Annotated in this window: 48 protein-coding genes and 5 pseudogenes (1 of these 53 running past the window's edge); 33 read left to right on the top strand and 20 right to left on the bottom strand. The window is 67.4% G+C overall.

The genetic code is table 11. From position 1 onward, the window contains the following. From aztB to NC4_RS32650, 8 genes are all read left to right on the top strand, one after another. Window positions 1–272, top strand: partial view of a zinc ABC transporter permease AztB gene (gene aztB / locus NC4_RS32685; protein WP_067546312.1) — the 3' portion only. It extends 1,729 nt beyond the left edge of the window; only the last 272 of its 2,001 coding nucleotides appear in the window; the start codon falls outside the window, past its left edge; its stop codon occupies window positions 270–272. Beyond that, the gene (gene aztC, locus NC4_RS32680) at window positions 269–1,192 is read left to right on the top strand and encodes a zinc ABC transporter substrate-binding protein AztC (protein WP_067546309.1); all 924 of its coding nucleotides are present in this window, start codon (window positions 269–271) and stop codon (window positions 1,190–1,192) included. Before aztB ends, aztC begins: the two co-directional genes overlap by 4 nt. 35 nt (window positions 1,193–1,227) lie before the next feature. Then, on the top strand, window positions 1,228–2,397 hold the full coding sequence (aztD, locus tag NC4_RS32675) for a zinc metallochaperone AztD (protein ID WP_067546603.1): 1,170 nt from the start codon (window positions 1,228–1,230) through the stop codon (window positions 2,395–2,397). A gap of 345 nt (window positions 2,398–2,742) precedes the next feature. Further along, on the top strand, window positions 2,743–3,405 hold the full coding sequence (locus NC4_RS32670; protein WP_067546306.1) for a hypothetical protein: 663 nt from the start codon (window positions 2,743–2,745) through the stop codon (window positions 3,403–3,405). A 60-nt stretch (window positions 3,406–3,465) separates the two neighbouring features. Beyond that, the gene (locus NC4_RS32665) at window positions 3,466–4,482 is read left to right on the top strand and encodes a FecCD family ABC transporter permease (RefSeq protein ID WP_245722096.1); all 1,017 of its coding nucleotides are present in this window, start codon (window positions 3,466–3,468) and stop codon (window positions 4,480–4,482) included. Further along, window positions 4,479–5,570, top strand: coding sequence for a FecCD family ABC transporter permease (locus tag NC4_RS32660; RefSeq protein ID WP_084529992.1), 1,092 nt, complete (start codon window positions 4,479–4,481; stop codon window positions 5,568–5,570). Before NC4_RS32665 ends, NC4_RS32660 begins: the two co-directional genes overlap by 4 nt. After that, window positions 5,564–6,394 carry an ABC transporter ATP-binding protein gene (locus NC4_RS32655; protein ID WP_218021367.1) on the top strand — a complete coding sequence of 277 codons (831 nt, stop codon included), beginning with the start codon at window positions 5,564–5,566 and terminating at the stop codon, window positions 6,392–6,394. Before NC4_RS32660 ends, NC4_RS32655 begins: the two co-directional genes overlap by 7 nt. A 38-nt stretch (window positions 6,395–6,432) precedes the next feature. Continuing rightward, on the top strand, window positions 6,433–7,449 hold the full coding sequence (locus NC4_RS32650) for an ABC transporter substrate-binding protein (protein WP_067546302.1): 1,017 nt from the start codon (window positions 6,433–6,435) through the stop codon (window positions 7,447–7,449). On the opposite strand, the gene curA is transcribed toward NC4_RS32650, so the two are convergent. Together curA and NC4_RS32640 are read right to left on the bottom strand one after the other, a co-directional pair. Further along, window positions 7,446–8,459 carry an NADPH-dependent curcumin/dihydrocurcumin reductase gene (curA, locus tag NC4_RS32645; protein WP_067546299.1) on the bottom strand — a complete coding sequence of 338 codons (1,014 nt, stop codon included), beginning with the start codon at window positions 8,457–8,459 and terminating at the stop codon, window positions 7,446–7,448. The two genes, NC4_RS32650 and curA, sit on opposite strands and share 4 nt — an antisense overlap. A gap of 86 nt (window positions 8,460–8,545) precedes the next feature. Continuing rightward, entirely contained in the window at window positions 8,546–9,184 is a 639-nt protein-coding gene (locus tag NC4_RS32640) for a TetR/AcrR family transcriptional regulator (RefSeq protein ID WP_169814915.1), read from the bottom strand. Between the two features lie 112 nt (window positions 9,185–9,296). Here NC4_RS32640 and NC4_RS32635 point away from each other — a divergent pair, with 112 nt between their 5' ends. Continuing rightward, on the top strand, window positions 9,297–10,280 hold the full coding sequence (locus NC4_RS32635) for an oxygenase MpaB family protein (RefSeq protein ID WP_067546293.1): 984 nt from the start codon (window positions 9,297–9,299) through the stop codon (window positions 10,278–10,280). A 27-nt stretch (window positions 10,281–10,307) separates the two neighbouring features. Here NC4_RS32635 and NC4_RS32630 read toward each other — a convergent pair. The 6 genes and pseudogenes from NC4_RS32630 to NC4_RS32605 all read right to left on the bottom strand — a co-directional run bounded on the left by NC4_RS32630 (window position 10,308) and on the right by NC4_RS32605 (window position 16,241). Then, window positions 10,308–10,913 (bottom strand): annotated as a pseudogene (locus NC4_RS32630) (TetR/AcrR family transcriptional regulator). 34 nt (window positions 10,914–10,947) lie between these two features. Further along, window positions 10,948–11,975: pseudogene (locus tag NC4_RS32625) on the bottom strand (agmatine deiminase family protein). Then, a complete protein-coding gene (locus NC4_RS32620) occupies window positions 11,972–12,955 on the bottom strand; it encodes a nitrilase-related carbon-nitrogen hydrolase (protein ID WP_067546290.1) in 984 nt (327 codons plus the stop codon). Before NC4_RS32620 ends, NC4_RS32625 begins: the two are co-directional and overlap by 4 nt. Window positions 12,956–13,127: 172 nt before the next feature. Continuing rightward, on the bottom strand, window positions 13,128–14,351 hold the full coding sequence (locus tag NC4_RS32615; RefSeq protein WP_067546287.1) for a L,D-transpeptidase: 1,224 nt from the start codon (window positions 14,349–14,351) through the stop codon (window positions 13,128–13,130). A gap of 70 nt (window positions 14,352–14,421) precedes the next feature. After that, on the bottom strand, window positions 14,422–15,603 hold the full coding sequence (locus tag NC4_RS32610) for a TDT family transporter (RefSeq protein WP_084529990.1): 1,182 nt from the start codon (window positions 15,601–15,603) through the stop codon (window positions 14,422–14,424). A 68-nt stretch (window positions 15,604–15,671) separates the two neighbouring features. Continuing rightward, entirely contained in the window at window positions 15,672–16,241 is a 570-nt protein-coding gene (locus NC4_RS32605) for a DJ-1/PfpI family protein (RefSeq protein WP_067546285.1), read from the bottom strand. A gap of 251 nt (window positions 16,242–16,492) precedes the next feature. Between NC4_RS32605 and NC4_RS32600 the strand changes: the two genes are divergently transcribed. Continuing rightward, window positions 16,493–17,956 (top strand): ABC1 kinase family protein, encoded by a 1,464-nt coding sequence (locus NC4_RS32600; protein WP_084529989.1) that lies wholly within the window; start codon window positions 16,493–16,495, stop codon window positions 17,954–17,956. On the opposite strand, the pseudogene NC4_RS32595 reads toward NC4_RS32600, so the two are convergent. Then, window positions 17,940–19,520: pseudogene (locus NC4_RS32595) on the bottom strand (flavin-containing monooxygenase). The gene NC4_RS32600 and the pseudogene NC4_RS32595 sit on opposite strands and share 17 nt — an antisense overlap. A gap of 145 nt (window positions 19,521–19,665) precedes the next feature. Then, complete coding sequence (locus tag NC4_RS32590; RefSeq protein ID WP_084529988.1) at window positions 19,666–21,081, bottom strand: ABC1 kinase family protein; 1,416 nt, start codon at window positions 21,079–21,081, stop codon at window positions 19,666–19,668. Between the two features lie 108 nt (window positions 21,082–21,189). Here NC4_RS32590 and NC4_RS32585 point away from each other — a divergent pair, with 108 nt between their 5' ends. Further along, window positions 21,190–21,990, top strand: a complete 801-nt coding sequence (locus NC4_RS32585; protein WP_245722095.1) for a winged helix-turn-helix domain-containing protein — start codon at window positions 21,190–21,192, stop codon at window positions 21,988–21,990. Here the strand turns inward: NC4_RS32585 and NC4_RS44235 are convergent. Together NC4_RS44235 and NC4_RS32580 are read right to left on the bottom strand one after the other, a co-directional pair. Next, entirely contained in the window at window positions 21,987–22,115 is a 129-nt protein-coding gene (locus tag NC4_RS44235) for a hypothetical protein (RefSeq protein WP_281186561.1), read from the bottom strand. The two genes, NC4_RS32585 and NC4_RS44235, sit on opposite strands and share 4 nt — an antisense overlap. A 119-nt stretch (window positions 22,116–22,234) precedes the next feature. Further along, window positions 22,235–23,497, bottom strand: a pseudogene (locus NC4_RS32580) (KasA/KasB family beta-ketoacyl-ACP synthase). 267 nt (window positions 23,498–23,764) lie between these two features. On the opposite strand from NC4_RS32580, the gene NC4_RS39575 reads away from it, so the two are divergent. Then, the gene (locus NC4_RS39575) at window positions 23,765–26,386 is read left to right on the top strand and encodes an SDR family NAD(P)-dependent oxidoreductase (protein WP_084529987.1); all 2,622 of its coding nucleotides are present in this window, start codon (window positions 23,765–23,767) and stop codon (window positions 26,384–26,386) included. Here the strand turns inward: NC4_RS39575 and NC4_RS32570 are convergent. Then, complete coding sequence (locus tag NC4_RS32570) at window positions 26,342–26,761, bottom strand: hypothetical protein (protein WP_067546279.1); 420 nt, start codon at window positions 26,759–26,761, stop codon at window positions 26,342–26,344. The genes NC4_RS39575 and NC4_RS32570 overlap by 45 nt on opposite strands. A 182-nt stretch (window positions 26,762–26,943) precedes the next feature. Between NC4_RS32570 and NC4_RS44315 the strand changes: the two genes are divergently transcribed. Continuing rightward, complete coding sequence (locus tag NC4_RS44315; RefSeq protein ID WP_305781645.1) at window positions 26,944–27,111, top strand: hypothetical protein; 168 nt, start codon at window positions 26,944–26,946, stop codon at window positions 27,109–27,111. Then, window positions 27,063–27,893, top strand: coding sequence for an SDR family NAD(P)-dependent oxidoreductase (locus NC4_RS32565; protein WP_305781644.1), 831 nt, complete (start codon window positions 27,063–27,065; stop codon window positions 27,891–27,893). Before NC4_RS44315 ends, NC4_RS32565 begins: the two co-directional genes overlap by 49 nt. Before the next feature lie 315 nt (window positions 27,894–28,208). Here the strand turns inward: NC4_RS32565 and NC4_RS32560 are convergent, their stop codons facing one another. Next, window positions 28,209–29,120, bottom strand: coding sequence for an SDR family NAD(P)-dependent oxidoreductase (locus NC4_RS32560; RefSeq protein WP_067546276.1), 912 nt, complete (start codon window positions 29,118–29,120; stop codon window positions 28,209–28,211). Window positions 29,121–29,220: 100 nt separating this feature from the next. Here NC4_RS32560 and NC4_RS32555 point away from each other — a divergent pair, with 100 nt between their 5' ends. The 4 genes from NC4_RS32555 to NC4_RS32540 are packed head-to-tail and all read left to right on the top strand — an operon-like array spanning window position 29,221 to window position 33,600. After that, complete coding sequence (locus tag NC4_RS32555) at window positions 29,221–30,294, top strand: alpha/beta hydrolase (protein ID WP_067546577.1); 1,074 nt, start codon at window positions 29,221–29,223, stop codon at window positions 30,292–30,294. Window positions 30,295–30,302: 8 nt separating this feature from the next. Continuing rightward, entirely contained in the window at window positions 30,303–31,211 is a 909-nt protein-coding gene (locus NC4_RS32550; protein ID WP_169814914.1) for an SDR family NAD(P)-dependent oxidoreductase, read from the top strand. Continuing rightward, window positions 31,208–32,074: an SDR family NAD(P)-dependent oxidoreductase gene (locus NC4_RS32545; RefSeq protein WP_067546269.1), complete on the top strand. Its 867-nt coding sequence runs from the start codon at window positions 31,208–31,210 to the stop codon at window positions 32,072–32,074. The genes NC4_RS32550 and NC4_RS32545 overlap by 4 nt, the downstream gene beginning before the upstream one ends. After that, window positions 32,071–33,600 carry a flavin-containing monooxygenase gene (locus NC4_RS32540; protein ID WP_067546266.1) on the top strand — a complete coding sequence of 510 codons (1,530 nt, stop codon included), beginning with the start codon at window positions 32,071–32,073 and terminating at the stop codon, window positions 33,598–33,600. The genes NC4_RS32545 and NC4_RS32540 overlap by 4 nt, the downstream gene beginning before the upstream one ends. Window positions 33,601–33,693: 93 nt before the next feature. Here NC4_RS32540 and NC4_RS32535 read toward each other — a convergent pair whose 3' ends face one another. The 4 genes from NC4_RS32535 to NC4_RS32520 form a co-directional block, all read right to left on the bottom strand. Next, on the bottom strand, window positions 33,694–34,296 hold the full coding sequence (locus tag NC4_RS32535) for a putative endonuclease domain-containing protein (protein ID WP_157555363.1): 603 nt from the start codon (window positions 34,294–34,296) through the stop codon (window positions 33,694–33,696). Window positions 34,297–34,819: 523 nt separating this feature from the next. After that, on the bottom strand, window positions 34,820–35,809 hold the full coding sequence (locus tag NC4_RS32530; protein WP_067546260.1) for a lysylphosphatidylglycerol synthase domain-containing protein: 990 nt from the start codon (window positions 35,807–35,809) through the stop codon (window positions 34,820–34,822). A 334-nt stretch (window positions 35,810–36,143) separates the two neighbouring features. Then, window positions 36,144–36,887, bottom strand: coding sequence for an SGNH/GDSL hydrolase family protein (locus tag NC4_RS32525; protein ID WP_169814913.1), 744 nt, complete (start codon window positions 36,885–36,887; stop codon window positions 36,144–36,146). Between the two features lie 180 nt (window positions 36,888–37,067). Further along, complete coding sequence (locus tag NC4_RS32520) at window positions 37,068–38,258, bottom strand: acyl-CoA dehydrogenase family protein (protein WP_067546254.1); 1,191 nt, start codon at window positions 38,256–38,258, stop codon at window positions 37,068–37,070. 199 nt (window positions 38,259–38,457) lie between these two features. On the opposite strand from NC4_RS32520, the gene NC4_RS32515 reads away from it, so the two are divergent. The 9 genes and pseudogenes from NC4_RS32515 to NC4_RS32475 all read left to right on the top strand — a co-directional run bounded on the left by NC4_RS32515 (window position 38,458) and on the right by NC4_RS32475 (window position 48,808). After that, window positions 38,458–38,985: a pseudouridine-5'-phosphate glycosidase gene (locus NC4_RS32515; RefSeq protein ID WP_067546251.1), complete on the top strand. Its 528-nt coding sequence runs from the start codon at window positions 38,458–38,460 to the stop codon at window positions 38,983–38,985. Further along, window positions 38,975–39,679, top strand: coding sequence for an HAD family hydrolase (locus NC4_RS32510; RefSeq protein WP_067546248.1), 705 nt, complete (start codon window positions 38,975–38,977; stop codon window positions 39,677–39,679). Before NC4_RS32515 ends, NC4_RS32510 begins: the two co-directional genes overlap by 11 nt. Window positions 39,680–39,684: 5 nt before the next feature. Then, window positions 39,685–40,392 (top strand): uracil phosphoribosyltransferase, encoded by a 708-nt coding sequence (gene upp, locus NC4_RS32505; RefSeq protein WP_084530009.1) that lies wholly within the window; start codon window positions 39,685–39,687, stop codon window positions 40,390–40,392. Window positions 40,393–40,408: 16 nt separating this feature from the next. Next, window positions 40,409–41,059 (top strand): annotated as a pseudogene (locus NC4_RS43530) (AMP-binding protein); the annotation flags it as partial. A gap of 46 nt (window positions 41,060–41,105) precedes the next feature. Beyond that, window positions 41,106–44,666: an alpha/beta fold hydrolase gene (locus tag NC4_RS32495; RefSeq protein ID WP_245722093.1), complete on the top strand. Its 3,561-nt coding sequence runs from the start codon at window positions 41,106–41,108 to the stop codon at window positions 44,664–44,666. Further along, complete coding sequence (locus NC4_RS32490) at window positions 44,666–44,896, top strand: tautomerase family protein (protein WP_067546239.1); 231 nt, start codon at window positions 44,666–44,668, stop codon at window positions 44,894–44,896. Before NC4_RS32495 ends, NC4_RS32490 begins: the two co-directional genes overlap by 1 nt. A 278-nt stretch (window positions 44,897–45,174) precedes the next feature. Continuing rightward, the gene (locus tag NC4_RS32485) at window positions 45,175–46,779 is read left to right on the top strand and encodes a hypothetical protein (protein WP_157555362.1); all 1,605 of its coding nucleotides are present in this window, start codon (window positions 45,175–45,177) and stop codon (window positions 46,777–46,779) included. A gap of 1 nt (window position 46,780) precedes the next feature. Next, entirely contained in the window at window positions 46,781–47,869 is a 1,089-nt protein-coding gene (locus NC4_RS32480; RefSeq protein ID WP_084529984.1) for a questin oxidase family protein, read from the top strand. A 108-nt stretch (window positions 47,870–47,977) separates the two neighbouring features. Next, window positions 47,978–48,808 carry a nitroreductase family protein gene (locus NC4_RS32475; RefSeq protein ID WP_067546233.1) on the top strand — a complete coding sequence of 277 codons (831 nt, stop codon included), beginning with the start codon at window positions 47,978–47,980 and terminating at the stop codon, window positions 48,806–48,808. A gap of 60 nt (window positions 48,809–48,868) precedes the next feature. On the opposite strand, the gene NC4_RS32470 is transcribed toward NC4_RS32475, so the two are convergent. Next, window positions 48,869–50,479, bottom strand: coding sequence for an ABC transporter substrate-binding protein (locus NC4_RS32470; protein WP_067546230.1), 1,611 nt, complete (start codon window positions 50,477–50,479; stop codon window positions 48,869–48,871). A 237-nt stretch (window positions 50,480–50,716) separates the two neighbouring features. Between NC4_RS32470 and NC4_RS32465 the strand changes: the two genes are divergently transcribed. From NC4_RS32465 to NC4_RS32450, 4 genes are all read left to right on the top strand, one after another. Continuing rightward, window positions 50,717–51,676, top strand: a complete 960-nt coding sequence (locus NC4_RS32465) for an acyl-ACP desaturase (protein WP_067546226.1) — start codon at window positions 50,717–50,719, stop codon at window positions 51,674–51,676. A gap of 112 nt (window positions 51,677–51,788) precedes the next feature. Further along, entirely contained in the window at window positions 51,789–52,097 is a 309-nt protein-coding gene (locus NC4_RS32460; RefSeq protein WP_067546223.1) for a hypothetical protein, read from the top strand. 202 nt (window positions 52,098–52,299) lie between these two features. After that, window positions 52,300–53,973, top strand: coding sequence for an alpha/beta hydrolase (locus NC4_RS32455; protein WP_067546220.1), 1,674 nt, complete (start codon window positions 52,300–52,302; stop codon window positions 53,971–53,973). Between the two features lie 183 nt (window positions 53,974–54,156). After that, entirely contained in the window at window positions 54,157–54,741 is a 585-nt protein-coding gene (locus tag NC4_RS32450; protein WP_067546218.1) for a hypothetical protein, read from the top strand. Between the two features lie 44 nt (window positions 54,742–54,785). On the opposite strand, the gene NC4_RS32445 is transcribed toward NC4_RS32450, so the two are convergent. After that, window positions 54,786–55,487 carry an NAD(P)-dependent oxidoreductase gene (locus NC4_RS32445; RefSeq protein WP_067546216.1) on the bottom strand — a complete coding sequence of 234 codons (702 nt, stop codon included), beginning with the start codon at window positions 55,485–55,487 and terminating at the stop codon, window positions 54,786–54,788. A gap of 100 nt (window positions 55,488–55,587) precedes the next feature. Here NC4_RS32445 and NC4_RS32440 point away from each other — a divergent pair, with 100 nt between their 5' ends. Further along, complete coding sequence (locus NC4_RS32440) at window positions 55,588–56,301, top strand: TetR/AcrR family transcriptional regulator (protein WP_067546213.1); 714 nt, start codon at window positions 55,588–55,590, stop codon at window positions 56,299–56,301. A 62-nt stretch (window positions 56,302–56,363) separates the two neighbouring features. Further along, entirely contained in the window at window positions 56,364–56,726 is a 363-nt protein-coding gene (locus NC4_RS32435) for a hypothetical protein (protein WP_067546210.1), read from the top strand. Window positions 56,727–57,458 lie beyond the last annotated feature (732 nt).

The raw sequence follows: 57,458 nt of genomic DNA, 5'->3' as shown, positions 1-57,458 counted from the left end.
GTGAGGGGTCGGTATTGCTGGTGCTGACCCGCGACGGGGTGCTGCGCGGATACCACCCCGCGACCGGGGTGCCGACCGGCCAGCTGCCGTTGCTGCCCGGACCCGTCCCCGAGGGCAGCGCGCCGGTGATCGAAATCGACACCAGCCGTGCCTATGTCAACGATCCGCAGGCCCGGGTCGTCCACGAGATCGATTACCGCGACAACCTACGCGCCGCTCGGAAGCTGCCGGTCGAGGGCGCCCCGACCTACCTGGTGGAGACCGGCCGATGAGAATCGCTGTCAGAGGCGTCCTGGCGGCGCTCACCCTGGCCCTGTCGCTCACCGCCTGCTCGGGCGGCGAGGGTCGCGGCACCGAAATCATGTTCACCACAAACATTCTCGGTGACATCACCAAGGCCGTCGTCGGCACTGCGGCCGAGGTGACGGTCCTCATGCCGCCCAATGCCGATCCGCACCAGTTCGCTCTCACCGCGCAGCAGGCCGCCGGGCTGGAGCGCGCCGGGCTCATCGTGCACAACGGCCTGGGCCTGGAGGAAGGCGCCGGACGCGCGGTCACCGCCGCCGCGGACGCGGGCGTGCCGACGCTGGCCGTCGGCGCGCACGTCGATCCGATCAACTACCGGGCCATCGAGGATGCGAATACCGCCGACCCGCACTTCTGGACCGATCCGACCCGGGTGCGGCGCGCCGTCGAGGTGATCCGCGACGAGGTCGTCGAGCGTATCGACGGTATCGACGCCGCCGCGGTGCGCGCCAATGCCGACCGCTACCTGGCCGAGGTCGACCAGCTCACCACCTGGATGACCGAGAGCTTCGCCACCATCTCGCCCGAGAAGCGCAAGCTGGTCACCAATCACCACGTATTCGGTTACTTGGCACAGTGTTTCGGATTCGACGTGATCGGCGCCGTCATTCCCAGCGGTACAACCCTGGCCTCGCCCAGCGCCACCGACCTGGCCGGGCTCGCCGACACTGTCCGCGCGGCCGGGGTGAATGCGGTCTTCGCCGATTCCTCGCAACCCGACAAGCTCGCCCGCGTGCTGGCCGAACAGGTCGGACTCCACGTGAAAGTCATTGCCCTGCACAATGAATCGCTCACCGAGCCCGGCGGCGGGGCGGGCACCTACCTCGACATGATGCGCGCCAACACCGACGCCATCGTGCGCGGTCTCACCGCGCCCAATCCCTGATATGTGCCGATAGCGCACGAGAGATGGAGCAGTACATGCACTTGCGTTCGCACGCCGCCAAGGCGGCGGCCGGTCTCGCCACCGTCATGATCGCCGTAACCGGTTGTGGCACAGACGATTCCGAGTCCAATCACGAGTCCGGACACCAGCACGTCGAGAACCCCTTGGCGGTCACCTACGACGGTGGCATCTACCTGCTCGACGGCAACACCCTCGCCCAGGCGGCCGACCTGAAGCTGGACGGCTTCAACCGCCTCAATCCGGCCGGAGACGACCACCACGTCATGGTCACCCACGGCGAGGGCTTCAAGGTCCTCGACGCGGTGCACGGCGAATTCACCGATATCGAATTCCCCGCCGCCAAGCCCGGCCACGTGCTCCGCCACGCCGGAAAGACCGTGCTGTTCGCCGACGGCAGCGGCGAGGTCACCATCTTCGACCCCGCCAAGCTGGAAGACGGTAAGCCGCCGACGGACACCTACAAGTCCGCCGCCCCGCACCACGGCGTCGCGGTCCAGCTCGCCAACGGCAACCTGGTCGTCACCCTCGGCACCGAGGACAAGCGCACCGGCATCGCGGTCCTGGACAAGGACCGCAAGGAAATCGCCCGCAACGAGGACTGCCCCGGCGTCGACGGCGAAACCATCGCCGCCGACGAGGCGATCGTGGTCGGCTGCCAGACCGGCGCCCTGATCTACCGCGACGGCAAGATCACCAAGGTCGCCGCCCCCACCCCCTACGGCCGCATCGGCAACCAGTCCGGCACCGAGACCTCCCCGATCGTCCTGGGCGACTACAAACAGGACAAGGACGCCGAACTGGAACGCCCCCAACAGGTTTCCCTGATCGACACCCGCACCGGAACCCTGCGCCTGGTCAACCTCGGCGGCCCCAGCTACACCTTCCGCTCCCTGGGCCGCGGCCCCGCCGGAGAGGCGCTCGTCCTCGGCACCGACGGCAAGATCCACGTAATCGACCCCGCCGCAGGCACGATCACCCGCACCATCCCGGTCATCTCCGCCTGGGAAGAACCCCTCAAATGGCAGTCCCCCCGCCCCGCCCTGTTCGTCCGTGACGGCAACGCCTACGTCACCGAACCCGCCACCAACAAGGTCCACAAGGTCGACCTGACCTCCGGCGCCATCACCGCCACCGTCGCCCTCCCCGGCGCGGTGAACGAGATCAGCGGCGTCCTCGCACACTGACGCCCCTGATCGGCAAGGGCTCGCGGCCAACCCCGGCCGCGAGCCCTTCGCCGTCCCCTTCTGTTGTCGCGGTGGGTCGCCCGTGCCGGGTCGGAGTGAAACGGCGTCGACCGGGAACTGGTGGCGGGGGTTACTCGCGCGATGCCGCCACCAGTTCCTGGTGATCGACTGCCCAGTTGCGTGAGCTGGGATTGGCGGCCGGGACCGGGGGCGCGGGGCTGCGAGTGGCGCGGGTCGGTGGGTTGGTGCCCGCTGTCGTGGCGTGGTCGGGGGGCGCTCCGGGGTGGGGACGCGGCATGGCGAAAGTCGGTGTGTGGGAAAGGGGGCGGGCCTACCATCTGACGCATGTCTGAGGGCCGGGACGACTCGATGATGATCGAGGGGCGGGTGGCGCCTGGGCTGGGCGGGTCCAAGGCGCTGCACATTACGTTTTCCGCGGGGCCGGACGAGCCGGTGGCGGTGGGGGTGCAGGGGGCCGGGAATGGGCTGGGGGCCAGGGCGGCGATTCTGTTCGGGTTTCAGAACGTGGGGGTGGGAAGACATCTGCTGACTTATACGGATGGGTCGGTGGTGTGGGTGGATTCGCATCGGGATGCGCCGACGGTGGTGTCGCGGGCCGATGGCGGGGCGGTGGGGAAGATCGTGCGGGCGGAGACGTCGACGGTGGTGGGGGCCACGGCGGGAACGCTTTTCCACTTCGTGCCGGATCCGGAGCATCGGGATACGGCGGCGCTGTTCCATTTGCTCGTGCTCGATCGGATGGGGGAGGAGGCGGGGCGGCTCGATGTGGTGCGCGAGGTCGAGGGGTGGTCGGCGGGGCGGCTGGCGAACGGGGCCGGGGACACCTTCTTGTGGTGGGACCGGACGGGGACGGCCTTGCGGGTGCCCATTCTGGGTACGCGGCTCGTGACCGCGCATGTGCTCGATCGGGTGGAGCGGGATGTGCTGCTCGCGGCGTGCGTGGATATCGCGCTTGGGTTGCGACCGTATGTGACGGCCATGAAGTAGTCGCTCGGCGTCGCGGCCGGGTTGACAGACTTAGGTCCGCCTAACCTAAGCTGTCGGCTCGTGACTTTGGTTGACGCGACACGTACGCGGGCGGTGCGCAGACGAATACCGTTGCTCGGCATCGGGTTGGCCGCGCTGATCGTGATTGTCGTGCTCAGCCTGGCCTTGGGTGCGCGGTCGGTGCCTGTGCCCACGGTGCTGGCAGCGCTTTTCGGTGACGATCGCAGCCGCGACGGCATGGTCATCACGGGTATGCGGCTGCCGCGGACCGTGGTCGGGCTGGTCGTCGGGGCCGCGCTGGGGCTGGCCGGTGCGGTGGTGCAGGGCATCACCCGCAATCCGCTGGCGGCCCCGACCACCCTCGGTATCAATGCGGGCGCCGGATTCGCGGTCGTCACGGCCATTTTCGCGCTGGGGCTGAACCAGCCGGTGCAGTACATCGGATTCGCCTTCGTGGGTGCGGCGGCGGCCGCGATCTTCGCGCTCGCGCTCGGACGGCGCGCCGGTGATCTGGATCCGGTGCGCCTGGTGCTCGGCGGCACGGTGCTGCAACTGGTGCTGGTGTCGTGGACCTCGGCGGTCATGCTGTTCAGTGAGCGCACCCTCGACGAGGCGCGGTTCTGGCTGGCCGGGGCCATCTCCGAACGCAACTTCGATGTGCTGGTGCCCATGCTGCCCACCCTGGTGCTCGGCGCGATCCTGGGAATCGCGCTGGGTCCCGCATTGAATGCCCTGGCGCTGGGTGACGAGTCGGCGCAGGCGCTCGGTGTTCCGGTGGCGCGCATTCGATTCGCGGGGCTGGTGGCGGTGATCCTGCTCGCCGGTTCGGCGGTCGCCATCGCGGGACCCATTTCGTTCATCGGTTTGGCCGCACCGCATCTGGTGCGCCTGGCGGTCGGCAACGATCACCGGCTGCTGATTCCCGGCTGCCTGATCGCGGGTCCCCTGCTACTGCTCTCGGCCGATGTCCTCGGTCGCGTCATTGCCCGGCCGTCGGAGGTGGAGGTCGGCATTCTCACCGCCTTCCTCGGCGCGCCGCTGCTGGTCGTGCTCGCCAAGCGGGGTGCGGCGCGATGAGCGATCTCGCCACCGTCGAGCGCGGCCGCCCGTGGAAACCGTCGCGCGGCACGGGAGATTCGAAGCAGCGCAAGACCGCTCCGACGACGGCCGCCCGGCGGCGGCGCACCGCACTGCTCGGCGTGCTGTGCACCGCGGCCCTGGCGATCCTCACGACGATTGCCCTGACCTCCGGTGAGATGGCCATGCCGGTCGCCACCGCCCTGCGCGCCGCGGTCGGATTCGGCGACGCCGGAGACATTTTCGTGGTCCGGGAGTTCCGCATGCCCCGGCTGGCGGCCGGTGTGCTGGCCGGTGCCGCCTTGGCGGTGTCCGGGGCTGTCCTGCAACGGCTGCTGCGCAATCCCTTGGCCTCCCCGGATCTCATCGGCGTCACCGGCGGCTCCTCCGTGGGCGCGGTGGCGATTCTGGCCCTCGGAGCGGGCCAGACCCTGATTCCGTTGGGCGCATTCGGCGGCGGCCTGCTCGCCGCGGCCCTGCTCGGCGGGCTCGGCCGGGCCGGACTGCCCTTGACCCGCCTGATCGTGGTGGGACTCGCGGTCCAGACCGGATTGCAGGCCGCGGTCAACCTTTTCGTCGTGCGTTTCCCCGCGGAACTGGCCAGCTCGGCCAAACAATGGACCACCGGCTCGCTCTACGGCCGCACCTGGACCGAGGTGACGGGCGCGGCCATCGCCTGCGTGGTGGTGATCGCCCTGCTGTTCCTGCAATACCGGACGCTCGCCGCGCTCGATCTCGGCGACGAATCCGCGGGCGTGCTCGGCATTTCCGCGCCCAAGGCCCGGTTGCGGCTGCTGGTGACCGCCGTGGTGCTGGCCTCCCTGGCGGCGGCGCTCACCGGCCCGATCGCCTTCGTGGCCTTGGCGGTTCCGCAGCTGGTGCGCATGCTGGTCGGCCCGCCCACCGCCGCCACCATGGTCGTCACCGGGCTGGCGGGCGCGACCCTGCTGGTCGGCTGCGATCAACTGGCCCAGCACGTGCTGCCCGGTGGAGTGCCGGTGGGCGTCGTCACCGCCACGGTCGGAGCGCCGTGGCTGCTGTATCTCATGCTGCGCGAGAGCGGCCCGGCCCATCGGAGGACATCGTGAGCGAGAATGTGCTGGCCACAAAGGATCTGGCGCTGCGCTACGGCGACCGGGCGATTATCGACGGCCTGGACCTGACGCTGCCCGGTGGTGCGGTCACCGCCATTGTCGGCCCCAATGCCTGCGGCAAATCGACCCTGCTGCGCGCCCTGTCGCGGCTGCTGCGCCCGTCCGGCGGCGCGGTGACCCTCGATGGTGCGGACCTGCACCGCATGTCGGCGCGCGCGCTCGCCCTGCGCCTGGGATTGCTTCCGCAGCAACCCATTACGCCCGAGGCCATTACGGTCGAAGCACTGGTACGGCTGGGTCGCTATCCGCATCAGCGCATGCTGCGCCCGTGGTCGGAATCCGATCAGGCGGCCGTCGAGGATGCCTTGCGCCGCAACGGAACCGACGGCCTGCGCGATCAGCAGGTGGACCAGCTCTCGGGCGGTCAGCGCCAACGCGCCTGGATCGCATTGGCGCTGGCGCAGGACACCGATCTGCTGCTGCTCGACGAGCCGACTACCTTCCTCGATCTGCGCCATCAACTCGATGTGCTGGACCTGGTCTCGGAGCTGCACGCCGAGGCGGGCCGCACCGTCATCATGGTGCTGCACGATCTCGGGCAGGCGGCCCGCTACGCCGATCACCTGGTGGTATTGCACGACGGCCGCCTCGCCGCCGCGGGCGCGCCCGCCGAGGGGCTCGACGCCGAACTCGTGCGCACCGTCTTCGGCGTCGACTGCCGGGTGATCCCGGATCCGGAAACCGGTACCCCGCTGGTCGTTCCGCGCAGCCGCGCCGCCCGCCACAACAAACCAGACTTCAGCGCCGCCCCGGCCTGATCCCGAACGTCACACCCCAACGAGAAATGAGGACGATCATGTCCACACGACGATTCCGCATGCGCGGATTCGCCCGCGTCACCGCCGCGATCTGCGCGGCAGCCATCGGCATGTCCGGCCTCGCGGCCTGCGGAAACGGTTCCACCACCAGCGATTCGCCGGTGTCGGCGGCGGATTCGGCCAGCTTCCCGCGCACCCTCGACACCGTGATGGGCCAGGTGACCATCCCCAAGGCGCCGCAGCGCGTCGTCGTGCTGGACACCGCCGAACTGGATTCGACCACGCTGCTCGGCATCAAGCCGGTCGGCGCGGTCATCCCACACACCAAGACCAAGGGCGGCTTCCCGGAATACCTGGCCGCCAAGCTCGACGGCGTCACCGATGTCGGCCCGCTGCTGGAGCCGAATCTGGAGCGCATCGCCTCGCTGAAGCCGGATCTGATCCTGTCCTCGAAGGTCCGCCACGACAAGATCTACGACAAGCTCTCCGGTATCGCGCCGACCGTCTTCACCGAAACCACCGGCGGCCCGTGGAAAGCCAATCTCGCCGTGCACGGTAAGGCCCTCGGCCTGGACCAGCAGGCCGCCGACGCCCTGAGCGCCTACGAGGCCCGCGCCCGCGCGCTGGGCGAGGCCATCAAGACCAAGAACAACGGCGCCCTGCCCACCGTCTCGGTGATCCGTTTCCTGGCCGGTCCCACCCGGCTCTACCAGAGCAATTCCTTCAGCGGCGTGGTGCTCGGCGATATCGGCCTGGCCCGCCCGGCCTCGCAGATCTCCACGGATCCGAAGAAGATCATGACCGAGGTCAGCGCCGAGCAGATCGATCAGGCCGATGCCGACATCATCTTCGTTGCCACCATCGACGATCCGGGCAAGACCGAGAAGAACGCCGTCACCACCAGCCCGGTCTGGAAGGACCTGCGCGCGGTGAAGAACAATGCGGTCATCGAGGTTCCGGACGAGACCTGGATGTCGGGCATCGGCGTGCAGGCCGCGGGCCAGATGCTCGCCGATGTGGCCAAGGCGACTGGCGTGGAACTGCCGAAGTCCTAGTCCGACACCTTGATGACGAGCTTGCCGAGATTCTTCCCGGTGAGCAGTCCGCGGAAGGCGTCGACGGCCTGATCCAGGCCGTCGACGACATCCTCCAGATAGGTCAGACGGCCATCGGTCAGCCAGCCGGTGGCGTCGGGATGGAACTCGCTGAACTGGCCGAGGAATTCGGTCTGGATGAATCCGCGCAGCGTCAGGCTCTTGCGCAGAATCAGACCCATGAGCAGCCCCATGCGATCCGGTCCGGGCGGCAGCTCGGTGGCGTTGTAGCCGGAGATCAACCCGCACACCGGGATTCGCGCGAACTTGTTGAGGCGCGGCAGCACGGCGTCGAGTACCGCCCCGCCGACGTTCTCGAAGTAGACGTCGATGCCGTCCGGCGTCGCGGCGGCCAGTTGATCGACGAAATCGTGCGCCTTGTGGTCGATGGCGGCATCGAATCCGAACTTTTCGCGCAGCAGCGCGACCTTCTGCGGCCCGCCCGCGATGCCGACCGCGCGAGCGCCCTTGATCTTGGCGATCTGGCCGACGGTCGCGCCGACCGGTCCGGTCGCGGCCGCCACGACCACGGTCTCACCCGGTTGCGGGCGGCCGATGGTGAGCAGCCCGGAGTACGCCGTGAAGCCCGGCATACCGAGCACCCCCAGCGAGGTACTGATCGGCGCGACCGCGGGATCCACCTGGCGCAGGTACTGCGTCTTCTCGACCGAATGGGTCTGCCAGCCGCCGTACCCGAGCACGATATCGCCGGGTCGCAGTGCGGGATCCTCGGATTCGAGCACCCGGGAGACCGTCGCACCGTACATGGTCTCGTCGATCTCGACCGGCGGCGCATACGAGGGCGCATCGCTCATCCGGCCGCGCATATAGGGATCCAGCGACAGGTACAACGTCTGCAGCAGCGCCTCACCCGGCCCCGGCGGCGGCAGTTCCACCGTCTCGGTGCGGAAGTTCTCCTGCTCCGGCATGCCGGTCGGGCGGGAGGCCAGGACGATCCGGGTGCTCTTCATCGGCGGCACGACCTTTCGATGGGCGACCGCCCCATTCTCGGCCAGAGGTGGGCCCGAAACGCCGGGTTTCGCCGGGCGTGTCCCGGTCAGCGGTCCTGCGGCAGCCCGCCGCGCCAGATATCGAAGCTGGCCATGATGTGGTTGCGCACCGTACTCCACTCCGGGACCAGCCTGGATGCCGCGGGCACCGAGGTGGTCAGCAGAATGCCCGCCACGGTAATGAGCGTAATGCGCATCCAATCCCGCGCGCCCGGACGGTCGGCGAGCTCACCCAGGACCTGACGCGCCACCGAGAACACGGTCGCCTCGATGTGCGCGACGAGATCGGCCACGGTGGTGGCCATTTCCGGATCGGTGCGGGCGGCGGTGAGGAATTCGAACCCCACGCTGACCGGAGCCGCCTGCGCCAGCGCCCAGAGCGAGTCGATCAGTTCGGCCACCTGTTCGCGCTCGGATCCCGTAATGCCGGAATGGGTTTCGACCACCGCCTGCGCCGTCTGATCGGCCAGCCGCCGGATGGCCGCGTCCAGCAGGGCCGCGCGCGTCGGGTAATAGTGCTGCACCGCACCCTGACTCAGCCCGGCCAGCTCGGCCACGCCGCGGGTCGAGGTGGCGGCGTGCCCGTGTTCGACGAGGCTGGCCACGGTGGCGTCGAGAATGGCGGTGCGGGTGTCCTCCCGCTGGTCGGCCCGGCTGCGTTTGGTTTTTCCCGTGGAGACCGGCACGTTGCCCACGATACCGGTCCGAATACGAACAAGTCACCCGACTTGTGAAGTCTCACGACTGATCAATACGCTTGCCGCATAGCCGATATGGAACACGACGAGGTGATCTTTCATGGCGAATCAGGATGTCCGCATCTGGCGGCGCGGCCCCGCGCCCACTCCGGCCGGATTCGAGGATTCACACGACTACGGGTATTTCGGCCCGGGCTCCCAGGTCTGGCGGGTGCTGCTGCACCCGGTGGTCGCGCCCTATCTGGCTCCGGTGACGGCCATGCTGGAGCTGACCCACATTCCCTTGCAGGCGGTCATTCTCGACCACGATCCGCTCGCCGTGCAGGGCCGCAGCCAGCGCCGCATGAGCCCGATCGAAGTGGTCCGCCGCGCCCAGCGCACGGTCGGCGTCCCGGTCCCGATCATTCTGGGCGACAAGGCAACCGCCGACCGCATGGCCGCACACCTGCGGCGCTACCACCGGACGATGACCGGAACCATTCCCGGCACCGGGGAACCGTACGCCGCCCAGGGCGCGGAACTGGTGCTGTTCGCCCACGTCACGATCATGCAGGCGGCGCTGCTCGTCTACGAGAACCTGGCCTTCGAGGGTCTGCGCCCGCCGCACCGCCTGCCACTCGACGAGCGCGACCGATTCTGGTTGGAGGCCAAGCACTTTGGCCTCCTCATGGGTGCGCGACCGGAGGAAATCCCGACGACCTGTGCCGGGGTCGCCGAATACTACGCGGGCATCGCCGACCGCTTCGGCGTGATCGACCGCTTCGGCCCCGACCTTGTGGTCGCGCCCTTCCTGGCCATGGCGCGCGGCTTCTCACCCGCACAACTGCGCGAGTTCGGCCCGATACTGCTGGCGGCCTTGATTTTCCCGCAGCTGGTCGCGGTGATCCCGCGCCCCGCCCGCCGCAACCTCGGCGTCCCGGCCTTCCTGGATCCCCTGCTGACGCTGTCGCTGCGCCTGACCCGCCCGGCCATGCTGGCCTTCACCTTCCGGCCGTTCGCCGATGCGATCAACCGGCAGATCAGCGGACCGGACGCGATGCGGCTGGCCGAACACGCCCGCCAACTCCAGACGAGGGTGGCCTGAGCGCGGCCCCCGGCAATGAACCGGCCATCAGCCGCGGGCGGCGGTGCGCCGCGCGGCTTGGGTGGGTTGGGGGAGCAATGCTTCCAAGGCCTTTCGCAGGTGGTCGCGGGCCTTGTCGGTGCTCAGTTCGCCGCACAGCCAGCGCGAGGAGAGCCCCTCGGTGAGGGCGGTGGCCGTAATGCCCGCATCCTCCGCATCGACGGTGTCGGCGATCTCGCCGAGGGCCTGCGCCACCCGGATGGCGTCGGCGATCTCGCCGTCCCAGTGTCGGGAGGTGCGGGCCAGTGGTTCGCGGACGACGTCCTCGTAGACGGCGCAGGCGCGTAATTCGTTCCAGGCCAGGGAGATCTCGCGGACTTCCGGGTTGTCCTGGATTTCGCCGAGCATCTGGTTGATGAGGCGCTCACGCGGGGACTCGGAGTGGTCCTAGGCGACGCGATAGGCGCGGGCGCGGTCGTTGATATAGGTCAAGGCCGCGGCGAGCAGGCCGCCGCGATCCTTGAAGTGGTAGTAGAGGAGGCCGGGGGAGACCCCGGCCACCTCGGCCACATCGCTGACCCGCAGGCCGCGCACTCCTCGCTGGGCGATCGCTGTGGCACTGGCCTGCAGGATCGCTTCCCGCCGGCTCGTCATGCCACAACTCCTTCGTCCGTTCGCAAAGCTGCGGTCAGCCTAACGCAGCGGGTTGCTGCTGGGTGATGCAGTGGATGCCGCCGCCGCGCGCGAAGATCTCCCGCGCGTCGACCGAGACCACCGTGCGCCCCGGGTACGCCTCGGCGAGCATGTCGCGGGCCTTGGCGTCGGCGGGATCGTCGAAGCTACACGCGATCACGCCGTCGTTGACGACGAGATGGTTGATGTAGCTGTAGTCGACCCAGCCCTCCTCGTCGCGCAGCACCTGCGGTGCGGGCACTTCCGTGATGTCCCAGGTATTGCCGAGCACGTCCTGTGTCTCACGCAGCCCGGCGATGATGTCGGCGGTCACGGCGGCATCCGGATGGGAGGCATCGTTCTGCGTGTGCACCAGCAGTTTCCCGGGCGCGGGAATGGCGGCGACGATGTCCACACGTGTCCGCGCGTGCCGAAGCGCTCGCTGTCGCGGACGAGTCCGCGCGGCAGCCAGATCACGTGCGACACACCGAGAGCGCGCTTCAGCTCGGCCTCCACCGCGGCCTTGTCGAGCCCCGGATTGCGGCCGGGATCGAGCTGCACCGTCTCGGTGACCAGCACCGTGCCAAGCCCGTCGACCTGAATGCCGCCGCCCTCGTTCACGAGCGCGGAATCAATGATCTCCGCTCCCGCCAGCCGCGCCACGGTCGCGCCGATGTGCTGATCGCGCTCCCAGCTCGCCCATTCCTGTGCGCCCCAGCCGTTGAACACCCAGTCGATCGCGCCGAGCCGCCCGGCCTCGTCCAGCACGAAGGTCGGCCCGATATCGCGCATCCAGGCATCGTCGAGCGGTGCCTCCACCACCTCGATGGACGCCGACAGATACTTGCGCGCCGCTTCGCGATCGGCCGGATCGACCACCATGGTGACCGGCTCGAAGTCGAGCACGGCGTGCGCCACCGCCGACCAGGCGGTGCGCGCATTGTGCACCGACTCGGCATCGTTGAAGGCGGTCGCTCCCACCGGCGGGAACGCCATCCAGATCCGTTCCTGCGGAGCGGTTTCCGCGGGCATGCGCCAGGTCACGACGTCACCGCCCCGTGCGGCTGGTTCACGGCCACCGGCGCGGTGAGCGCGGCGTAGGTGTCGGGGCGGCGGGTGGTGAGGAACGGGAACAGGTCCAGCCAGTCGCCGCGCTGGGCCAGATCCAGATCGGCCACCAGCACCGCCGCCTCATCGCGCGGCGCCTGCACCAGCACCCGGCCGTATGGATCGGAGATGAACGAGGAGCCGTAGAAGTTCACGCTGCCCTCATCGCCGAAACGGTTGGGCACCACCATGAATGTGCCCGCGGTAATGCCATTGCCGACGATCACGTGCTGCCACAGCCGCTGGGTGTCGAAGGCTGGGAAGGACGGTTCGGAACCGATCGCGGTGGGGTAGACCAGGATTTCCGCCCCGCCCAGCGAGTACGCCCGCGCCAGCTCCGGGAACCACTGATCCCAGCAGGTCGGCAGGCCGAGCGCGGCGCCGTCGAGGGCGGCCGGGCGGTACACCGGGTAGGCGTTCTCCGGCGGACCGGCGCGGAAGTAGGTGTCCTCGTAGTAGCCGTCACTGATCGGAATGTGCAGTTTCCGTGTGCGCCCGAGCAATTCGCCGTCCGGCGCGACCAGGATGGCGGTGTTGAAGACCAGTCCGTCCGCGGCCTCGGCGCGCTCGTAGAGCGAGGCGTGCACCAGGACCCCGTGGCGGCGGGCCGCCTCGGCCGCGAAGGTGAAGGTCGGCCCGGTCAGCAGATCCTCGGCGTTCGCGCCGGGGTTCTCGCCCGCGCGCACATCGCCCGGATACCGCGACAGCGTCAGCTCCGGCAGGAACACCGCCTTGGCGCCCTGCGCCGCAGCGAGGGCGATGCCCGCGTCGAGCTGGGCGCGCAGTGCGTCCGCATCGGGCAGCCAGCGGTGCTGCACCAGGCCCACGCGCAGCGGCGCGCGATCGGGCTCGGTCGCCCGGGCGAACGACGGCGGCGGGGTGAACGCGGTGGCGAGAACGAAATCCTGCTTGACCATGGAGCTTCATGCCTCCCTTGTGGGTGCGGGTGTGCCACCACCATAGGAACTGAAAATTCAGTCAGTCGAGACCTGGCGAGAAGTTTTTCCTGCATCCCAGGTCATAGTCATGACATGGAGCTCTGTCGACTGGCTCCATTGTCTAAACTGAAAGCTCAGTCAGAATGCGCCCTCAGCGGCGCAGTGCGCTGCCCGCCACCCACTGGTCCCACGGCACGCCCCAGTCGCCGTTCTGCCACACCTCGAGCGGGTCGCCGCCGGTATTGCGGACCTCCACGACATCGCCGATCCGCACGAACTCGAAGAACCACGCGGCATTGTCGCTGCTCAAATTCAGGCAGCCGTGCGAGACATTGGTGCTGCCCTGCGCCCAGACCGTGGAGTCGAGCGCGTGCAGATAGATGCCGTCGGTGCTGATACGGGTGGTCCAGTTGATGCGTTCCTTGTAGCCGAGCCGGGAATTCACCGGCAGGCCGTAGGTGGAGGAATCCATGATCACCGGATTCGCCTTGCCCAGCACGGTGTAGACGCCGGGCTGGGTCCAGAAGGTAATGGTCCGCCCGCCCACGGTGGTGCCCCCGCCCATGCCCATGGAGGTCGGCATGGTGCGCACCAGAGTGCCGTTCTCGAAGACCTCGATCTGATGGGTGTTGTCATCGGCGATGGCCACATGCGACGGGCCGATGACGAAGCCGACGCCCGCGTCCTCCTGGCCGAACAGCCCGGGACCGACTTCCGCGCCGAAAACCTTGGCGGACACCGAGACCCGCGTGCCCGGGGCGTAGTACTCGCGCGGCCGCCAGTGCACATTGCGGTTGTCCACCCAGTTCCAGGAACCGGTGACCGGGGGAGTGGTGGTGACGGTCAAGCGGCGCTCGGCGGCGGCGCGGTCGGGGATGTTCTCGTCGAAGTGCGCGACGATCACGGTGCCGACGCCGTACGTCGCGCCCTCGACCAGCGGATCGGCGCCGGTATTGTGCAAGGTCACCTTGGTCTGGTTGTCTGGTGTCACCGTCGAGAAGGTGGAGGTGATCGGCCCCGTCGGCCCGGTGACGGCGAGGCCGGTGGCGGTGACGGTATAGGTGCGCCCGTAACCCAATTGCTCATTGGGTCTCCAGCTCGTGTGGTCCGGAGTCAGCGTCCCCTCGATGACCCGGCCTTCCTCATTGGTCATGGTGACGCTGCGGAGCACACCGCTGCTGGTACTGACCGAGACCGGGGCGGCCGGATCGACGTGCTGTGCCCCCGACTGCGGCAGCACGGTGATCACAGGCGGGGGCGGTGCGACGATTTCAGGTGTCGCGCTCGGCGTCTCGGACGACGAGCAGGCGGTCAGGGCAATCAGCGCCCCGAGAAATCCGGTGGCGGCGGGGGATCGAAAACGGTGGGTTTGCATAGGCTCTCCCTCCATCTTGTTACGGCCCCAGGCTAGTAGAACTCGCCGGATTTGCGCTGATACGCGCCGTTTACGCGGCCGGGCGGAGCAGATTTCCGCGCAGCACACCGTGGGCGGTGCGCACGGCCACCACGGCCCAGGCGCTTACCAGCAGGGCGTAGAGAGCCACCGCGATAACGGCGAACAGATCGGCGCCGGTGTGTGCGAACAGCACGGTGGTGCCGGTGACGCAGGTGCCCAGCGGGAAGGTGAAGCCCCACCAGGTCATATTGAAGGGCATGGACTTGCGGGCGTGGGCGGTCACGGCAATGGCCAGGGCCAGCCACAGCATGGCGAATCCCCAAGTGGGAACACCGAACAGCAGGGCGAACTCGTTCAGGCCGCGGGCATCCTCGGCGGGCAGCGCGATCGGGGCGACCTGGGCGAGCTGACCGGCGGCGGTGACGGACTGGCCGAGCGGGCCCAGCACCAGCCACACGGTGGCGACCATTCCGGCCGGGGGCAGCCCGTGGTGCAGCAGCCGCGACCAGATCAGGGTGATGGTCACGATGGCGGCGATGAGGGTCAGGCCGAACATGGCCAGGCAGGCGAACAGCAGGGTCAGTCGAGCCTGACCGGCGGGGGCGTAGGGCACCAGCAGGGCGCCGGTGGCGGCCGAGACCATGGGCGGCACGACCGGCATGAGCCAGCCGCCGAAGGCGGAATCGGGATCGAAGTTGTGCCGGGTGATCATCCGGTAGGGGATGGCGGCGGCGGTCATCAGTCCCAGGACGGTGCCCGCCGACCACAGCGCCCAGTCGATGGTGAGCGCGGCGGACAGGCCGATGATGTCGCGGCCCAGGGTCAGGGTGCCCGCGCCGACGGTCAGCAGGGCCATGGGCAGCGCGCCGTAGAACTGCATCATGACCGGATTGGCGCCGTGCGACCGGGCGGCCTCCGGGTATCGCCGCCAGTGCGCGATCCAGGCGACGGCCAGCACGACGAGCAGCAGTGACGCCAGCCCCCACACCACGGTGGCGGCGGCACGCAGGCCGGGGAACTGCAATGGCAGGGTGGCGGCGGCATTGGCGACAATGCCGGTGCCCATCACCACGGCGAACCAGTTGGGGGCCAGCTGGCGCACCGAATTGCCGGGTGCGCGCCGGGTTCCGGCGGCGTGCCCGTCTTCGGCGATGGGCCGCGGCGCGGACGCCTCGCCTTCGACGGCCCGGGGTGCGGTGTCGGTGTGGTGGCGAAGGGTCACTGTGGTCATGCATCCAGCATCGGCCGCGCGGATATCACCCGCTAGCGGCGTCGATTCGATGGATACATAGATCCGTTCTATGACCTGTCGGGTGGCGCGACCGCGCGCAGAATATCGAGGAAGGCGCGCATCCACTGCGGATGGTCGGGCCAGGCCCGGCCGGTGACCAGTGCGCCGTCCACCTGCGCCGGACTGTCGACCCAGCGCGCCCCGGCCGCGGTGATATCCGGTTCCAAGGCCGGATAACTGCTGGTGGTGCGGTTCGCCAGCACGCCCGCCGCGGCCAGGATGAGCGGTCCGTGGCACAGCGCCGCAATGGGTTTGCCCGCATCGGCGAAGTGCTGCACGATCATCCGGCAGTCCTTGCTGCCGCGCAGATACTCCGGCGCGCGCCCGCCCGGGACCACCAGCGCCGCGTACGCGTCCGGATCCACCTCGTCGAAGGCCAGATCGGCGGGCCAGGTGCGGCCGAGTTTCTCGGTGTAGGTATCGAATCCGGGTGCGAAATCGTGCACCACGAACTGGAGTTGTTTGCGAGTGGGAGCGGCCACGTCGACCTCGTATCCCTCTTCCAGCAAGCGCTGATAGGGATACATCACCTCGAGGTCCTCGGCGGTATCTCCGGTAATCAGAAGTACCTTCGGCATCACGCCACCTCCGCCTCGAATCGTAGTCGGAATGGCGGTGGCGACAGGGGCTTTCGCGAAGCGCGGCGGCGGTAGCCGAAGAGTATTAGTCTTGGCGGAAAATGTCATGGTGTGCCCGGAGTTGTCTGGGAACGCTGATGGTCGCCGCCGAACGGGCAGTGCGTGTGGGACTGCACCGCGGCGGAACACGATTGGTGCAGGTACATGGCGGAGAAGGACTTCGGGGAGAAGTCGGGGCGGGGAGTTGCGCGGTGAGCGGGGATGAGCGGTTGGCCCGGGTGATTCCGTTTCCGGTGCCGAAACCGCCCCCGCCGCGCTGGACCGGGCCGGTCGGGCCGAAGCGGTCCATGCCCACCAAGCCGGTGGTGCGCGACGCCAAGCTGATCGGCTTGCCCGTCGCCTATCTGGGGCGGCGCGTGACCGGCCGGGGGCGGCGGCTCATGGGGCAGTCCCCGGACGATATCGAGCAGGACATTCAGCAGCGCACCGCCCGGCACTTCTTCGAGGTGCTGGGCGAGTTGAAGGGCTGCGCGGCCAAGCTCGGGCAGGTGGCCGCCATCTACCGCGCGGCCCTGCCGGTCGAGTTCGTGCCCGCCGACCTGGCCGGGGCCATCGGGACGGAGATGGGCCGACTACAGGATTCCGCGCCGCCCATGCCGCCCGAGGTGGTGCGCCAGGTGATGGCCCGGAATATGGGCCCCGACTGGTTCGACGATTTCCAGAGCTTCGACGAGCACCCGGCGGCCGCGGCCTCCCTGGGGCAGGTGCATCGCGGGGTCTGGTACGACGGCCGCACCGTCGCGGTGAAGATGATGTATCCCGGCGCCCGCGCGGCCGTCGACTCCAATCTGCGGCAGCTGCGCGGATTGTCGGGCCTGTTCGGCGCCCTGTTCGCGGGCGCGGATGTGCAGGCCGTCATCGAGATGCTGTGCGCCAATATCTACGACGAGCTGAACTACCGCCGCGAGGGCATGTTCCAGTCCTGGTTCGCGCGCGCCTTCGCCGGTGATCCCGAATTCGTGGTGCCCAAGGTCGTGGTGCACAGCAATGACGTGCTCATCTCCGACTGGGTCGAGGGCGTGCCGGTGAGCCGGGTCATCGAATCCGGCGATGCGGACGAGCGCAATCGGGTGGCCTTCCAGATCCTGCGCTTCGGCCGGGCCGCGCACGAGCGGTGCGGGGCGTTCGCCGGTGACGTGCATCCCGGGAATTTCCTGGTGCTGCCGGACGGGCGGCTCGGGGTCGTGGATTTCGGTGCGGCCGCGGAGTATCCGCCGCAACTGCGCACCATGGTCGCCGAGATCGGGGAGGCCCTCTACAACGGCACGCCCGCCGAGGTGGAGGAGGCGCTGCGCAGGCACCGATTCATCCGTGGTGGACAGGAATTCGATGCCGAGGAGCTGGTGCGCATTGCCGCGCCGTTCCTCGACATTCTGCTGCGTCCGGAACTGCGACTGTCCAATGAGTGGCTCCGCGAACAGGTTTCGGCCATTGCGGAGATCCGGTTGTCGAATGTGTTCCGGCAGATGACGCTGCCGCCGGAGCTCACGGTGACCGGACGCGCCGTTGTCACCGGCTTCGGCATGCTGTGCCAGCTGGGCACCCAGGATTCCATCCGGGACGAATTCCTGGCCTGGTGGCCGGGATTGGCGGAGGCGGTCCGCCGCCACGAGGACCGTCGGGACCCAGCGCCGACCGCTACCCCCGAACGCTGAGCCGCCGCGCGCGCAGGAGTTCGATGAACTCCTCGCGCGTGAAGGCCTCCGGGACGACCTCGGCGTCCTCGCCGCTCCAGGCGGTCGGGAATGTCGCGGGCAGGGTGGTGAAGCTGTGGTGCCTGAAGGGGAAATACTTGTTCCCCCAACACATCTCGATATGGGTGCTGGGCCGGATCGGTGCGGGATCGCCCTGATAGTTCACATAGTAGGTGTTCGATCCGGCGCAGGCGTCCGACAGCCACATGGTGTGGGAGCCGCGTTCGACGCATTTACGGAAGTAGGCGTCGTGCGGTTCCTGTCTGATCTCCACCGCGGTGGCGCCGCGCCGCCGGGCCTCGCCGATGGCGCGGGCCGCGTGCCGGGCCGTGCATTCGATCATGGCGATATAGGACCCGGCCGCGAAACCGTAAGGGCCCGTGATGAGAAACAGATTCGGGAACTTGGGCACGCTGACGCCCTGGTACGCCTGATAGCGGTTGCTGTCCCAGAACTCACCCAGATCCAGCCCGTCCCGGCCGCGCAACGGGTAGGGCGGGGCGTACCCCTTCTCCAGTACCCGGAATCCGGTGGCGCACACCAGCACATCCGCCTCGTGATGGTGGCCGTCCGCGGTGACCACCGCGCCGTCGGTCACCTTCTCGATGGCCGCGCTCACCAATTCCACATGCGGGCGGGTGAATGTGCGCAGATAGCGGTTCGACACCGACGGCCGTTTGCAGCCGGGCGCGTAATCGGGCGTCAGCCGCGCGGCCAGCTCCGGATGATCGGGCAGCCAGGCCCGGTACATGAGCCCGCCGCCGCGTTGGGCGAGCTTGACCAGGCCGGGAATCCGGCTGTGGAACACCCCGACTCCGGAGATGCCGAAGTCGATGCCGAGGGTGACGGCCGCCCGCACGGCGCGGCGCAGCGGGCCGACAGTGACCAGGATGTCCTTGGCCAGGGCCGGAATCGGGAAGTCGGGTTTGGGGGCCACCCAGATGGGGCGGCGCTGGAAAACCGTCAAATGCGAGGCCACATCCGCCATTTCGGGAATCAGCTGCAAGGCCGTGGCTCCGGTGCCGATGACGGCGATCCGCTTGCCGGTGTAGTCGTAGTCGTGATCCCAGCGCGCGGTGTGCACGATCTTGCCCGCGAAATCGTCGATGCCCTCGATCTCGGGGAGTTTCGGGATCTCCAGCCCGCCCACCGCGCCGACCACGAAGCGGGAGGTGACCTCCTGTCCGGTCTCGAGGGTGCCGCGCCAGAGGTGGTTGCGCTCATCCTATCGCCCGCCGACGACCCTGGTGTTCAACAGGATTCGCGGCCGCAGCCCGTAGGAGTCGACGACCTGATCGGCGTACGCCTTCACCTCGGCGCCGGGGGCGAACATGCGTGACCACCGCTTCGGCAGCTCGTAGGAGAAGCTGTAGTAGATCGACGGGATATCCACGGCCACGCCGGGATAGGTGTTCGCTTGCCAGGTGCCGCCGATATCGCTGTTCTTCTCGACGATGAGGAAGTTGTGTATCCCGGCCCTGCGCAGTTCCACGCCCATGCCGATGCCGCCGAAACCGGCGCCGATGACGACGACCTCGAAATCGGGGCGTTCGAGGGCCTGCGGCTGGGCCGTGCTCCGTTGGGCTGTGGACGAGAATGCTGTCGACACGGGTCACCTCCGGTGGTGCTTTCCCTCCGACGGTAGCACTGTCTGGGACAGCGATCCAGGCCTAGCTCACGATCGAGAATCGGCGCGGCTTCGGCGTCGCGCGCAGCTGGCGCACGACGGCCAGATCCGTCGGCAGGTCGCGGCGGGTGTCGAAGCGCTCCATCATGGCGGCCAGTTCCGGTGACCAGCGCGCGAATTCGGTGCGTATCGGTCCCTCGGTCTCCAGTTGGCAGAGCGTGCCCAGGGCGGTGATCAGCGAACGGGCCAGCGGAGTGAATCCGGCGGCCATGGTGAGCTGGCGGTTCGGGTTCGTCAGCCGGGGATCCAGGAAACCGTGCACCCGCCCGCGCATCCACTCGTTGCTGAAGCGGAAGGTCGGGCTGACCACCGGTTCGAACAACAGCGCCATGGCCTCACCGATGGCGGCCACGTCGAAGCTGCGCTCCGGTTCGACGAAACCGTGGCGGCGCATGGCCTGGTCGAGCGCGTCGGGCCCGCCATTGAGCGTGGCATCGGTGAGATCGCCGACCAGTTCGGCGAATTCGGTGCCCTCCCACGGTGCGCAGGCGCCGAAATCGACCACGCCGAGCCGACCGTCCGGCAGGACCCGGAAATTGCCGGGGTGCGGATCGCAGTAGATCAGCCCGGTGCGCATCCACGCGGAGAGCACGAAACGCAGGATCTGCATGCCGACCCGGCTGCGCTCGGCGGCCGTACCGGATTCCAGCACACGCGATACCGAGGTGCCGGTGAGCCATTCGCTGACGATCACATCACCGCGCTGGGTGATCACCCGGGGCACCACGAAATCCGGGTCATCGGCATAGGCCTCGGCGAAACGCCGCTGGTAGTCGGCCTCGGCGGCGTAATCGAGCTCCTCCTCCACCCCGGTGCAGATGGCCTCGGTCACGGCCTTCGCATCGGCGCCGGGCAGGAATACGGTGGCCAGCACCGAGATCCGCCGCAGCTGTTCCAGATCGCCGCGCACCGCCGTGCGGGCCCCGGGATACATCACCTTCACCGCCGCCGGTCGCCCGTCCCGCCAGATCGCGCGGTGGACCTGACCGATGGAGGCGGCCGCGGCGCGGCGGTCGTCGAATTCCCGGAAATGCCAGCGCCAGCTCGCGCCCATGGACTCCGCCATGGCGGAGTTCACGGTGGCGGGCAGCATGATCGGCGCCGAATCCTGCAGCTGGGCCACCGCGGCCCGATACGGTTCGGCCAGGCCGGGCGGGAGGACGAGTTCGTAGATCGACAGCAGCTGGCCGAGTTTGGTCGCGCAGCCCTTGAGTTCGCCGAGCACCTCGAAGATGTGCTGGGCGGTGCGCATCTGGATATCCAGGTTGACCTCGCTGGATGTGCGGCCCAGCGCTCGTTTGCCCACACCCGCGGCCTGCCGTCCGGCGAAGGCGACCGGCAGGGTGGCGAGTTTGGCATTGCGAACCAGGGTGCGCCGTGGCGGTGTTCGTCCAGACATTGCTCACCTCGTTGTGTCCGCAGCCCGCAGGGGGTGTGCAGGTGCAGTTTGGCACACGACAGCCTAAACTGTCTGGGACGTATTCGAAAGTTGTCGAAAGGTGACGGGATGGGAGCCCAGACGGTCGTCGCCGACGTCGCGGACGAGCTCGCCCGCCGGGTCGTGACCGGGATGTACGAACCCGGTGACCTGCTGCCCTCCGTCCGTCAGGTCGCCGAGGAATTCGAGATGAACCGCGCCACCGCGCAACTGGTGCTGGGCCGGTTGGAGTCCTACGGATTCGTGGACGCCCATCGCGGTCGTGGCTTCACGGTGCGCGATGTGCGCCGCGACGGCGGGGTGGACGTGTACCGCCGCTTGTTCCGGCTGTCGCCGCCCGATATCGCGGTGGCCATGTTCCGCGATGTGGTCGAGACCGAACGCGCCATCGTGCTGGACGCGCTGCTCGCCTATACCGAGAGCGAGCAGCGGATCGCCCCGGCGCGGCTGGCGGCCCAAGTCGACGAGCTGGAAACCCTCGCGCGCGGCGCCGAACCCGATCGGCACGACCTTTTCGGCATCGAGGTCGAACTGGTGCGCGCACTGCTCGGCGAGCTCGGGCACACCATGCAGCGGGCGGTGCTGAATTCACTGGCCGAACTGCTGTCCGGAGTCCCGGCGGCGGTCGAGGCGTACTTCGCGGTCACCGGATCTGCACGTGCTGGTGTGGCGGGCGCTGCTGGCGGTGTGGGAATCCGAGGCCGGTCCGTCCGAGGCGCAGCTGGCATTGTTCGAGGATCTGTTCGCCATGTACCACGAGAAAGTGGTGGCGCGGTTCGAGGAACTGGTGCGCGGCGGAGCCGATCCGGCGGCCCGGAGATCCGCGACCGCGTAACGGATTCGGCTGTGCCGCGGCACCCTCGGTCCTAGGGCGCGACCATGGTCGCCGCCGTGACCAGCGTGGCGATAATGGCGATGGCCAGCACCGCCACGATCACCAGATTTCCGCGCGTCGGGGGTTCGGCGCCCGGTTGCGGCTGCGGTCGATCGGCCATCGTGCTCAACTCCTGGGAAAATCGGCGGGCACCGGATTGTCATCGTATTCCGGTGGCTCCCAGTATGTTTGCAGACCGCCTCGAGACCGCGTGATCTCGGCTGCCGGAACTGCTGCCGATCAGTATTTTCCGAACAGCACCGCGGCATTGTGGCCGCCGAAGCCGAAGGAGTTGTTCATGGCGTACTCGACGGGAGTGTGCCGCGGTTTGGCGTGGACGATATCGAGATCGATTTCGGGGTCCTAGTTTTCGAGGTTGAGAGTGGGCGGGATGACCTGGTCGCGCAGGGTGAGCACGGAGATGACCGCCTCCAGTGCGCCGACCGCGCCCACCGAATGGCCCAGGGCGGATTTCGGGGCGTAGACCGACGGGTGGCTGCCGATGGCGGCGGCGATGCCCTTGGCCTCGGCCAGATCACCCATGGAGGTGCCGGTGGCATGGGCGTTGACGTGGTCGATCTCGGCGGGGGTGACGCCCGCGGTATCGAGGGCCCGGCGCATGGCCCGGGCACAGCCCAGGCCCTCCGGGTCGGGAGCGACCAGGTGGTAGCCATCGGCGGTGAGGCCCGCGCCGAGCAGGCGGGCCAAGGGTTTCGCGCCGCGGGCCAGCGCGTGCTCCTCGGATTCGACCAGCAGCAGTGCGGCCGCCTCGCCGAAGACGAACCCGTCGCGGTCGCGGTCGAAGGGTCGGGAGGCGCGTTCGGGTTCGTCGACGCGAGAGCTGAGGGCGCGGGCCATGGAGAACCCGGCAATGGCCACCGGGTTGATATAGCCCTCGACGCCGCCCGCGACGATCATGTCGGCCTCGCCCCGGATGATGGACCGCCAGGCGTGGACCAGCGCCTCGCAGCCGGAGGCGCAGGCGGACACCGGGGTGACAAGCCCTGCGCGCGCGCCGATTTCGAGGCCGACCACGCCGGAGACGCCATTGGGCATGCTCATCGGAACGGCGAAGGGGGAGACCTTGCGGTAGCCGTGCTCGCGCATGGCGTCATTGGCGGCGACGATGGTGTCCGCGCCGCCGAGTCCGGTGCCGATGCAGACGCCCAGCCGGTCCTTGTCGACCTCGGGCTTACCGGATTTGTGCCACAACCGTTTTCCCATGACATACGACATCTGCTGCACGTAACACATGCGCCGCTTCTTGACCCGGTCGAGTTCGTCGGTCGGGTCGCTGACGAGTTTGCCGCCGATGGCGTTCGGCAGTTCCAGCCGCACCGTCTCCGCATCGGTGAGGCGCTTGGTGCCGCTGACGCCGTTCAGCAATCCCTGCCAGGTCCCCTCCGTATCCGGTGCGATGGAGGTGGTGATCTCTACCGCCGTGACCACGACCGATCGGAATCCGCCGCTGCGGGTGGTGAAGCTGTCGAGTGTCTGCACGATCCTCGAATCCTTACTGTTGCCCCCCGGGCAGTAGTCTCGGACAGTTGGTAGCCTTCCGCAAAAGCATTGACCACCAATGGGATTGACACCTTTGTGCCAGTGACCGTGAGACGACTTCCAGCGCACCTATCGCTCTCCCTCGAAATTGCCACCCAGTGTGTGCGTCATGGAGATCGGTAGCATCGACTCCAGCGGCCAGAAGGTGTGCATTTCCCATCCGGGCTCGCGGAGCTGGTTCAACTGTCTGAGACGCTGTAGGCTGGCGGCATGGTCGTGCAGTTACCCAAGTCCATTCGGATCGCCGCGGGTGCCATGAGCCCCGGTATCAGTGATCGGCGACTGCGGCCCGCGGTCGAGGGGCGGATCATTCTGGTGACCGGCGCGTCCAGCGGCGTGGGCCGGGCGACGGCGCTGCGGCTGGCGCGGGCGGGCGCGATCGTGCTGGCGGTGGCGCGGCGCGCGGATCTGCTCGACGAGTTGCGGGAGCACGCGGCATCCGACGGTGGGCTGGTGCGTTCGTATCCGGCCGATCTCGGCGATATGGATTCGGTTGCGACGCTGGTGGATCGGGTGCTCGACGAGCACGCGCACGTGGATGTGGTGGTCAGCAATGCGGGGCGCTCGATACGGCGGTGGCTCAGCGAATCCGTCGACCGCTTCGACAATTTCGAGGACACCGCCATGGTCAACTATCTGGGCCCGGTGCGGTTGATCATGGGTCTGCTGCCGTCCATGCGGGCGCGCGCGGCGGGGCACATCGTCAATGTCAGCACGGCGGGAGTGCATGCGCCGCCGGTGGAATGGACCGCCTATATCGCCACCAAGAACGCCTTCAACACCTGGCTGCGTGGAGCCGGGCCGAAAATGCGGGCCGATGGCATCACATCCAGCGCCATTCATCTGCAACTGGTGATGACGCCGATGCTGGGGCCGTTCCGCATCTACCGCTACGGGCAGCTCATCGGCATGCTGCTCGAGGAGGCGGCGGGCATGGTGTGCCGGGCGATCGTGGACCGGCCCAAGGCGATTCGGCCCTGGTGGGAGAGGGCTGGCGTGCCGCTGCTGTACGCGCTGGAGAACACGCGCGCCAGTGAGCGGGTGCTGACGCTGTACGCGAAGGCGGCCAATCCGTCGAGTCGGCCGGTGGGTTGGGTCGGGACGGCCATCGACCGGATCGAGGAGACCGGGGAGTTCCTCGATGACCTGGTCGCCCATGCGGGGGAGGCATTGCGCGCCGAACCACGGCGGGTGCTGCCGCGCCCGTCGCGGCTGCCGCAGACCGCGGCCGCGCTGCGCGGCGGGTTCAGCCCGTCCACCCTGCTGGCATTGTTCGCGGCTCGTTTTCCCGACCGTCCCGCCGTGATCGATGACGACGGCGAGATCAGCGCGGCCGACTTGCACCGGCGGGTGGAGAAACTGGCTGCCGCCATGCGGCAGCGCTGGGGACTGGGCCGGGGCGACCGGATCGGGGTGCTGTGCCGTAACCATCGCGGGTTCGTGGAGGCCTTCCTGGCTGCCGCCCGGCTCTCGGCCGATGTGGTGCCGCTCAACTGTGGCTTCGCCGGGGCGCAGCTGGGGGAGGTGCTGCTGCATGAGCGCGTCGATCTGCTCTGCTATGACGCGGAATTCCATGCAGCGCTGGGCGATTCCGGCTATCGCGGGCATCGGGTGATCGTGCGCGAGGTTGTCGACCACGGCGCGATCCCGATCAAAGGGCCGGTTGCGTGCCCGACGGTCGAGGAGCTGGTGGCCCAGAATCTGCTCTCGGTCAAGGTTTTCGGGTACGGCGGGACCGTCATGGTCCTGACCGGCGGTACGACGGGTGTCCCCAAGGGCGCGCCTCGGCAGTTGGCTCTGCGCGAGCTGATCCCGTACGCGCTGCGACTGCGGCCGCGAATGCTGGCCGTGGTCACCGAGATTCCCCGGTTGCGCCCCATTCCGCGGCTCGGCAATCCGGTCGTGGTCGCGCCGCCGCTGCACCACGCCTACGGCCTCGTCGCCATGCTGCTCACCCTGGCCGTGGGCTCGCCCATGATCGTGCACCGTAAGTTCGACGCCGAACAGGTGCTGGCCGATATCGAGCGCTACAGCGTGAATATCGCCTGTCTGGTCCCGACCATGCTCGAGCGAATCATGGATCTACCGCCCGAGATTCGCGAAGACTACAACTGCGCGACCTTGCAGGCCGTCCCGTGCGGGGCCGCCACGTTGCCGCCACGGTTGGGCACCGAGTTCATGAATGAATTCGGCGACGTGTTGTTCAACGGGTACGGCTCCACCGAGTTCGGCCCGGGCGCGATCGCCACGCCGGAGGACCTGCGCGCCGCGCCCGGGACTGTCGGTTACCCGCCCCGTGGCTTGGTCGAGATCCGCATTGTCGATGCCGCCGGTCGCGATGTCCGCCCGGGGGAGTCCGGCCGCATCGTGAACCGCAACCCGGTCACCTTCCTTGGCTACAGCGGCGGCGGACACAAGGAAACGTTGCCGGGCGGCTGGATGGATTCCGGGGACGTCGGGCACTTCGACTCCGCAGGAAGGCTTTTCATAGACGGACGTTCCGACGACATGATTCTGTCGGGTGGTGAGAACGTCTTTCCTCAGGAGGTCGAAGAAGCCATCCTCACCCACCCGGAGGTCGCCGACGCCGGTGCGGTCGGCGTCCCGGACGACGAATTCGGCCATCGCCTGGCGGCTTTCGTCGTCCGCAAACCAGGCTGTGAGGTTACCGCCGAGGAAATCAAAGCCTTGGTGAAGATCACCCTCGCCAACTACAAGGTTCCACACGACGTCGTCTTCGTTCGCGAGTTGCCACGCAGCACCACCGGCAAACTCTGCCGTGCCCAACTACGCACGCTGGCCGAGACCGCGGGCATTCGAACCGCGGGCTGACACGCGGACCGCGCCGCGCATCAACCGCATCTTCGACACCTGCCACAGACCGATTGCCTCGGCGATTCCGGCGGGAATCAGCAGGGCGGCTGAGACGATCGCCAGCGCACCCCAGTGCGGCATCCATGTGCCGAGCAGATCGGTGACGGATCCGAGGAAGTAGACGATGCCGTAAATGGCTGCCGCCAAAGCGAATCCGAGGAATGCGAGGGCGACGACGCCGCGGACGAGTTCGGCGAAGAGGAACCTGCCCGCCTTGCGGAGCTTCGGTCCCGCCCAGGCGGACAGTCTGGCGGTCGCATACCGCAGCAGACGTTCGACAGGTGTCGGGCGGAGGTCGATCTCGCTGCCGTAGAACTGGTTGTAGCTGGCCATATCCGGTCCTTTGCCGATCTTCGTGTGCGCGGATCGACGGGTGGGCCGCCCCGCGGGACTGTCGCATCGTAACACCATCGGCTCCCGTGTGTGGGACAGTAGGTGTGGCGACGAATGCTTGCTCCCCGGACTCGCTTCCGGGCAGCATTCGTTCCAACGAACTCACCCGCAGGGGGCCGCCAATGACCACAGTTCCGATCCTTCCGCGCCGCTGGACCATCGACGACATCCCCGACCAGTCGGGTAAGACCGCCATCGTGACCGGCGCCAACAGCGGCCTCGGCCTGCGCACCGCGGAAGCTTGGCCGCCAAGGGCGCCCGCGTCCTGCTCGCCTGCCGCAACGAACTGAAGGCCGCCACCGCCGTCGAAGCGGTAGCCGCCGCGGCCCGCGGCCCCGAACCCGAAGTCCTGCCCCTGAACCTGGCCGACCTCACCTCGATCGAACGCGCCGCCGACCACGTGGACGTCAGCATCGGCGCCGTCGACCTCTTGATCAACAACGCAGGCGTCATGGCCCTCCCGCGCGGTCACCGCACCACCGAGGGCTTCGACGCCCAATTCGGCACCAACCACCTCGGCCACTTCGCCCTGACCGGCGCCATCCTCCCGGCCCTGCTCCGCGCCGAATCCCCCCGAGTAGTAACGGTTTCCTCGATAGCGGCGTGGGCAGGCATCATCAACTGGCCCGACCCCAACTGGCGCCGCCTCTACCTCCGCTGGCCCGCCTACAGCCAGTCCAAACTGGCCAACCTCCTCTTCACCGCCGAACTCCAACGCCAGGCCCGCGCCGCCGCCACCCAGCTCACTGCGGTAGCCGCCCACCCCGGCCTCTCCGCCGCCCACCTCTACGACCGCAACGGCGAAAAGGGCCTCGCCGCCACCCTCGCCGCCATCCCCCAATCGATCCTCTTCGCCCTCGCCCAATCCGACAAAATGGGCGCCCTCCCGCAGCTCTACGCCGCCACCATGCCCGACCTCCCCGGCAACACCTACCTGGGCCCCGCCTTCGAAATAGCGGGCTACCCCCGGCGGGCCCTCCGCAACCCGTTGGCCCGCAGCCGCTCCCAAGCCCGCCATCTCTGGCGTCTCAGCGAGCGCTTGACCGGCATGACATACCGCTGGTCCAACTGACCGGTTCCTTATCTATCCGCCGAGGTCGGTGCCCCGGTCCTCGTCCTCCCGAACCGCCTTCCATCCCTGGCGTGCGCAAAGCACAACAAGAAGAGGGGTCACCTCGCCTGCCGTACCCGACGCTGGCTCCCCGGTCGGGAGCCGCCCCTCACCTTCGGTACGTGGGGCCTGGCCGTGGTTACGTTTCAAGACAAAACCCCCAAACCCACCCACCCTCCAACCAGTTCACACCCCATAGCGCTGGTTCACACCCTGTATTGGCACCCAACAAGGGGTGTGAACCAGCGAGAGGGGGTGTGAACTGGTTGGGGAGGGTCAGTGGGGAGGGGGTAGGTATCGTTCGGCGGCGGTGTCGACCAGGTGGAGGGCGGAGTCGGGGGCGAAGCGGGTTGTCAGGCGGATGAGGGTGTTGGGGTCCATTAGGCGGGAGGCCAGGCGGGCGCTGGTGGGGGATAGGCGGGCGGCGGTGATTACCACGCGGGATTCGAGGGGGGTGGGGGCGATGGCGGGGTTGCGGGCGGCTATGCGGACGATGTTGCGGGCTACGGTTTCTGGGCTGCGGGCTATCAGGGTGGCGGCCAGGATGGAGATGTTCTTGGCGCGGGTCATCATTTCGGCGTTGGTGCCGACGAGTTCGGCCGAGGGGTAGAAGCCGGTGTTGATGAAGGCGGGGAGGACGGCGGTGACGCCGACTTTCGTGCCTGCGAATTCCAGTCGTAGGCATTCGGTGAGCATCTGGGCGGCGGCCTTGCTGGTGCAGTAGGGGGTGGACAGCGGGATCGGGGTGACTGCTGCGGGGGAGGTTATGTTGAGGATTCGGCCGCCGCGGCCGGAGTCGACCATCTGGCGGCCGAACAGGCGGCTGCCGTGGTAGACGCCCCAGAAGTTGACGCCCATGATTTTGTCCCAGTCCTGTTTGGTGTGGCTGAGGAATGGGCCGCCGGTGGTGTATCCGGCATTGTTGATCAGCACGTCGGGTGTGCCGTGGGCGGAGAGGATGTCGGCGGCGAAATCCTCCATGGCCTGGCGGGCGGAGACGTCGACGGCATAGGCGAAGGCTCGGCCGCCGTGGCGCTCGATGAGGTCGGCTGTCGTCTTCGCGCTGTCGGCGTTGATATCGCTGACGATGACGCGAGCGCCCTTGGCGGCGAAGCGTTTCGCCGTCGAGCGGCCGATGCCGCTGCCTGCGCCCGTCACAATGACGAGCTTGTTGTCGAACGTGGCCATTTTCGGGGCCTCCACCTCTTTGTGAACTGTCCCATACAGCGTACGCTGATTTTGACAGCGCCGACAAGGGTGTCGGCCCAGTGCTGTGGAGGAGTCGCCGATGCCTGCCCGCCTTGCTTCTGACGCGGGAATTCCCGCCGGGACAGTGACTGTCGAGCTGCCGAGAGTTGCCAGTCTGCCGCTGCGGATCGCGCATCCGCTGTCCTACAACACTTTGCGGCGGGGGATGAATTTGCTCGTCCGGCTGGGACACAACCCGGGGGTGTCCGGGCGGATCGAGATATTCGCACCGGTGGAGTTGGCTGATCCGGCGGCGAAGGTGCTGATCGCACCGTGGGGCACGCGACGGAGAGCGGTGCGGTTCCCGGCATTTCGCGCCGAATGGGTGTGGCATCGCGAAACTGCCGATCCGGGGCAGCAGTGGGACGGTGCGATTCTGTACTTCCATGGCGGCGGGTTCGTGGCTTGCGGGTTGAATACGCATCGGCGCATCGTGGCTCGTATTGCACGTGCGGCGGGGGCGCCGCTGCTGAACGTGGACTATCGGCAGCTGCCCTGGGCACACATCACGGAGACGATGGAGGATTGCGTCGAGGGTTATCGGTACCTGTTGAATCAGGGTTTCGATCCGGAACGGATTGTCTTCGCCGGTGATTCGGCGGGTGGCGGTCTGGCATTCACGACGGCGCTGGAGGCGCGGGAGCGCGGACTGCCGATGCCGGGCGGGATTGCGGCTATTGCGCCGTGGGCGGATCTGGATTCCACCGATAAGATCGCCCACTCGAACAATCGTCTCGATCCGATGATTTCCGGTGAGGCGCTGGCGATTCCACCGGCATGGGGTTTTGCCGTGGACGGGAAACTGGACCCGGATTGGTCGCCGGTGAACAGGGATTTCGCCGGGATGCCGCCGGTGCTGATTCAGGTGGGCTCTACCGAGGTGTTGCTCTCCGATGCCGAGAAGCTCGCACAGCGCTGCGCCGAAGCCGGGGTTCCGTGCCGGTTACAGGTGTGGGACAAGGCGATTCACGTCTTCCAGGCGGCGGCCGACATTCTGCCCGATGCTCGTCAGGCGATCGGGGAGATGGGTGAGTTCATTCGGCGGACCGTCTACCCGGACGCCGGGTCCAAGCCTGTGCGCTTGAGGCGTTTCCTGCGCCGGACCGCCGCGTGATGGGGGCGATGGTGAGGGACTTCTATCCTGGCCTCGCGGTCATCACCGGCGCGGGTAGCGGTATCGGGCGGGGTACGGCCAAAGCCCTTGCGACGCATGGTGCGGAGGTGATCGTCGCCGATATCGATATGGTGGCCGCTCGCGATGCCGTCGCCGCGATTCGCTCGCGCGGCGAGGTCGCCATGGCTTATGAGCTCGATGTCGCCGATACCGATGCGCTCGAGGATTTCGCCGCCACCGTTCGTGCCCAGCACGGTGTCGCGGATGTGGTGGTCAACAATGCGGGCATTGTTGTCGGCGGACCGTTCCTGGAGGTTCCGGTCGAGGATTTCCAGCGGATCGTGGATATCAATTTGATGGCGATGATTCACGGCTGCCGTATCTTCGGGCGGCAGCTGGTCGAGCGGCATCAGGGCGGGTATCGAGGTCGCGGGCATCTGGTGAACATCTCCTCGCTGGCGGCGTTCGCGCCCGCGCCCTATTGCTGGCCGTATTCGGTACCGAAGTACGCCGTGAAGCATTTCAGTGAGTGCATTCGAGCCGAGCTGGCGCAGTACGGAATCGGAGTGACCGCCGTGTGCCTGGGGCTCATCGCCACCCATCTGACGCATACCGCGCGGGTTGCCTCGGTGAACGATGAGCAGCTCGCTATCGGCCGCAATGCGGCAGCCAAAGGTATGGCGTTGTTCGGTGCGCATCCGGATCAGGCGGGACGTGGGATCGTGCAGGCCATTCGGAAGAACAAAGCGGTCGCGCCGATCCGGCCGGAAGCATATGCGGCTCAGGTGATCTCGCGCCTGTTTCCGGGTGCGGTGCGCGCCGGAATGACGATTGCCGCCGATCGACGCCTGGAACGGCTGGGCCGCCGCGTCATCGACAACCCGCGTTTCGTCGAGCTGGGCGGTCGTCTCATATGAAGCATTTCGATCTCGTCGTGGTGACCGGCGCGGGCAGTGGTATCGGCCGGGGAACTGCTCGCGCATTCGCCCGGACCGGTGCACAAGTGGTGATCGCCGATGTCGACAGAGCAGGGGCGAGTGAGACGGTCCGTCAGATCGAGGACTTCGGTGGTCGCGCCGCAGCCTATGGGCTGGATGTCTCCGACACCAACGCCCTCGAGCTGTTCGCCGAATGGGTGCGGCTCGAACAAGGTGTGCCCGATGTGGTGGTGAACAATGCCGGAATCCTGGTCGGGGGGCCGTTTCTCGATATTCCGGTCGAGGATTTCGAGCGGATCATGGATGTCAATCTGATGGCCATGATCCACGGCAGTCGCATCTTCGCCCAGCACATGATCGACCGCGGGCGGGGCGGACACATCGTGAATGTCTCGTCGATGGGTGCGTTCGCGCCGTATCGGCTCGGAACCCCTTACTGCGTCACGAAATACGCGGCGAAGCATTTTAGTGACTGCATTCGCGCCGAGCTCGCGCCGCATCGGATCGGGGTCACCGTGGTGTGCCCCGGGTTGATCGCGAGCAATCTGGCCGAGACTGCCTCGATGTCCGGCGTCACCGATCGGCAGGCCGACGTCATCAGAGAGGTTGTCGCGCGGGGTATGGCGCTCATTGCCATGGACCCGGACAAGGCGGGTCAGCGGATTGTCAGCGCGGTGCGCAAGAACCGGGCGTTGCGCATGATCCGGCTGGAATCCTATGCCTCCTATGGTCTTTCGAGACTATCGCCGACCGCGCAACGCGCCGTCATGCGCGCGGCCACCGGACCCGAACTGGAGCAGGCCGCCCGCCTGTTGTCCGCATTCGAAAGGCAACACCCATGAGCACCACCCCCGATTTCCACGTCGCCGTGATCGGCGCGGGTCCCGGTGGCATTGCCGCCGGGGTGAAGTTGAAGAAGGCGGGCATCGACGACTTCGTCATCCTCGAACGTGCCGACGATGTGGGCGGCAGCTGGCACGAGAATCACTATCCCGGGCTCGGGGTGGATATCCCGGCGCTCGCCTACCAGTATTCCTTCGCCCGGAATCCCAACTGGTCCAGGTTCTTTCCGCGCGGTGCGGAGGTGCAGCGGTATCACGCCGACGTGGCCGCCCGGTTCGGGCTGTATCCGCACATTCGATTCCGCACCAATGTGGAACGCGAAGTGTGGGACGTCGACAACCACCTGTGGCGACTGCACACCACCGGCGGCGCTACCGTCACCGCCCGCTTCCTGATCAGCGCGGTCGGCGCGTTCATCCGCCCCAAGGACGATCCCGGCATCCCCGGACTGGCCGACTACGCGGGCAAACTCCAGCGCCCCTCGGACTGGGACCACGACTACGACCACACCGGCAAGCGAGTCGCCGTCATCGGCACCGGCGCCAGCTCGGTTCAGATCGTCCCCGCGATCGCCGCCGACACCGCCGAATTGGCCGTCTTCCAACGCACTCCGGTCTGGTGCGCCCCGAAACCGGACTTCCGCATGCCCCCGCTCGCCCGCAAAGTATTGGCCGTCCCCGGCCTGGTTGCAGCGGGCCACGGCGCCGTCCTAGTCGGCGTGGACCTGGTCCTGCGCGTCAGCACCGCGGCCCCCCTCTGGCTGGCCAAACCCGCCATGTGGACCTTCGACAAAACAACCATCCGCGCCTACCGCCTCTACCTACGCGCCATAGTCCGCGATCCCGACACCGCCCGCCGCCTCGCCCCCAACCACGGCATGATCGCCAAGCGCCCCACCATGTCCACCGGCTACATCCTCGCCTTCAACCGTGACAACGTAAACCTCATCACCACCCCCATAGACCGCTTCACCGAGAACGGCATCCGCACCCGAGACGGCGCCGACCACGATTTCGACATGATCGTCCTGACCACCGGCTACGAAGTCTTCTCCGACGCCGAAACCTACCGCCCCGGAACAATAGTCGGACGCAACGGCTTCGACCTGGGCCACTTCTACACCACCCAGGGCCTCCAGTCCTACCAAAGCGTCGCCCTCCCCGCCCTCCCCAACCGCTGGACCCTCGTAGGCCCCTACTCCTGGACCGGCACCGGCTGGCACGCCTTCATAGAAATGACCGCCGACCACGCCATCCGAGCCATCCGCGAAGCCACCCGCCGCCGCGCCACCTTCATCTCCGTCCGCCCCGAAGCCCACACCGCCTACCACCGCACCACCTACACCCGCGCCGCCGCCCTCCGCTACTACCTCTCGGACCTGAACGCCCACGTCCCCACCTACTACCGCAACCCCCAAGGCGACACCACCTACATCCGCCCCTCCGGCTACTTCCAAGCCAGCCGAGCCACCCGCCACTTCCCCCTAACCGACTACCACTACGAACGCCTCCACCGTCCCGCCTGACCCCCGTGGGTTCACACCCCCAACCCCCGCTACACACCCCTTATCCACGGCCAATATCGGGTGTGAACCGGACCTAAAGGGTGTGAACGCTGGTTAGATCGGGGCGGGGACGGTGCGGGTGCCGAGGTGTGCGGTGGCAGCGGCGATTCGGGCGGCGGTGCGGATGCGGGCTGCTGTGCGATGGCGGTCGGGGAGGTCGGACCAGGTGATGCGGACGACGATCCAGCCGAGGGCGCGGAGGCGGTCTTCTCGGCGCTTCTCCTCGATGACGACTTCCTCGGCGGTTTTCGAGCCGCGGAGTTCGGTGCGGTATTTGATCAATCCATCGAATTCGACGATTACGCCCAGTTCCGGGAAGAGGAAGTCGACGCGGGCCACGAACGCGCCTGTGCAGTCACGGATCACGGCTTGCAGATCGGGGGCCGGAAGGCCCGCGCGGTGGAAGGCCACCCGAGCGCGGGATTCCCCGGGGCTCTCGCTTCTGCCGTCGAGAAACGCGAGAGTGGCAGCGACAGTGCGGGAACCGGGTCCAGGGCGCAACCGGGACAACTGCTCGTCGAGTTCGGCCCGTGATCCGAGCCCACCGTGCAGTACCGCATCGCCCGCGGCCACTGCCCAGTCGAAGGGCAACGTGCGCGCCAGGTCGACAACCGTACGAGCCGGTGAGGTCACCCGGATCCCGTCGAGCTCAACCACGTCGCCATGGCCGAACCGACCAGAATGCACCACCACCTGCCGCTTCATGCGGGCGCCGGTCGCCCGATCCCGGCTGAGATGTACCCGCTCTCCCGGACCGCCCGGCAACGGGAGCCCATACAGCACCCCCGCCGAACCCGCTGCAGCACACCACCATCAGTGATCCGCCCTAGCGCGTACTCGGAAAACCCATCCACCAGAGCATCACTGCGGGACAACATTCGCGGAATGTCCATCCACCGATAGTCGCTGACCCACAACAGTGAAACGGGTCCGCCCAAGCCCCGGTGTGGATAACTCCCGCCTGTGGATATCGCAGGTTCACACCCCTTTCCGCTGGTTCACACCCCTTGTTAGGCACCTATATGGGGTGTGAACCAGCGCTATGGGGTGTGAACTGGTTGGGGGGTGGGTGGTTTTGGGGGTTTGTCTGTTCGGGTTTTGTCTTTTGGTCTTTTGTCTTGAAACGTAACCACGGCCAGGCCCCACGTACGCCTCAGCGGATAGACAACGAACCGGTTGGTCAGATTGCTCGGCGGCGGGAGAGGTAGCTGACTGCCAGGAGGCCCAAGGGGATTTGGCTCCAGAAGGTTAGGAGGCGGAAGGCCAGGGCTACGCCTACTGCGATGCCTGCGGCTACACCGGCGATTGCGGTCAGGCCGGTGACCATGGCGATTTCCTTGGTGGCTATGCCGTTCGGGGAAGGGATCAAGGGCGCCAGGACGATCGTGATCAGGTAGACGACGAAGGCGTCCGTGGGAGGGAGGTTGACGTCTACGGCGTGGAGGATTGCGAGGAGGGCTGCGATGTTGAGGAAGGGTTGGGCGGCGGCGGAGGTCCAGAGGAGGGTGGCTCGGACCGGGTGGATTGCGGTGGTGGCTATGGACTTCCATTCGAAGTCCGCGGCTGCGCGGGAGTGGTGGCGGGTGAACCAGTGGCGGATCAGGGCGCGCCAGCCGCCGCGGGCGCTGGCGTAGCGGTGGGCGAAGAATGCGGCCGTGGCGGTGAGGGTCAGGCAGAGGAGGGTGACGGTTGTGATGATCGCGCCACTGCGCCAAGGGTTTTCGAGGATGGCGGTGTGGGTGGAGGATACGGTGCCGTCCAGACGGTCCCAGGGCAGGCGGGTGCCCGCGCGGTCCATGAGGTTCGGGGTGGCGAGGACGGCGATCACGATCAATGGGAGGCGGACGGCGAGTACGGCTAGGCCGAGCAGTGCGATGGAGGAGAGGGCGGCGGCGTGGCTCAGACCTGCTCGGCGGAGGAAGCGGAGGCGGAGCAGTAGGGGAGCGGCCGGGATGAGGCTGGCTGCGGTCACCGCCCATTGGACGGCGAACAGGTGGCCCGTCGGCGGGTTCACCGGCATGGATCCGCGCAGCATCCACACCGACGTCGGCCACATGGCGGCCGTCGCGAGGACCGCGAGTACGAGCCAGCGTGGATCGGCGCCCGCCAGGCTGCGCACTCCGGCGGCCATGGTTTCGCGTTGCCACACCACGACCACGGCGAGGATCACAAGGAAGACGGCGGTCGGTAACAGGCGTGATCGAAACAGTAAGTGCAGTCTGCCGGTATCCGTATCCGATGCGGAACTCGGCTCCGATGTGGAACTCGGCGCGGGTTGCTCGGCTCCGCCGACCGGATCGAGCGATGGCGTGGCGGTCGACGGAGGTTCAGTTGCGGCGGTGCCCGAACGTGGCTGCACCGTGCTCCTCCCTGCCCTCGTGCATCAGGTCCGTGCAAGGAATCTACTGAAACGGGACATCCTGGGGTTCAATGGCGAGTGAATCCAGGATGACGGTCAGTACCTGCTGTATCCAGCCATGCGAAGAGCACGATGCGGGACCGGATCAGTTCAACAGCGCGGCGGCCACCACCGAGGCGAGGTACTGCTGCCCCTCGACATTGGCATGCAACGGGACCGTCGGCGTGGTCGGCGTCGGCCCATTGACCCACTGCGTCCCGACCGGCTCGCACATGTCATGCCCCGTCTTGGCGAAGTTGTCGGCGAAGCGGGCATTGTGGCGTGCCGCGAGTTCCCGGAACGCATCGGTCAGTCGCTGCTGCCCGCCCTGGTCGACGAGTCCGAAACAGCCACCGCCCGGCGGGAAATACCGCAGGTAGGAGGTGACGACGACGGTCGCGTGCGGCGCCCGCTCGCGTATACCGTCGAGCACCGTGCTCACCCGTTGGCGGACGGTTTCGAGCATGTCGTCGGTGATGGCGTTGACATTGAGCGCCCCGATATCGTTCGCGCCGATGGTGAGGGTCACCAGATCGGTATCCGAGGTGAGCGCCTCGAACTGCGGCGGATTCGGCGATCCGCCCGAACCGGTCTGCGGTTGGGTCATATTCGTCGTCTTCGCGCTGCTACAGGAGGCGTCCACGAATTCGGCGACCCCGAGCGTTTCGGCCAGCACGGATGGGTAGTTGTCCAGCGCCCGGGTGCAGAACAGCGGGCTGCCCGGTTGCAGTTTGTCGAGCGAGCCGACCGCAGCGGCGGAATCCCCGAGCGCCACATACCGATCGATCGACGGGAGCGCTAGCGCGGGTGCGGAAGCCGCGGCCGAAGCCGCGAGTGCCGTGGTCGTCACCGCAATAACGGACAAGCGTTGCAAACCCGTCAACACCCGAACTCTCCTCCCATACGGACTCTTTCCCATCGAGATTGCGCACCCTATTACCGCACGTTCGCGGGCCTCGTGACAGGAAAAGCCCAGGAGAACCGGCTCCCGGGCGTGCGAGGCGAGGACGACTCGCCGCCGCGCGCGGTCCTAGCGCGGATCCTCGCGGAGAGCGAAGGAATTCAGGTACGCGCGAGGAGCGGTGCCGTTGACGGTGTGATCACCGATGAGGGTGGCTTTGTAGACGGCGGGATTGTGGGAGGAAATGGTGCGGGCATTGCGCCAGTGGCGATCCAGGCCGAGCGGGGAGCGGACGGCGGTGGCGCTGCCCGCATTGAAGAGCTGCCAGGAGGCGGCGCCCGCCAGCTCGGTATTGGCCACCTGGGTCGCGGCGGATTCGAGGAGGGACTGCTGGGCTGTCGCGGGGGAGGGGTTGGCGTGGAAGGCGTCCAAGGTGCGGGCCAACTGAAGGACATTGGCGCGGGCGCTGTACGCCTTGGTCCAGACTTCGCCGACTATCTGGGTGATCTGCGGGTCGGCGGCAGGGTCGGGGGTGGAGGCGAGCGGGTAGGAGCGGGTGCGAGATTTGACCAGGGCGGCGAGATCGGTGGCGATGGCACGGGTGATTCCGGCCTGGGTGGCGGACAGGACGAACTGGTAGAACGCCTCCATATAGTCGTTGTCCAGGGGATTGCGTTGGCGCAGTAGGTAATCCGGATCCACGAGCACATTCTCGAAGACCGCGGTCCCGCTCGCGGTGAGGCGCTGGCCGAAGCCGTCCCAGTCGTCCAGGATGGTCACGCCGGTGCTGCGGCGGGGGACGATGGCGGAAACGAATTCGCCATTCTCGACGACGAGGACATTGAGCCAATCGGCGTAGAGACTGCCCGTGGTGTAGAACTTGCGGCCGGACAGCCGGTACTCCGCGCCGTCGCGGTGGAGTTGGGTGGCGAGGGCGGTGAGATCGGGGGTGGCCAGTTCCGCGCCCGCCGGGCCGAAGAACTGCCCGCTCGAGGCGGCGCGCAGCAAGGTTTCGCGGGCCGGACCGGGCGGGGCCAGGCGCAGGATCTCGGTGAGGCCGAGATGACCGCGGAAGATCTGGGCGACATTGGAATCGCCCGCGGCAATGGCGATCAGAACCTCCGCCAGCTCGGTGACCGAGGCGCCGGAACCGCCGAATTCGACCGGAACGCGCAGTGCGCCCGCACCCGCGGCCAGCAGCGCCGCGAGCTGATCGGTCGGCAGTTTGTGCTCGGCTTCGCGGGCGATCGCGTCCTCGCTCAACCCGCTCGCGAACTCGGCAATCGCCGCCAGCCGCAGCTCCAGATCGTCCTTCGCCATTACACCCAGTTCGTCGTGCGGGCACCGCGCGGTGACGCCGCGTCGTGACAGATCGCTCGCGAAAACTACATCGCTCCAACGGGTTTGCCGGAAGACATTGGATCACGGTGGTCGCAACTGTTTCCAACCCGCCCGGGGTGCCGCACGATGGCCAGCGGACCAGGGGGGTTCCAGCTCACTTCTACGAACGGACGCCCAGATGTCTGATGTCGTCAGCGAGCCGCTGATCCGGTACTCCGACGAGGTGCGCGAGGCGCTCGCCCGGAGGGCGCCGATCGTCGCGCTGGAATCGAATGTGGTGGCGCACGGCTTTCGCAGGCCGGAGAATGTGGCGGTCGCGCGGGAGGTCGAGGCGGTGGTGCGGATCGACGATCCCGCCGAGATCGCCGAGCTCGCGCGCCTGCACCGGCAGCTCAACGATCGCGGATCGGTGCTGGTCACCCACCCGATCCCGGTCGCGGACGCCCTGGACGGCGATCGCATCGAGACCGCCATCCAGCAGGCGCTGGCGCATGCGGCCGCGGAAGGCATTGCCGGGCCCGCCATCACCACCTTCGTCCTGCGGGCCGTGAACGAGGCCACCGGTGGCGATGCCGCGGCCGCCAATCGGGCCGTCCTGCTCAGCACCACCCGCGCCGCCACCGAGATCGAAGTGGCGCGCAGTGCCGCCGAACGCGCGGCCGTAGACCGAATCACCCACGACCAGGAGGTCTTCCATGCCATCTGAGACCGCGCCATCCGAGACCGCGCACGCGGCGGTGCTGTTCGACCTGGACGGCACCCTGCTCGATACGCCGCGCGCCATTGCCGAACAGTTCGCCATTGCGGTCGAGCGCGTCACCGGGGTGCATCCGGGGGAGGAGGCGGCCCGGCGGTTGATCGGCGCGCCACTCGAGAAGATGGCGGGCTCGTTGTCCAATACCGATCCGGAATCCGCTACGGCGCAATCGATTTCGGAGGAGTATTTGACCCGCTATCGGGAGCTGATCGTGCCGAAGGCGGCGGACCTGGTCTTCGACGGCGTGCGGGAAGGGCTGGAACGGCTCGCGTGCAATGGTTTCGAGCTCGCCGTCGTCACCAGCAAGCGTCATCACAGCGCTGAGCTGATCCTGAAGGCGGCCGGTATCCGCGAGCTGTTCGCGGCCGTCGTCGGGGCCGATGACGTCTCGCATCCCAAACCGCATCGTGAAAGCGCCGATGTGGCCCTGGCCGCGCTGGGCCGATCCGAGGTGGGCGCGGCCGGTGCGGTGGTGGGCGATACCGCCGCCGATATCGGATTGGGAACGGCCATCGGCGCATTCACCGTCGGCGTCACCTACGGCGTCTACTCGGTCGAGCAGATCACCACGACCACACCGGATTTCATCGCACACAGCTTTGCCGACGTCGCCCGCGCCGTGCTGGCCCGGATCGGAGAGTGAGCATCATGACCACCACCTGGACCCGACCGACCACCGAACCCGTCGATATCGAGAAGTACCTCGGCGTCAATGTTTTCGTGCTGCCCGCGCAGCCGGGCCTCATAGCCCTGCACACCGAGGCCCGCGACGCGGGCGCGGATCAGGCGCGTTTCGTGCGCGCCACCCAGCGCATCATCCGGCTGCTGCTGGAAACCGCGCTCTCCCATCTGGAACACCGGCCGCGACCGGTCACCACACCCACCGGGTTCGTCTTCGACGGCGTCGAACCGGCCTCGCCCGAGCTGTACGCGGTATCCATCCCGCGCGCCGGGGACGCGCTGGAAGGCGGGCTGCGCGAGATCCGCCCCGACACCCGCTTCGGCAAGATCCTCATCCAGCGCGACACGGTGACCAAACAACCGACCCTGCACTACCGCAAACTGCCCGCCGGTATCGCGGGCAACGAGGTGCTGCTGCTGGACCCGACCATCGCCACCGGCGGCACCCTGCTCACCGCGGTCAACGAACTCGTCGCCGCCGGTGTCGAAGAACATCGCATCGTGGTCGTCAATGTCCTCACCTGCCCCGAGGCGCTCGCCACCGTGCTGTCCCGGCGGCCCGACCTGCGGATCGTCACCTCCCACATCGACCAGACCCTCACCGACCAGGCCTTCATGCGCCCCGGCATAGGCGATTTCGGCGATCGTTTCCACGGCACCACCGTCCGGGCGTGAGGAAACGGAGCACAGTGTGAACCTCCTCGACCTGCTCGACGATCGGCTGCGCGCGATCCCGAATGCGATTGCCTGCGAAGATGAGTCGCGCACGCTGACCTTCGCCGAGCTCGATCGTGCGGCCGATGCCGCAGCCCGCGCGCTGCGAGCGATCGGCGTCCGCCCGGGCGATACCGTCGGCATCTTCCTCGCCCCGTCGGTGGATCTGGTCGTCGCGGTGTGGGGGAGTCTCCGCGCGGGTGCGGCGTATCTGCCTCTCGCCGTGGACTATCCGGCGGAACACATCGGCTACATGGTCGCCGACAGCGAGATCCGCGTGGCCGTCACCGATGCGGGCAGCGACGACCTCGCCCGCCGGATCCTGCCCGCAGGCGTGCGAACCCTGCGCGCGACAGAATCGACCCGGGCCGCGGACACGGATCTGCGCGATGGGGCCCCGGCGCTGCCGAGCGGGGATCCGGCGCTGCCAAGCTGGAACACGGCGTTGCCGGACGGGGACGTGGCATTGCCGGACGGGGGCGCGGTGCTGGCGGACGGGCGCGCGGCGCTGCCGAACCGGGACGCGGAGCGGTTGGGGACCAAGGCGGAATTGCCGGACGGGGCGAAGGCGGCTCGGTGGACCGAGGCGAGCGCCGTGTACACGATCTACACCTCGGGGACGACCGGTGCGCCCAAGGGGGGGGGTGATCCCGCAGCGGGCTATCGCCAACCAGATGCGTTGGATGGCAGCCGAACTCGGGATCGGTCCGGGTGCGCGCATCCTGTTGAAGACGCCCGTCAGCTTCGATGCCGCGCACTGGGAGCTGCTGGCCAATGCCGTCGGCGCCACCGTGGTGGTCGCGCCCGCGGGCACCCACACCAGTCCCGATGACATCCTCGCCAGGGTGGTCCGCGACTCGATCACGGTGCTGCAATGCGTGCCGACCATCTGGGCCGAACTCGTTGCCCTCCCCGGTATCAGCGCTGCCACCACGCTGCGGACGGTAGCCAGCGGCGGTGAAGCCCTGCCCAGCGCATTGGCCGAGCGGCTGCGCACGGCGCTCCCGCACACCCGCGCGATCAACCTGTACGGACTGACGGAAGCCGCCATCAACGCGACCTGGTTCGACTTCACCACCGCGGACCTGACCGGCTCCGCGATCGTGCCGATCGGCGTCCCGGTCGACGGGTGCGAGGTCGTGATCGTCGATGAGGAGGATCGCCCGGTGCCGGATGGCGAGACCGGCGAATTGCTTATCGCTGGAATCCAACTCGCCGACGGCTACCGCAATCGCCCCGAAATCCCCGCCGGACGCTTCCCGCACCTGTCCTTCGCCCCGGGTGCGCCCCAACGCTGGTACCGCACCGGCGACCTGGTCCGCCTCCGCTCCGACGGCCAACTCGCGTTTATCGGCCGCAATGACGAACAGGTCAAGGTCAACGGCCACCGCGTCGAAACCAATGAAGTGCGCGTCTGGATCGAAAAACACGACTGGGTCCGCACCGCCGCCGTCGTCCCCTGGGTGAATGACCGCGGTACCACCCAACTGGCCGGTTTCATCGAATTGGACCCTGACCAAGCCCCTCTCATGGACCAGGACCGAGCAGGCCGCCACCACCGCTCCAAATCCACCCGCACCCAGGTAACCGCCCAACTATCCGACCTGGCCATCCGCCAGCCGACCACCGAACCCGAAGTCCCCCTCTTCGCCCCCGACCCCACCGAAGCCCAACTCCGCCGCGTCTTCGCCCGCAAGACCTACCGCACCTTCACTGACACCCCCATAGACCTGCCCGCCATCGAAGCGCTCCTGTGGCAACTGCCCCCACACGCCCAGGACCCGCGCGAAACCGTCCCCGCCCCCTCAGAATTCGACGCCGAGCCAACCGAACCCGTTCGCGACCAGAACGTGTCCTCGAAGAACCCGACGAATCCCGCTCGCGACCGGATCGCGTTCGCCGGAACGCGGGACGAGATTGCCCGCGAGCTGCATACGCCCGCCGGGGATTCCAGCGTCGTAGCCCGTGAATCGGCCGTGACGGCTGGCGAGGAGACAGGTCGACCTGCGCGGCTGACGGCGCAGCGGCTCGGCGTGGTGCTGCGGTGGCTCGGGCCGTTCAACAGCTCGGATCGGTTGCTGCCCAAGTACTTCTATGCCTCTCCGGGCGCGCTCAATGCGACTCGGATCTATCTCGAAACCGGTGGTATGCCTGGGTTGGCGGCAGGCATGTACTACTTTCATCCGCTGCACCACGCGCTGTATCGCGTCGGGTCGGCGGGCCGCGCCGGTGTGCGGCTGCATCTGATCGGGCTGCCCGAGGTGATCGAGTCGGTGTACTCCACCAATGTGCGGGAGGTGCTGCAGTTCGAGGCGGGGCATATTCTCGGCGTGCTCGATGAGGTGAGCGCGGAATTCGGCTGGGAGGTGCGCACTGTCGCTGTCGTCCATGGCCTTACCGATGGAGTGGCGACGGCCAGTGTCGAAATCGGGCCGCCGCAGTCCTTTTGGCCTGTGGTGTCGAGGGCGCCCAGCCGGGCGGTTCCGATACAGCCACTTTCGATGACGACAGCGGATCTGTCGGCGGGGACTCTTCCGGTGGCCGTGACGGGACCGGTTCGGATCGTCCGGGCGGCGGCTGCGCCGCGGGTCGGGATTCATGTTCAGGTGCACGGCGAGGTCGGGGGAGCGCGGCACGGGCTTTATGAATTCGGCAGGGCGGGGCTGGAATACATTGCCGACGGAAAAGTGGAGCGGCGGCATGTGATCGCCATCAATCAGCGGTCCTACGATCAGGCGCTGTTCGGGGTGGTGCTGTCGGTCGATCCGGGCGCCGGGTGGGATGGGTTCACCGAGCTGGGACGGACATTGGCGCATCTGCAGCAGATCGGCAGCAGGCATGGGATCGGGTTCATGTCGGCGGGGTATGCCTCGCTGACCGGGCGGTATCTGCCTTCGGCCCGCCGGTTCGACGAGATTCTGGGGCGGCGGACGCTGAGCTATTTCGCATTGGCGGGACGGGTTTCGGCGGAACAGGTGGCTGCGACCGATATGGCCGAGGACGCTGTTCATATGAAGGGGCCGGAGGAACTGCTCAAGGACGATCTCCGGGCCGTGCTGCCGCCGTACATGGTGCCGCCGACGATTCATGTGCTGGACCGGATTCCGCTGTCGCAGAACGGGAAGCAAGATCGGACCGCGCTCACGGTGCTGGCTTCGGAGCTCGGATCGCGGCGGGCTCGGCCCAGTGATCCGCCGGTTACGTGCCGGGAGGTCGAGGTGGCGCGGATCTGGTCCCGGGTGCTGGGTTATGAACCGGTGTATCGGGGTGACGACTTCTTCGCGCAGGGCGGCAATTCCATATCGGCGCTGCGCTTGATTCGCGCGCTGGATGAGGAACTCGGGACGTCCTTGCCGGTGCAGACCATTTTCCGCGCGCCTACCGTGGCCGAACTGGCCGCCGCCACAGGCGATTCCGAACCCATATCGCGATTCCTGCGATTGACCGGGGCGGCCGAGCCGACCGCGACCACCGTGTTGTGGCCAGGGCTGGGCGGCTACCCCATGAGTCTGCGCACTCTGGCCGGAGAGCTCGCACAGCGCGGGCACGCCGTGTACGGGGTGCAGGCGCGCGGGCTCAACCCAAGGGAGACGCCGCAGAACAATCTCGACGCGCTGATCGCCGACGATCTCGACGAGCTGCTGAATCTCGAGCTGCCGCAGCCATTCCGGATCGTCGGGTATTCCTTCGGCGCACGGGTGGCGGCCGAGGTGGCGCAGCGGCTTCTCGCCGCCGGGCACGAGGTCGAGGAACTGGTGCTGATCGCTTTGGGCTCACCCGTCATCGCCGGAATACCGGACGACGACGAAGTGCGTTACGAAAGCGCCTATTTCAAGCGAGTGCTGGCATCGGTGTTCAGCGCCCGAATCGATCCACCATACGCGGCGGAACTCGACAAGCTGGTCACCAGCCGGACCGAGTTCATCGACCTGATCGTGGCGAGCGAACCCGGTTTCGACCGGGCCACGGTCGAGCGCATCGTCGCGGTGGTCGAGCACACCTACCGCTTCCGATCCCGCCCGGCGACCGTCGATCAACCCCTCCTAGACCGCAGCCTGTACCTGCGCGCCCGCGGCGACGGCCCGTCCTTCGCCGACATCCCGGTCGCCGCAGTGCGATTGCGCGCCCGCCCGGTGAGCAATCTGCCCTACCACCACTACGACATCGTCACCGCCGGTGCCCTCGATATCGCGGCGGCGGTGCTGGAACAAACCATGAACAGGGAGCTGGTCTGATGCCGCACGTAGAGATCTCGCACTTCCCCGCCGACCTCTCGGCCGACGCCAAACAGCTGCTCGAAGTCGCCATCACCGCCGCCGTGACCAGAGCCTTCGGCGTCGCCGAGGGCGCGGTATCCATCGGACTCGAAGGCATCGCCCGAGACGACTGGCAGGAACGCGTATACCGCCCCCTGATCACCGGCCGCGCCGACGGCGCCGCACTCCTACGCGCCCCGAACTACTGATGGGCATCCAGGGCGCGCAGCCGGATCCCGTTTTCACGGCGCACGAAACCCCGATGCCCATACCAGCAGTGCCGAAGTCCGGATCGGCTGGTGTGGTGGTAGAGGGTTCGAAGTCCGCGCCGGTCAGTTCGAAGTCCGGGCGCGTTGGCTCGGCGCACCAGGCCGCGGAATCCGAACTCTCGGCGGTGGTCAGGGTGGCCGCGCCTGTGGCCGTCGTCGCTCTTGTCGCGTTGAACCTGCGACCGGGTATCACTACGGTCGGCCCTTTCCTCGAGTCGGTGACCGCGCACTACGGTGCGGGATCGGCCGCCGCTGGCATCATCACAGCCGCGCCGGTGGTCGCTTTCGCCCTGATCAGCCTGGCGACACCGCTTGCGTTGGCCCGGATTTCGCTGCGCGCCGGTTTGTTCGTGGCGCTGTCGCTGATCGCGGTGAGTCTGGCGGTCCGCCCGTGGGGCGATCTCGCGGTGTTCATCGCCACGACGTTCACCTTGGCCCTCGGAGTTGGCCTGCTCTCGGTCCTGCTCCCCGCCGTCATCCGCACCACGACTAGTACACGAACGCTGGTCACCACCTTCACCACTGCCCTACAAGTCGGGGCCGCACTCGGATTCGCCGCCATCGTGCCCGTGTCGCACGCTGTCGGTGGCTGGCAGCGGGCGCTCGCGGTGTGGGCCGCCCTCGCCCCGATCGGCGCCCTCGCCCTCTGGCGCTCCACTCTCGGCTCTACCACGACTGCTGTGGCCCCTACAGCCACGAGTTCCACTGCCGCCGAAGCGATTCCACCGATGTCGACCGCTGCCTCGGTTGGTGTGGCCCCGATGGTTGCGTCCATACCGGGCGCGGCGTCGCGGCGCACACCTCCGCTGGGTGTGTCCTCTCGGCGTACGGCCACAGCGAGTGATGCGTCGGAGCGTGCGGTCTCAGAGCGTACTGTCCGGGCGGGTCCGACTCCGGCTGGTCGGGCTCCCACCGGAGCTGTCGCGCCGGTTGCGGCCGCCGACAGCGCAGTCCGGGATGACTTGGCCTCGGCGGGCTTCGGCTCAGTTGGCGCTGCCCCCGACCGCACGGCCTCGCCGGTTAAGGCTTCAGAGCGTGCAGCCTCAGACAGCGGAGCCCTGGACGGCGTCGGCCACACTCGCGTGGTCCCGGCGCGCACGGCCTCGGAGGAGGAGGTCGGCCCGGCAGGCGGGGCTCCGGTGCGGTCGGGCGGTGGGACCTCGGTGCATCCGAAATTGGGCGGTCGAGTCTTGGCTGGCGGGGTGGGCGCGGTCGAGAATCCGATTGGCGTGCTGCGGCGGACCGGGACGGTTGGGCTTGCGGTGTTCTTCGGGTTGCAGGCCATGGTGGCGTTCGTGGTGATCGGGTGGCTGCCGTCGGTGCTCACCGATGCGGGGGTGAGTGAGGGGGCCGCGGGTGGGTATCTCGGGTTGCTCACTTGCCTGGCGGTGCCGATCAGTCTGGTTGTGCCGCCGATTGTGGCGGGGTCGCGCCATCCTGAGCGGTGGCTGGCCGGGTTCAGTGTGTGCAGCGTGTTGGGGATTCTCGGGTTTCTGGTCGCTCCGGGGGCGGCGCCGCTGGTGTGGTCGCTGGTGCTCGGGGTCGGGTTGTCGGTGTTCTCGTTGGCGCTCACGGTTATCACCGTGCGTGCGCCTACCCCGGAGCAGGCGATCGGATTGTCCAGTGCCGTTCAGGGTGTCGGCTATGTGATCGCGGCCGTCGGGCCGTACGCCATCGGGGTGTTCCGGCAGTTCGACTCCGGCTGGGGGATTCCGCTCGGTGCGCTGCTGGCCGCGGCCGTGGTGCAGACGATCGTGGGATACCGCGTCGGTGGCGGGAAGACGGCGGATCCGGGAAACGCATCTATCAAGGAAAGGCAGTGATATGACGGCTGAAGCCGTGGCGAAGGTCGCCGATCTGCTCGACGATCGCAGCCATCATATCGAATTCAATGGGCATCTGACCAATCACGTCAAACATGCGGTGGTGGCGTTGGCGGCGATCGGGGCGCCCGAGCATGTGATCCGGGATTATTACAAGGGCTATGCCGAGCTGACTCCGTACGGGTTTCCGCTCGAGCCGCAGCGTGCTTCGACCGTGGTGATCGATGCGGGCAACTGGTGCGAATTCATCGGTCAGCGGGCATATTTCAGCGCGTACGTCGCCTTCTTCGATCGTGAGGTCGCCGCCAAGGGCATCGGCGGCGTGGTCGCCGAGTACGCACCGGAACTTCTGCGCGGCTGGATCGGCGCCTTCACCCACGCCGCCATTCATCTGGGCTGGGCGGTCTGGGCCGAGCATGCGGGTATGACCGCCGAAGCACTTGCCTACCTGGCATTTTCCTTCGTCCGGGTCACCGATGACGAGCGCACGCCACCGATATCGGCCGCGTACGATCCCGTGGAATCCCTTGTGCAACTGAGCGAGAACTGGACACAGGACGAAATATTCCGCAGCACGGTCGAATCGGTGATCGCGGATACGAACAGCTTCACCGAACTGCATCCCGAACTGAATCGCTCCGGCCTGCAAGCGCGCGTCGCCGGAGTCGCCATCACCGGGATTCCCGAGCTGATCGCCGCACCGGCGTGGATCTACCAGCTGTCCGGCCCGGAGCGTCGCGCCCGGGTACGGCGCGCGGTCACGCTGCTGTACCTGGCCCAGCCCGGAGACTTCGTGGTGCTGCACCTCATCACCTCCCTGTTCGCGCTCGAAACCATTGCCGACACCTTGGATTCGCCGACGGCCGAAGACACCGTGTACGAACTGTTCTGGGCCGGACTGGGCATCATCACCGCGGCCGAGCGCAAGATCCCGACCGCGCACAAACTCCGCGAACTGGCCCGCCTGTACTCCACTGACACCAGCACCGACTCGCTCACCGGCGCAGCCGAATTCGAGTTCAGCGCCCGCCGCGCCTGGCTGGAGGACGAGGAGCACAACCCCAAGCTCGTCTTCGTGCTGCGCTCCTAGTGGGACGCCGACCCCTGGAGCGCGCACCGGCACGCCGCCGGTCAATTCACCCGCACTCCCGACCTGCCCGCCAGCTTCGAAGAACCCCCGAACGAATAGGACTCGCCCATGACAGAAGTGATTTCGACCGTCCTGCAGGAGCAACTGCACAAGCGCTACGGCGCGGCGGCCCCGGCGGCCGCCGGAATCGGCAATCAGACCCTGGAACTGCTGCTGCGCCACTGCACCGTCCGCCACTTCGTGCCCGGCGATATCAGCGAGGCCGAACTGGCCGTGATCATCGCCGCCGCGCAATCCGCCTCCACCTCGGCCAATTTCCATTTCACCAGCGTGGTCGTGGTCGACGATCCGGCATTGCGCGCACGACTCTCGGAGCTCGCCGGTGGCCAGCAGTTGATCAAGGACGCCGCTGTCTTCCTGGTCTGGCTGGCCGACTGGTCCCGCAATATCCACCTGGCCCGCACCAACGGCCACACCATCGAGGCGACCGAATACCTCGACAGCGCCCTGTCCAGCGTTATCGACGTGACCCTGTCGGCGCAGAATGCCGCCACCGCGGCCGAATCACTCGGTTACGGAATCACTTTCGTCGGCGCGCTGCGCAACAATATCGACGCGGTGATCGAGGCGCTGCGGCTGCCGGAGCACACCTTCCCGGTGTACGGGCTGGCCATCGGCCTGCCGGACCCCGCCGATCCGGCCGATATCAAGCCCCGCTACGGCCAGAAGGTGGTGGTGCACCGCAATACCTACTCCTCGCCCGCCGCCGAGGACGTCACCGACTACCTGAATCGCATCAATACCTACTACCGCGAACAGGAACTCCCCGAGGACTGGGTGAAGAACCGTCTGGCCGGGCGCATCTCGACCAAGGAGAGCCTGCACGGCCGCCAAGGCATCCGGAACGCCTTCAACAGCCAGGGTTTCCCGTTGAAGTAGCGACAGCGACAACGGCCCGGCCACCAGTGAAAGGTAGCCGGGCCGTTGGTATTCCGTTGATCAGTTGCGCTGCATCCAGGCGTCGAAGAACTGCAACCGCGCCGACGCCTCGAACTTCAGATCGGCGACCGAGCTCGACACCCCGACCGCCTGCGACAGCTCGATGGTGGGAATCCACAACCCGTTCTCCAGCACCAGCTGCTGCGCCTTGCCGATCTGCTGCGCCCGCGCCGCGGCGTCCACCGTCTGCAACTCGCTCGACAGCGCCTCGTCCAGCGCCGGAATCGGCCCGCGCCCGTCCAGATTCCGCCCGTCCAACCCGAAGGTGGTGCGCAGGATATCGCCGTCGGCCCGCGTCGTGTTGTAGTACAGCGCATCGAAATTCTTGCTGTTCTGCCGCACCGTGTACTCCGCATCGGCGATCGGCTCCAGCCGCAATTCGATTCCGGCCTTGCGCACCTGCTGCTGGACCAGCTCGAGAATGGCCTGATTCCCGGCGAAGGCGCTGGTGAACGAGATCGCGAAGGAGAGCCGCACCCCGTCCTTCACCTGAATGCCGTCACCCCCGGTCGCCCACCCGGCCTGATCCAGCGTGCGCCCGGCCGCCGCGACGTCGTAGCCGATCTTGCCTGAAAGATCGGTATAGGCAGGGGTTTTCGATGCCAGCGAGCTGCTGGCCTTCTTGTACTGCGGCCCCAGCACGGTATCCACGATCTCCTGCCGATCGATGGCGGTCAGCAGCGCCGTCCGCACCGCCGGATCGGTCAGCACTCCCCGCGTCACATTCGGCTGAATACCGAACGGCACACCGGGATTCGAGGTCACCTGCACTCGCCCACCCGCGGCCTCGATCTGCGGTGCGTCCTGCGGCAGCGCGCCACTGACGACATCGAGCTGTCCCGAGGTCAGACTGCCGGTCCGGACCCCTGATTCCGGCACTACCCGGAACTCGATCCGATCCAGATACGCCTCGCCCTGGTGCCCGAAAACAGCCGACCCCCAGGAGTATCCGGCCCGCTTGGCCAGCACGGCCGACTGTCCCTGCTTGTACTCGGCATAGGTGAACGGCCCGGTCCCGATATTGTCGCCCAGGCACCGCTGATCGGCGGGCTTCACCGTGGTCGCCGCACCCTGGATGCCGAGCTGCGGTGTCGAGGTCGCCTGCAGGAACTGCGCATTGGGCCGATCGAACTCCACCCGCGCGGTCAGCGGATCCACCACGGTCGTCCCGGTGTAACCCACCAGATAGGTGGCCGCCAGCGGCGCCTTGGCCGGGGTCAGCGTTTTCACGATGGCATCGAAGTTCGCCCGCACCGACTCCGCCGTCAACGGCGTACCGTCACTGAAGGTCACCCCCGGCTTCAGTGTGAAGGTGAACGTCTTGGCGTCCGGGCTCAGCTGCCAGCTCTGCGCCAGCCACGGCTTGATCTCGCCGGTCGCCGGATCCTGATCGGTCAGCGAATCCACGATCTGCCGTGTGACATACAGGGTTTGGTTGGTGCCCGACTGCGCCGGATCCGAGCACGTCGGCGCGAGCGAGAGCCCGTAGTGCAAGGTCCCGCCCGGCTGCGGCGGTCCCGCCGGTTCTCCCGGACTGGTATCGGAGCCGCCACAAGCGGCCAGCGTCGCCGTCGCGGCGAGCACACCGAGCAGGGCCACGGGTCGTTTCATTCGAATTCTCCGGATTCACGAGTAACGGTGCGCGTGACGCTATGTCGCGCACATCGCCGTGTCGCCGGTCTGGCGCGCCTTGAATCCAATGCTTGCCGAACATCCGCCACCGGCCTTGACAGCGAATAACACCGGACCGACCGCTATCGATACTCCCGACATCGACATCTCGAACGAGTAGGCTCGCGGGCGACGAAGCGGTCGGGCGGCGAACGTCGAAGGACAGGACTTACGGCTGTGGCGAAAACCTTGACGCCCTGGGTATTGCTGAAAGAGCTCGAGCCGGTTGCGGAACAGAATCTCAACCGGCACCTATCGATGGCCAAAGAGTGGCATCCACACGACTATGTGCCGTGGGAGCAAGGGCGTAATTTCGCCGCCATGGGCGGAATCGATTGGGAGCCGGAACAATCCGGGCTCAGCGAGGTCGCCAAGGCCGCCATGGTCACCAATCTGCTCACCGAGGACAACCTGCCGTCCTACCACCGGCTGATCTCCGACTCGTTCAGCCGCGACGGCGCGTGGGGGAGCTGGGTGGATCGCTGGACCGCCGAGGAGAACCGGCACGGCATCGTGCTGCGGGACTATCTGGTGGTCACCCGCGGTGTCGATCCGGTGGCGCTGGAGCAGGCGCGCATGATCTGCATGTCGCACGGGGTCGACAATCCGACCGGCACCGGTGACAACAGCTTCCTGCACGGGGTGGCGTACGTGACCTTCCAGGAGCTCGCGACCCGCGTCAGCCATCGCAATACCGGGCGGGTGTGCGAGGACCCCATTGCCGATCGCATCCTGCAGCGGGTAGCCGCCGACGAGAATCTGCACATGGTCTTCTACCGCAATATCTGCGGGGCGGCGCTGGAGCTGGCGCCCGACGACGCGCTCGAGGCCATCCACGAGATCATCAAGAACTTCCGGATGCCCGGTGCGGAGATGCCGAACTTCCGCCGCAACAGCGTGCTCATCGCCAAGCACGGAATCTACGATCTGCGCCAGCATCTGGAGGAGGTCGTGCAGCCGGTGCTGCGCAAGTGGAACATTTTCGAGCGCAGCGATTTCACGCCCCGCGGTGAGCATATTCGCGAGGAACTCGGGGCGCAGTTGGAGAAGATGGGCAAGGATGTGCTCCGCTTCGAGGAGCAGCGGGACCGGATGCTGGCGCGGGAAGCGGCCAGACGCGAGCGCGAATCGGTCTGATCAGGCGAATCAGGACAGATCGGTTGTGGATAGCCGATGGGTTGTCCACAGGCTCGCGCTGCGCCGCGCGCCGAGGTTCTCGAGCTGCTAGGTTCGGCTCGAAGGAGGGGACATGGGGGACATGTTGCGCGCCGATGTGGAGGCGCTACGGGTAATGGCGGCCGGTCTTCGCGGTGAGGCAGCGGCCATCGCGGCCATCGACCCGGTGGACCAAGTAGCGAAAGTAGCCTTGGCCATGCCGAATTCGGCCATCGGGTCCGCAGCGGCCGGAGTGGGCGCGCCACTACTGGCGGTCCTGCGGCAGATGGCGGGCGAGCTGACCGACCTATCCGAGGTAACCGATCACGGCGCAACCACCTACGAGGCGGTGGCCGCAGAGCTGGAGACCCGGCTGGACGAATACCTGACCGGCACACCATGAACACCCGAGCCGCCGCTTCCTGACCAGGCCACCACCCCATGGTCGCCATGCGGTGGTCTGATGATCGGCGCCTGGCGAAGAGCTGTGAACGCTGGTCGTGTGACCGTGGCGTGGGGTATCCGGCGCACGGTGTCGTGGTGCGGCGCGGCGGTGACCGGTCGGTCGGTGCAGATTGGACCGACGGGATGGCACGGGGAGGGGAATGGTTCGCGCGATGATGTCGCAGGTGCGCGGTTGGCGGCCGGAGATTGCGGCCGTCGCCGGGGTGAGCGTGGCCGGGGCGAATCTGCGATTCGGCGCGGCGATGGGGCGGGTTGGGCGGTATGTGGATATCGCGGTGTCCGGCTGGGAGGGGGATGCCGCGGCGGCGGGCTCGTTGCGGGCGATCGGCGCGCAGCTGACGGCCAACCATATCGCCGCTGCCGCTCTCGATGTCGCCGATGCGCTGGCCGACGCCGGAGGTCTGGCCGGGTTGCGCGCCGGTGTGCTCGCGCTCGAGGACGAGTCCGTCGCGAACGGGTGTGTGGTGGCGGAGGACGGCACGGTGGCCGCGCCGCGGGCCGACACCGGTAATCCAGCAATGGATTTGGTGCTGCAAGCCTGCTTCGACGCCAAGGCGCTGGAAGTGCAGGCCCGGCTCGTTCCACTGCTGGAGTCGGCGGGGCAGGCCGATCGGGAGATCGGTGCGCGGCTGAGCGCGGCGGTCGTGGCGATGGCGGCACTGTGCACCGGACCGCAGGGCGGGCCGATGAGTTCCCGGGTGGTCGACATCATCGATGGACGGGCGGTGCTGCCCGACGAGCCGGAAGCCATGGGCGCGCTGTGGGAATCACTGAGTCCGGCGGACCGAGATGCGCTGTACGCCTTCGATCCGATGATCGGTAATCGGGACGGGATCCCGGCGGTCGCCAGGGACTTCTACAACCGGCTCGACCTGGAACGGCTGCGCACCGACGCGCAGTCTCAGCTGATGCGGCTCGAGGCGCGGCACCCGGACTGGGCGCGAGCACAGAACCTGCCGACCATTGCGCACGACTGGGTTCGGTTGCGGGAGTGGGATGCCGACCGGGCCGAGCTGCGCACCCGGATCGCCGGGTACGAGGCCGTCGCCGCCGAGATCGGATCGGGTCATCGCGATCGGTATCTGCTCGCCGTCGACAATCGCGGGCACGGCATCATCGCATCGGGCAATCCCGACTCCGCGCGCAATGTCGCGGTCTTCGTGCCGGGCACCGGCGCACCCCTGACCGGTATCGGACTCGGTCTGACTCGCGCCGAGTCCCTGCGGGAGGCCGCCCACCGCGCCGATCCGGCGGCGCGGACCGCGGTCATCGCCTGGTACGGCTACGACACCCCACCGGGTGTGGGCGAGGCCCTGCTGGATCACTACGCCGATGCCGGTGCGCCCGCCCTGGACCGATCCGCCGATGGATTGCGCGCGACCCATGACGGCCTGCCCTCGCACAACACGCTCATCGGGCACAGCTACGGCAGCACCCTGATCGCCGTGGCGGCCTCGGGTGGCGGCTCGCTCGCGGCCGACGAGTTGATCTTCGTGGGCAGCCCGGGTGTCGAAGTCGACGATGTGTCGCATTTGCGCCTGGACGGCATCGCCCCCGGGAACACCGGAGCGCATGTCTTCGCCACCGCCGACCCGGCCGATCCGATACCGGTGGCCGGGCGTTTGCCGCACGGTCCGACACCCACCGATCCGGGTTTCGGCGCAACGGTTTTCGCTTCCTCCGGTGCGACCCTGGACGTTCCGCTGTTACGTGCCTTACCTATCGATCCGGGCGCGCATGGAAATTATTGGGATCGCGACAATCCGGCTTTACAGACTCAGGCCGAGATCATTACCGGGACCTATCGCCGCTAGTCGCCGATGACCTGCGCGGCAGCCGCCTGCCTGCGCTTATTGGTCTCGCGGTCAATTAACGCGCCGATAGCGGACCCATAGCGGACGTTGCCCAATCTTGATCTGGGCATGGGACCAAGTGAGGTTTGAAACGGTTGGTTCCGTGTTAATTTTCCGGGGAACAGAGGTTGGAAGCGGAGACGAATGCGCACAGAGAACATCAATAGGAAGTTCAAACTGCATGACGAGCGCAGGTTAGCCGCCCAACTTCCGGAACAACTACAGGGTCTCGACGTCGTCGGTTTCGTCCGGCTCGACGAGTTTTCGGAAGAGTTGCTGAACTCCTTCGACGCGGCCGCGAACGCCACCGTCGCACCCCTCACCCGGGTCTACCGCAACGCCCAGCCCAATCGCATCGACGCCTGGGTCCTGGAGCTGCTGCGGCATGCGCGTATCGGCGATCGCTTCTATCTGCGCACCGGCCTCGAGTACTTCCCGTGGGCCGACTGCCGGGTTCTGGATCATCGCTGGTTGGAGTCCCTGCGCCGGGTTATCGGTCCGAACCTGGGATTCATTTCGCAGGACAAGACCACGGCCGCCATGACCGTGGGCGCGCAGTACGAGCTGTTCGGCTTCGTGCACCCGGAGATCGCGCCGCTCCCGGCCGACGCCGAAACCACGGTCCTCACCTCGAACCCGCCGGGCGACAACGAGACCACGGTCCTGATGTCGCGCGTCGAGGTCCCCGAGGAAGTCCCGACCCGGCCGGTGGGTGACGCGCCTCAGTAATCGGACATGCCCGGTGGCGGTGCGCCACCGGGCGTCTGCTCGTCTCAGTACCCGATCGTGAAGCGGCGCTGCACGTATCGTGGCAGTTCCGCCTCGTCGATCAGCGCCACCGCGGCGTCGGCGAACGAGATCCGGCTGCGGCCGTTCGCGTCGACGAGTTCCTGATCGGTTCCGACGCGGTAGCGACCGGTGCGCTCACCCGGGCCGATCTCGCCCGCCGGGCTGAGGTAGGTCCACAGGCGGTTCGAGGTGCGGAGGGTATCGAGCGCATCGCGATGTCCGCGCACCGCGGCCGCGTATCCGCGCGGGAGCCCGATCTCGTCCATGACGGCGAGTAGGCGCTGTTCATCGTCGACGGTGGTTCGTCCCGGGGCGAACTCCAGGCTGCCTGCTCCGCCGATGACCAGCAGTCGGGTGCGCGGGTGTGTTTCGAGGGCTTTCAGGAGTGAGCGCGCCACGGTGGCGTACACGGTCGGATCGGCGATGGACTCGGAGACGGTCGCGTCGAAATCCCTTGCGGCATTGCCGGGTTGGTAGCAGCTGAGCAGCACGTCCATGCCTGGGAGTTGTGCTGCGACGGCGGAGGTGTCGAATACGTCGAGGGCGGCCCAGGTCAGGTGAGGGTGCTCGACGTTCGCTCGTGCGATGTCGCGGGTGAACGCGGTGACGTGATGACCGCGGTCGAGGGCTTCGGTCAGTGCCAGGCGGCCGACATTGCCTGTGGCGCCGATGATTCCGATGAACATGGTTGCTCCTGCGGTGTGTGATGGGGGTGCGCCAGAAAACTATACGGTGTGAAGTATTTTGACAATGCTCGGTTTTCTCACGGTGTTGTAGGGTGGGTGGGTGACCAGTGCTGCCCCTACCCGGCGTGAACGCCGTCGTGTTGAGACGACCGCGGAGATCAAGGAAGTTGCGCTGCGGCTGATGGCCGAGAGTGGGCCGGGGGCGATTACGTTGCGGGCGATCGCTCGTGAGATGGGGATGACTGCTAACGCTGTCTACAGTTACTTCCCCACGCGGGACGATCTGGTCACGGCGTTGATCGCCGAGGTGTACGGGGAGCTGGTGGACGCGGTCGAGGCTGCTCGGGATGCTTGTCCGCCGGATGCGGCTGCGGAGCGAATCATGGCCTGGGCTATGGCGTTTCGGGGATGGGTGATCGCTAATAAGGAGGGGTTTCTGCTGATCTACGGCGATCCGGTGCCTGGGTATCGGGCGCCGGAAGGCGGAGCGGCTCCGGAGGCGCTGCACCGGGCTTGCACTGGGCTGGTCGGGCTAATCGCTGCCGCGTGGCCTGCGGCGGGGGAGCTGTATGGCGACGAGAGCTTCGAGTGGGGCGATTTCGATCCGGGATTGAATGCCGTGGTGCGGCAGGAGCTTCCGGATTTACCGCCGGGGGCGATTGCCTTGGCGCTGCGCACTTGGGGGCGGATGCATGGGCTTGTGGCGCTCGAGGTGCTGGGGCACCTTCGGACGCAGACGACCGATCCGGGGAAGCTGTATCGGGCGGAGATGACTCGGTTGATTCGGGAGCTTGGGCTTGCCCCGCGGGGCTGAACCGCACGAAACCTCCACAAAGGGGCCATGGTACGGACATAGCCGATCGCTACCGTGATGGCGTGATCATGAACCGCTCGGTACCGCTGGCTCTGACCTACATTTTCGGCTCGATCATCCTTGGTCCGGCGATCGCCTTGGCTGGATATGTGATCACTCCGGCGAATGGGGACTTCTGCGATGTGGGTGCGCATGGGAGCCGAGAACAACGGGATCGGGATTACGCGTTGATCGACACCATCTGGGCGGTGGGCGCGAGTCTGGGGCTGACGGTGGGGGTGCTGTTGCTTGGGTATCTCTGGTTCATGCGGCGGCGGGTCGGATGGCTGCGAGTGGGACTGCTTTCTGGCGGAATCCTCATCATGATGTCTGGCTATGGTGTGATACTTGGCGCCGCCAGCTATGGGAACGCTGGCTGTTCCTGAGGTCGCGGATCTATGAACGGTTTTGACGGCAATTCCCCCAAGAATCGCTCGTGCTGTGTTTAATTTGCCCTCCGCTTCGCTCCGGGCGGGGTTTGGGCCCCTGAGTCTCGATTTTTCCCTCCCTCCGCGCACGCCGGAGCTCCTCTGCTTCGCTCCCCCGCTCCGACGCACGCTCCACTCAGTCCAAAATCGAGACAGCCCAAACCCACACAGACATGCATCAATACTCTTCCCTGCAGCTACTTTGTCGTGCGCGGCGGATAGAACTCTGCCAACAGGATTGCTGTCGACCGCTGTGTGCAGCGGACGGGCTTGCGTCACCTGTGGTTCGGGGTTCGCCTTCGGCGGACAGGACGAGACCGCGGGAAAGACCCCGACCCGTTGGCTGACCGGCCCGGTTGTGGATCACGGGCAAGGACACCGACTGGGATGTGCTGCCTGGGTTGGCCGCCTGTTGGTGGAGGGTTCGCCTGCGGCGGACGTGTCAGGCTGGCTGGTCGCCGGTAGTCGGTGGGGTGGTGTGGCGGCTGGCCGGGGTGTCGGCAGGCTGGTCGCAATACACGCTGGTGGTCGGCGAGATCGGTCCGAGGTGGTCCGCCGCAGGCGAACCGGCAAGCGACAGTTCGTGGACCGCCATCCGCGAAGCGCCTGTGTTCGAGACCAACCGTCGTTGCCCGCGTGCCCTGGTTTGCTGGACTTCTGCCTCACGAGATCGTCTGGCCCGTCGGTTGT

Origin of the sequence: Nocardia crassostreae, from assembly GCF_001613405.1 — a bacterium.
Taxonomy (GTDB): domain Bacteria; phylum Actinomycetota; class Actinomycetes; order Mycobacteriales; family Mycobacteriaceae; genus Nocardia; species Nocardia crassostreae.
The sequence above is the reverse complement of the archived record's forward strand: the minus strand, read 5'-3'. Positions and strand labels throughout refer to the sequence as shown.

What these genes read in the sequence shown, in the direction of transcription:
- aztC (WP_067546309.1), top strand. Translation starts at nt 269, where the DNA reads ATGAGAATCGCTGTCAGAGGCGTCCTGGCGGCGCTCACCCTGGCCCTG.
- aztD (WP_067546603.1), top strand. Translation starts at nt 1,228, where the DNA reads ATGCACTTGCGTTCGCACGCCGCCAAGGCGGCGGCCGGTCTCGCCACC.
- NC4_RS32670 (WP_067546306.1), top strand. Translation starts at nt 2,743, where the DNA reads ATGTCTGAGGGCCGGGACGACTCGATGATGATCGAGGGGCGGGTGGCG.
- NC4_RS32660 (WP_084529992.1), top strand. Translation starts at nt 4,479, where the DNA reads ATGAGCGATCTCGCCACCGTCGAGCGCGGCCGCCCGTGGAAACCGTCG.
- NC4_RS32650 (WP_067546302.1), top strand. Translation starts at nt 6,433, where the DNA reads ATGTCCACACGACGATTCCGCATGCGCGGATTCGCCCGCGTCACCGCC.
- curA (WP_067546299.1), bottom strand. Translation starts at nt 8,459, where the DNA reads ATGAAGAGCACCCGGATCGTCCTGGCCTCCCGCCCGACCGGCATGCCG.
- NC4_RS32635 (WP_067546293.1), top strand. Translation starts at nt 9,297, where the DNA reads ATGGCGAATCAGGATGTCCGCATCTGGCGGCGCGGCCCCGCGCCCACT.
- NC4_RS32620 (WP_067546290.1), bottom strand. Translation starts at nt 12,955, where the DNA reads ATGGTCAAGCAGGATTTCGTTCTCGCCACCGCGTTCACCCCGCCGCCG.
- NC4_RS32615 (WP_067546287.1), bottom strand. Translation starts at nt 14,351, where the DNA reads ATGCAAACCCACCGTTTTCGATCCCCCGCCGCCACCGGATTTCTCGGG.
- NC4_RS32610 (WP_084529990.1), bottom strand. Translation starts at nt 15,603, where the DNA reads ATGACCACAGTGACCCTTCGCCACCACACCGACACCGCACCCCGGGCC.
- NC4_RS32605 (WP_067546285.1), bottom strand. Translation starts at nt 16,241, where the DNA reads ATGCCGAAGGTACTTCTGATTACCGGAGATACCGCCGAGGACCTCGAG.
- NC4_RS32590 (WP_084529988.1), bottom strand. Translation starts at nt 21,081, where the DNA reads ATGTCTGGACGAACACCGCCACGGCGCACCCTGGTTCGCAATGCCAAA.
- NC4_RS32585 (WP_245722095.1), top strand. Translation starts at nt 21,190, where the DNA reads ATGGGAGCCCAGACGGTCGTCGCCGACGTCGCGGACGAGCTCGCCCGC.
- NC4_RS44235 (WP_281186561.1), bottom strand. Translation starts at nt 22,115, where the DNA reads ATGGCCGATCGACCGCAGCCGCAACCGGGCGCCGAACCCCCGACGCGC.
- NC4_RS39575 (WP_084529987.1), top strand. Translation starts at nt 23,765, where the DNA reads ATGGTCGTGCAGTTACCCAAGTCCATTCGGATCGCCGCGGGTGCCATG.
- NC4_RS32570 (WP_067546279.1), bottom strand. Translation starts at nt 26,761, where the DNA reads ATGGCCAGCTACAACCAGTTCTACGGCAGCGAGATCGACCTCCGCCCG.
- NC4_RS44315 (WP_305781645.1), top strand. Translation starts at nt 26,944, where the DNA reads ATGACCACAGTTCCGATCCTTCCGCGCCGCTGGACCATCGACGACATC.
- NC4_RS32560 (WP_067546276.1), bottom strand. Translation starts at nt 29,120, where the DNA reads ATGGCCACGTTCGACAACAAGCTCGTCATTGTGACGGGCGCAGGCAGC.
- NC4_RS32555 (WP_067546577.1), top strand. Translation starts at nt 29,221, where the DNA reads ATGCCTGCCCGCCTTGCTTCTGACGCGGGAATTCCCGCCGGGACAGTG.
- NC4_RS32550 (WP_169814914.1), top strand. Translation starts at nt 30,303, where the DNA reads ATGGTGAGGGACTTCTATCCTGGCCTCGCGGTCATCACCGGCGCGGGT.
- NC4_RS32545 (WP_067546269.1), top strand. Translation starts at nt 31,208, where the DNA reads ATGAAGCATTTCGATCTCGTCGTGGTGACCGGCGCGGGCAGTGGTATC.
- NC4_RS32540 (WP_067546266.1), top strand. Translation starts at nt 32,071, where the DNA reads ATGAGCACCACCCCCGATTTCCACGTCGCCGTGATCGGCGCGGGTCCC.
- NC4_RS32520 (WP_067546254.1), bottom strand. Translation starts at nt 38,258, where the DNA reads ATGGCGAAGGACGATCTGGAGCTGCGGCTGGCGGCGATTGCCGAGTTC.
- NC4_RS32515 (WP_067546251.1), top strand. Translation starts at nt 38,458, where the DNA reads ATGTCTGATGTCGTCAGCGAGCCGCTGATCCGGTACTCCGACGAGGTG.
- NC4_RS32510 (WP_067546248.1), top strand. Translation starts at nt 38,975, where the DNA reads ATGCCATCTGAGACCGCGCCATCCGAGACCGCGCACGCGGCGGTGCTG.
- upp (WP_084530009.1), top strand. Translation starts at nt 39,685, where the DNA reads ATGACCACCACCTGGACCCGACCGACCACCGAACCCGTCGATATCGAG.
- NC4_RS32495 (WP_245722093.1), top strand. Translation starts at nt 41,106, where the DNA reads ATGCGTTGGATGGCAGCCGAACTCGGGATCGGTCCGGGTGCGCGCATC.
- NC4_RS32490 (WP_067546239.1), top strand. Translation starts at nt 44,666, where the DNA reads ATGCCGCACGTAGAGATCTCGCACTTCCCCGCCGACCTCTCGGCCGAC.
- NC4_RS32480 (WP_084529984.1), top strand. Translation starts at nt 46,781, where the DNA reads ATGACGGCTGAAGCCGTGGCGAAGGTCGCCGATCTGCTCGACGATCGC.
- NC4_RS32475 (WP_067546233.1), top strand. Translation starts at nt 47,978, where the DNA reads ATGACAGAAGTGATTTCGACCGTCCTGCAGGAGCAACTGCACAAGCGC.
- NC4_RS32470 (WP_067546230.1), bottom strand. Translation starts at nt 50,479, where the DNA reads ATGAAACGACCCGTGGCCCTGCTCGGTGTGCTCGCCGCGACGGCGACG.
- NC4_RS32460 (WP_067546223.1), top strand. Translation starts at nt 51,789, where the DNA reads ATGGGGGACATGTTGCGCGCCGATGTGGAGGCGCTACGGGTAATGGCG.
- NC4_RS32455 (WP_067546220.1), top strand. Translation starts at nt 52,300, where the DNA reads ATGGTTCGCGCGATGATGTCGCAGGTGCGCGGTTGGCGGCCGGAGATT.
- NC4_RS32450 (WP_067546218.1), top strand. Translation starts at nt 54,157, where the DNA reads ATGCGCACAGAGAACATCAATAGGAAGTTCAAACTGCATGACGAGCGC.
- NC4_RS32445 (WP_067546216.1), bottom strand. Translation starts at nt 55,487, where the DNA reads ATGTTCATCGGAATCATCGGCGCCACAGGCAATGTCGGCCGCCTGGCA.